Below are 57,671 nucleotides of genomic sequence, written 5' to 3'. Positions count from 1 at the left end.
ATACGAGTCGGCAGGGCTTAAAACAGTTGACGCCTCGATCATTTACAAGCAGTACAAGGATGTCAATGACTACTTAGTCAGTCAGAAATCAATCCCAAAAGAGCTGAAAAAGCAGCAGGCTATTGAAAAGTCTGGGGGGCTGCATTTGTGAAAGTCTTCAGAGAGCAAGTTTGTGTTTTCGCTTCGCAAAAACCGCAGAGCCAGCTGATGGTTAGGCTGACTGAAACCGAGCGCTTTCTGATCGAAGAAAAGGCCAGGGATGCAGGCATGAAGCCAAGCGCTTGGCTGCGGCAGTCGGCTAAGAAGGCGAAAGTTTTAGCCAGGTTAAAACCGGATGACCTCAGGCATCTGAGGACGCTGACGGGTGTGGCCAACAACCTGAATCAGCTCACGCACCTCGCACATAAGGAAGGTTTGACATTCATCCGGCAATCCTGTAAAGAGCTCATTTCACAAATCGATGTGATCTTAAAAAAGCTTGGCAGTGATGATCGGTAAGGTAACAATTGGAAGCAATTTCGGTGGTGTGATCCGGTATGTGATGCAAAAGCAGGAAGCGAGCTTGCTATTGTCGGAGGGTGTGAGAACGGGCAAAGTCCAGGCTATGATCGAAGATTTCAACATGCAAAGGAAATTAAATCTTGAGCTGACAAAGTCAGTTGGGCATATTTCGCTGAGTTGGAGCAAGCAGGACCAAGCCCGGCTTTCGCCTGAGACTATGACGCAACGTGCATTAGAGTACATGGAGAAGATGAAGATCACTGCTACGCAGTTTATCCTGGTTGAGCACCGGGACAAAAACCATCCGCATTTGCACATCATCTATAACCGGGTGGATAATCAAGGAAAGACGATCTCAGACCAGTTTCAGAAAGAAAGGAACCATAAGGTATGCAAAGAGATTACGCTCGAATATGGTTATCATTTGGGCAAGGGAAAACAGCAGGTTAACCGGCAGCAGTTTAAAGGCGCTGACAAACTCAGATATGAATTGTTTGATGCGATCAAAGCAGCAAGTGCTACCGCTGGCAGCTGGAATGAGCTGCGCGCCAAGCTGGAAACGCATGGCATCCAAACCATCTTTAAATACAAATCGGGCACGAGTGAAATCCAAGGGGTCAGCTTTGCCAAAGATAATTTGCAATTCAAAGGATCAAAGATCGATCGGAGCCTGAGCTTTGGCAAGCTGGATGCAATAATCCACCAGAATCAGAAACTGGCCATGTTGCAGCCGTTTCGGATGCAGCCAGAATACCTGCCTGACAGCCAACAAGAAAGATTTCGGCCCACAACTTTCTCCCAGCATATCCCGGACGATCGAATACTGGACAACTTGCTCCGACCTATACAGCAATATGACCACCAGAGCACGAAGTCATCAAAAAAGAAGAAACGTAGAAAATACTTAGGAAAAAGCTTATGAAAAAAATAGAAGAACAACTCGAATCAATTGAAGAAGTGCTTTCACTTGTGATCAGAAAAAATGCATCTATTGAGAACCTGATCCAAACTGTGACTGACACTCAAAACAAGACGCTGGCCGATGCCTTGATTGAGTTAAAAACGGATTTAATACAGGAGCTGTCAGCTCAACAGTTGGAGACTTACTTTTCCCAGATAAAGCAAGCAATTGTAAATGTTCAAAAAACGTTAGAAGTCAGGCATCACCATCACTTCGACCTTCAATCGAAAGGCTTCATTATCTCGGCAGCAGTGCTAGTGCTTTCAACGGCTATAAGCGTCGCCGTGGCCATAAGCAACTACAATGAAAGCAGCAGACTGCATGAAAGCAATCTCAAATTCCGCATTGCCAGGCAGCTTAGTCCGGCGCTTACAGCGAGAGTTGATAGTATTTACTATGAAGACCCCGAACGAGCAGAACTTGAAACGCAAAAGCAAGAGGCACTTAATCTGTCCGTAAAAGAGGTAGAAGAGCTTTTGAAAAACAAGCAAAAAGAAACAAGAGAAGCGGCTGAGTAATTAAAAAGCTTTAAAAGACAATGAGCTTCTGTTGGGGGTTGCTGAGTAGTAAAAACAACCCATAATCATGCAGACTCCTACTTGCCTTAACATATTGAAAGTTATACAACAAACGGAATTGCCTAGAATAGCTTGATATTAATTTGCAATTGTCTGGATTACAGCATCTTATGTAAAGTATCGAATAAGCCAAAAAACGGGTTTTGGTCAAACAACACTTTGTTGAGTTTCTTTCTATGATTGTTTTGTTCCGAACAAAAAATCTCGGTTCCATTAAGCTGTAACGTGCGCGGCATCAATTTCATAAAGATTCGATCCAATTCTCTGTTCCGGGTGGGCGAGCGCTCTTCCATCCAGTTGTCGAGTTGATAAGGATTATGCAAATCTCTGATTACCAATCTCTAAGCAACGTTTTCTCGTAACTTTTGTTAATTATATATCAGTTAACGAATTATAATCTTTCATCAACTAAAACACTGTTGCAACTGTTATGGGCCACTTTACAATTGAAATGTCAGCAAACGATAATGGAATTACCAAGATCAAATCATTTTGTTTCTATACTAACTGTCAACTATTTGAAGATGATTTTGTAAGAGATTTTGAATTATTTAACCCAACTTTTACCGACGTCCGAGTCATATCTTATTTAGAAACCACCCCGCCAGTAGCCGCCTAAATTAGCGATCAGGTGGCGCTATTTTCGGGGTATGTACTGGTGCCTAATTCACCTGGTAAAAACCTAAATGTTCATACTTTGCATTGTAGATTCTGATATCATTCCTTGATCAGCAATAAATACTAGCAATAACAGTAATTGGATAATCGGACATAAGGAAAAGTATGTTTTAAATCTGTTAAACAATGGCAATACTTCAAATCAGAAACATGGTAAGCCGGAGATGCCAGCTTGTTGTCCAGGCAGAGTTTCAGGTGTTGGGCATACGGCATGGTCACATTTCCCTGGGAGAAGTCGAAGTTGACAAAGAACTGCCCACTGATCAACGAGACCGTTTAAACTCAGCCTTAAAAAGGTGGGGATTAGAATTGATGGACGATAAAAAGGCACAGCTTATTGAAAATATTAAAATAGCTATCATTGAAATGGTCGCGCGGTCGAGTGAGAAACCAAAATTAAAAAACTCGAAGTACCTGTGTGAAAGATTGGGTCAAACGTATCCAAGGCTAGCCAATACCTTCTCTGAGGTTACGGGCGACACTATTGAGAATTTTATTATTACCAGTAGAATAGAACAGGTAAAAGAACTCATAATATCTGACGAACTAAGCCTAACTGAAATTTCTTACTTGCTAAAATATAGCAGTGTCGCCCATTTGTCCACTCAATTTAAACGGGTCACGGGATTAACTCCTACCTTTTTTAAAGGTCAGAATCGCAGCAAGGCGCACTAATGAAAAATATGAATGGCTGGGAGCATTAACTATTTGATCGACAACATTATCATAAGATCAATAAAAGCCTATCGCGCATGTAGATGCTTACTGCTGATCGGTCAGAAACCTAACCCGAACAAGTGTGCCACGCCCAGGTTCACTTTCAATATCCATACTGGCTTTCATAAGCTCGCACAACTTCTTTACAATAAACAAACCGAGCCCTTCACTTTCTTTCATTTGAATCGGATGTTGTTTGATTGCCTCCGTTGAGGGCGCATGATCCAGAGGATATTCATCTTTTCCACCAGTTTGATGGCTGCTGCTAGGTTCTCTTAAAGGCTTTAATTGTTCAGCTAGCAGACTGGCTGGGCTGCCTGCCGAAAAGCCTGGGCCCGAGTCCTGGATACTCAGGATCCATCTCGTCTCATTTTCTTGCGCCCAGGAAATATAAATGCCGCCCTTTGTAGTGTATTTAAGTGCATTCAACATCAAATTTTGCGTGATCCTTTGGATCTTCACTGGGTCGCTGGTTACTTTAAGCTCGCTTGGCCCCTCTCCTTGTAAGACAAGATTGCGGCTCTGGGCAAGCGGCTGGGCACTTGCAATCAAGTTGTTAAGCAACTCTGCCGCATCGAACGCTTTAACTTCCAAAGTTTCTTGTCCGGCTTCAATACGTGAGAAGTCACTCAACTGTAAGAGCATATCCCTAACTAAGCCAAGATTTCTATTTAGCATTTCAAACAGGGTAACGCGTTCTTTCTCGGTATCAGGCATTTTTAACATTTGTGAGGCGCCCATCAATACACCAAAGCTTGACCTGAGATCGTGCGTGCTCTCACGCAATTGCTTGCTTCTGCTCTTGCTTAGCTGTTCAAGTTGACTAAGTGCCTGCACTGTTATGCTGGCCTGTTCAGCAGCATTCGTTTGCCTGAGCTCATCAAAGTAAAGGACACTGCCCCGGTTGGCTTCTTGTGAAATATCCAAAACATTTGCATGTAATTCCAGCATCACATCGGCTGAAAGTTTTTTTGTATTTTGATGATAGTCGCTGATAAGGCCTACGACAACCCGAAAAAGATGCTCGAGTTCGACCAGCAGCTCAGGGAGCGAGTAGCCACGTTGCCAGCGGTGCAACCCATGAGCCTGTGCGATGGAGACAACATCGGACTCTTGCGGTAACTTTGCGAGGCGCTGGTTGAGTATGTTCAAGATTATCGGAGCCTGGTCATTGAATTTTTCACGGGAGAAGCTGGTCTTACTGACCATAACCAGATCTTGGGCGCAAACAGTCCGCCACTTATTTAAGATGGTTTCTCGCTGGATCGTTAAATGGTTAACAAGATCTTCCATCTGTTTATCCGTTTTAAGGGGCGTTTTTGCCATGGTTTAGGATTATGCACATATTGGCAGGATGACGGCCCAATATGCATTGGTGAAAGTATTAATGATTGCCAGAAGGCACTTGTTTATTTAACAAGAGGAAATTTAACTTAAATCCCGGACGCTAGTTGTTGCATTTTGAAATATTCTCACGCCTACCTTTAAACTAATGAAAGTGGACTGGTAATCCTTATTACTAACGGTCGCCCTGTCAAAATGGTTTGGTCCGTTGATGGGAAATGAAAAGCAAATGGTTTTATATGGCCACCCGGTAAAACTACTGGTACGAGAATAAGGGTTTATTCTTTTTTGCGACTGGTTGTTTTTGATCAGTTTCCGTGCATACACCAGCTAATAGCTATCGCCGAAACTAAAAATGGGGAATCAGGTTTGTGGTGCGGACAAGGCCAGATAAGCCTTAACGAGACAATCATAGATGGTAGCTTTGTCTAACCTATGCTGATCCCTCAGGTGGAATTCAAAGAGCCTGTCAGTGCATTCATCATAGACAAAGGATTTTAACGGGTCTTTGCTAGTATAAATCTTATGGGGCTTGTCTCCAATCCATCCCATACATGGCGTAAAGTCGTCAAGTTTGAATTTTTCGACCTCTCTAATAAATTGATAATCTGTCATGCCGTGTGAACTTTCCGCCTATTTACCATGTCCCTAATCAAATTGCTAAAAGAGTTAGCCTCCGGTGGGACTGATTTAATTAACGGCAGTTTTTGCTGCTCAGCTGACGAATTGTTTGCTTATCTCAACTGATAGGTGAACACCTCTGGTAAAAATAAACCACTCCTTTATAGATTCGTAAAACGTTCCAGTAAGTACAACCGTGCCTACCTAACGTTTTCGATCAAAGACGGTTTGGAAATAATGGCCCAGCGACGACCTAGTCTATGACTTTCCGGATCACCTTATATTCATCCGCCGCCAGTACATCAATCTTGCCATCAGTAGCCATATGGATTTGGTCACGAAACCGTTTCACGCGCGGAAGCATGGGCTCAATGATAGTGTTGCTGTGGCCTACAAAATCATACAAGTCCTGCTGGCTTGCAGGCAGCTTGTATCCACGCGAGCTGCTGGCAATCAGCACACCGGCGTCCCGTAGCGGGGCGATCACCTTGGTTTGAAAATAATGAAGCGAAACATTCTTACCCCTTCTGGCCCTGATGTGCTCCATGAGCTCAAAGCTGGTGATGTAACGAGTGGGATTGATATGCCGAAAATGAAAAAGCAGGTAGCTTAAACTGCTTACCTGGTCAATGGCCTGCGGGGCCTTGTCAGCTGATTTACGATGAAGAAAATCATTGGCTAGGTTAACGCTCAGTTGGGACAAAAGCGGATCGAAGCTTGGTCCCGGCTGAGGCTGGCTGATCAGGTTGTGCGCAAGGGCATCCGGCCAAAACCTGATTGTCAAAACCTTGCGTTTAAGGATTTCTATAAACTCCCCTCTTTGATCAGTGATGACCGTTTCATCATAACAGCGCGCTAGCGTTCCTGCAACGAAATTGGCCGTTTGGACAACCGGGCTATCCTGCGATGCGACAAATCCAAAGGATGATTCATTAAAAAGGTTGGCGATATGGTTCTGCTGCACATAAGTAATGAACCCATTCATAAAGGTATCATCCCCGACCTGGCCAGTGACAATTTCAAGGTCCGGAAAGATCCGGAACAGCTCCCGATCGGCGAGTCCATGCAGGAACTTGAAAAAAGAGCCTTTGTAGCGCAGCCCCTCCCCTATTACCTGACGTTTATCGACGATAATTGAGAAAACCTGGAAGGGCAACTCTTCCAGGTCTTCCAAAACTTCCTTTCTTTTCACATGGTCATTACTGATCCTTTCCGAGTCAATCAGTCCGCCATCGAAGTGCCGCTTGCTGACCGCTTCATGTATTGCCAACACTGTCGCCAGATCTGCCTTATCCATGATAAGGGCAGTAACAATGAAATGGGTTGTTGGCAAGATGCCAGTTGGCGCCTTTTTGGAGAAGTCGAGTGCGTTGTTGCCCCACTCGCTTAAAAAGGCAGTATGATGATTCATAAAGGCTAGACCGGAAACCGGCAAAAGTGGTTAACGTTTAGTGGCTACCGGCAAAAACACTTTTGATCATTCTGAGGGCTGATCTGCGGCTTGCTGGCTGTCTTTGGGCCTGCGTCCCCGAGGTTTGCCCATGTAAGGTACTTTTTCAGGTGCCTGCTCGGGTGATATCTCTAATGCGTACCCAACTGAACCTTCATGCTGAAAGATTGAAGCAGTGAACACATATTTCTGATTGCTATAATCAATGCCTCCTTTACTTAGGATCAATTCCAGGGGTAATGAGTAGCCACGGCCGGAGCGGGTAATAGAGAAAGCGCTATCCTGATCTGTCGGTACCAGGTAAAGGTTTTTGATCTTGCGTTTACCATCGTCGGTTCCCACCAGGAATTTGGTTGTATCTGGCTCTATACCCAGCTCTTCGACGGCCGGTGACGGGAACACGATTTTGCCAGCAGGGGAAATATAGCCTTTGGGAAGTGATTTTGCCTTCGCTTTCTTTTCGGCCTTTGGCTCATTTTCATCTGGTGAAAAGAAGCGGATATTTTTAGCTTTCATTAGTGGGTCTTGATTGGTGAATAACAGAATCTGCAATATATAAACCAGATCCCATACATAATATGATTTCGCCAAAGTGGTTTTAGCCTAAGCTTACAGAGCCAGATATGTATTTAGAAAATCCCGGTTCGGTTTTAACCACAGCGGTTTAATTTTGTAGACGATAACCAGAAACCAACGCTAAGTCAAGTGGAAGCACAAAAAAATGCATGCCTTTGTTAAATGGTTGGTTTCCTTTAAAGGCTGCAAGTAAACTAAATGGGAAAAGAATAATTGTATAACTTAGGTATTTGGCCCGGGTTATGTCTACAAGCGGCTGCCAATATCACTTTATGTGGATTTCAACTGTCAAGTGATCCTTGACAGATCAGCCTACAAATCTGCAAGCTCTTGCAATAAGCCCACGTGTATAAACCGGGAAGTGTTGCCCATAATTACACCTTCTTCTCCCATCATTAAAGACACACTACGCTCGCCAAAATTAATAAGCAAAGGTGTTTTTCCATTTTCAAACCCTCAGTGAGCGATTCAATGGTAATAAGCGGGTAAAGAGCAAAGTTTCGTTTCTTCAAAACCAGGGATAGATATTCATATAGCGCTTCTACTGATTCCAAGCTTAACGGATCAATCAGTGAGGCAGGATCCTCGTTTTTTATCAAACCAATTAATATCATCGGATTTTTTGGAGTAATTAAGTCAGGCCTAAACTACTCAAAATCTATCATCCATAACCTTTCTAGTTCTTATTTTATAGATTTCAATTGATCAGATCTGCACATAATAATGTCAGATAAGAAGCTAGATATTATTTTATAAGACTCTTGGTGAGGTTAACCTACATTAATCGGTTTTGGGTATCTGTCTTAATCGGTTATAATCCTGCTCTGAAAGGTATTGTATCATATACTGATCAAGGCCAAGATCTTTTCGCTCGGCAGCGTGCCGTCTTAAAGGTAAAGACAATCGGTGGCGTTCAAACCCTTCCGCCCGCAGTCTCTTTGCCATTTCGGGATCCAGGCCATCGAGCCACTCAGCAAAATCTTCCTGACATGGCTCAGCATCCTGTTCGGTATAGTAATAATCGCTAACATTTGTCGTACGAAATATAAAGGCCATGAAATCTCGCTGATCCTCCGGCAATGCCGCAAGTGCCGCTGCTTGCCTTGCGCGTAATACCGGGTCCCAGTGAATAATCTTGTCTTGTATCATTTCCGATTATTTATTGCCAAATGTGAAACGGCCGCCCAGGCAAAACCATGCACGGTATACCTTTTGAAATTGCTATATGGTATCTGCTCGCAAACAATTTCTGAGATTAAGCAATTATTAGTAAAACTGGATACTTTTGTTAGTAAAGCTTGGTCCGTATGCTACTGGAATAGGTTGTCGGAAATACTACATCAAAGTTCCAGGTCTGCTGCTAAGGTAAACGTAGTATTCATAATCCTCTGCTACTCTACTCCCATCAAGTACAAAGGTTATCTCCGGGTCGAATGCATTTTAGTGAACATAAGGCCTATTATATAACAAAATATTATTTGGTCTGTGAAGGAATTTAAATCACAGTTTTGAAACCGTACAATGGTATCCCAATTTCGAAATGAAACCCGCAAGTGCCTTACTTGCTGTAAGAGGTTAATGGGATAATCAAGTAATAATTTTCTAATCTGGGTTACTTATTGGTGTCGAAATGTTATAAATCAATAAAAAATAAACTTTTTCCAGTATGTTTAGGGCACTAACTCAAATCAATGAAATCGGTCGCCTGCATATTTCTGCTTGTACTACTGCTTTGCAACATGCTGAGCCTTTCATTGACCGTATTGTTATTCGATAGTGGCTATAAAACTGCCTCCATCAGAATTCATGTCGCGCAAACGCAAAGCATTAAAATTCCACTGCCCTCCATCCCATATGCAGCACCGTTAGAATTAGGCGATGTTGAAAATCATTTGCTTCGTATTGCGGACGGGTTTTATAATGTAACACAGTATGCACATGAAAACGACACATTGTATGTGACCCTTACACCTGACGTGTCCGCTCACCAACGTTTTGCAGAACTCTCGCATATGGTTCAGCAGGTACACGAATTTCCCACCGGAACATCTGACTCGCCACGCAGCAAGACCATCAAATTACTGAATGATCTGATCAAAATTTATCTGCCGGCAAATGCTGAACCGGCTGACAGTAACGCATACTTTGCAGAGCTAATCGCTAGTAATCAGTATCCTGCGCTGAGCTTTAAACTCCTTTCTTCGCTTCTTACACCTCCGTTTTCTCCTCCGGAAGCTGCTTAAAAACTTCATTGATTGGATGATGTAACCCGGCTATTAAGCCGGGGTTATGTCTGTATTTATTTATCAAAAATCAAAAAAGTAATGAGCACCATAGCCACAGAGCCTATTGGCAGCATTCCGCGCCCGGCATACTTACAGCAAGCCATGCAGGCGTTCGGTAAAGGAGACATTCAGGCAGATGAAATGTCGAGATTGTTTGAAAGAGCAACGAAAGAAACGATTGAAGCGCTGGAAGCCAGCGGTTCACCGGTGATTTCAGATGGCGAACAATCCAAACCCAGCTTCGCAACTTATCCGGTTCACGGACTCACAAACTTGTCTGGTGACGGCGTGATCATTCCGTTCGCTGATGGTCATACCAGGCAACTACCTAAGCTAACATCCGGACCTTTCCGTTATCAAAACTTTGCCAACGAATATCTTAAAACTGCTAAAAAATTCACAAAATTACCTATTAAACAAGCAGTTATCTCTGCATTTGCAATCAGCTTATTATATCCGCAAGAAGGAATCGAAGGTTATCCGCACGAACAGTTTATTGCTGATCTGATCAATGAGGCTGAGGCAGACATACGGCGTTGCCTGGACGGCGGCGCATACAATGTGCAAATCGACTTCACCGAAGCAAGGCTTGCATTAAAGCTTGATCCAAGCAAAGGTTTGCTTTCTTCTTTCATTGATCTCAATAATCAGGTACTTGCCCGGTTTACTGCTGAGCAAAGAAGTCGCATAGGCGTACATACCTGCCCAGGAGGCGATCATGATTCGACCCACAGCGCAGATGTTCCATACAGCGAATTGCTCCCACTTTTTTTTAAACTCAACGCTGGGAATTTTTATCTGGAATATGCAGCTGAAAAAGACAAGAAATCGGTTCTGCAATCTATAAGAGAGCATATAAATCCAAATCAACGTGTATTCCTCGGAGTAACCGATGTGCTGACCTCGCGCATTGAAACACCACAGGAAATTAGCGATCTGCTGGTGGAGGCCTCAGAATACATTCCTGTTGCTCAACTCGGTTCTACCGATGACTGCGGCTTCTCACCCTTTGCCGATGACGTTTCCACTGCCCGCGAAATTGCATTTGCAAAGGTTAAAGCGCGGGTTGACGGAACCAGACAGGCTGGACAGAGAATCTGAGCTGTAATGTTGACAATTGGACTTATTCAAAATCTTTAAGACAAGCTATGATGAATATCAGACTCAAAATTATATTATTAACGACGGTTGGGGTTGGCGCTATTGCCATGAGTTTTTGCAGAAAGCCTTCATCCGAAGAAAAAATGTTGCAGCTTTTGCGCGAAAGCAAGGCCACTGTTTCTAATCCCCAAAATAATTTCAGCCCGGAAGCGCAGCTGGTGTATCTGGATTCCTGTATTAAAAGAGTCCCTGCAACAGAAGAGGGTGAATTATTTAAGCTTAATCACTTCAAAGCCAATGTTTTAGTGCAGCTAGGAAGAGCGAAAGAAGGAGTTAGCATCCTAAAAAAACTTGTACGGGATCCAAATCCAATATACGAGCGGTTCGGCATTACCAGGCGGGTGAAAGACGATCTGGCAGTGGCCTATCTTCGGCTCGGCGAGCAAGCCAACTGCATTACCAACCATTCCATCGATGCCTGCATATTGCCCATCAAAAATGGCGGCATCCACCGCGACGTGAGCGGCTCCAAAGGCACTGTGGGCATTTACAAAAGTTTGCTTTCAGAACAACCTGACGATCTGGAAGCGCTTTGGCTAGTGAATGTTGCGTATATGACCCTGGGTAAGTATCCTGGGAGTGTCCCAAAGAAAATGCTGATCCCGAACCTGGACAAGGCGGATGAAACCAGTATCACTGCATTTGAAGACATTGCCCCCGGCTTAGGACTGGATGTCAAAAATATGGCGGGCGGAACAATTATCGAAGATTTCGACAACGATGGTTATCTTGATCTGATCATGTCCAGTTGGGACCTGGGTGAATCCATGCATTATTTCAGGAATAACGGCAATGGTTCGTTCGAGGACAAATCGGCGGTTTCTGGACTCGACAGATTTACCGGCGGCTTGCACATTATGCAAACAGACTTTGACAATGATGGTTTCAAGGATGTGTTTGTCATGCGTGGGGCATGGCTCAGTAATAAATTCGGTGAACAGCCCAACTCACTTTTGAAAAACAATGGCGACGGCACATTCACGGATGTAACCATTGACAGTGGTTTGCTCTCTTTCCATCCAACACAAACCGCAACCTGGAACGACTTCAATAACGACGGCTGGGTAGATGTTTTTATTGGTAACGAAACTAGCACTGAGGTCAACAGGCATCCGTGTGAACTTTACCTGAACAATAAAAATGGCACTTTTACAGAATCTGCCAAGCTTGCTCATGCCGGTGTGGAAGCTTTTGTAAAAGGCGTTACTTCCGGAGATTATGACAATGACGGTTGGAATGACATCTTTTTGTCTACCATGAGTGGAAAGCGAATTTTGTTGAAAAACAAAGGCTTAACTGGTTCCAAATCCGCCAATGTTCTCTTTGAAGACGTATCTCAAAAAGCTGGGCTGAATCTGGATCAAAACAGGAGTTTCACAACCTGGTTTTTTGATTACGACAATGATGGTTGGCTGGATATTCTGTGCGGCGATTACACCATGGAACACAATCTTGGCTATTATGCGGCTGCTGAACGACTAGGCACTTCGCCCCAGTTTCACGGTCAGCCAGTTCTTTACAAAAACAATCATGACGGCACATTCAGCAATGTGACCAAGGCATTGGGTTTGGATAAAACGGCTTTTGGAATGGGTGGAAGCTATGGCGACATTGACAATGATGGCTTCCTGGATATTTTCCTTGGGACTGGAAATCCGAGTTACAAATCGTTGATACCCAATAAAATGTTTAAAAACATGGGTGGAAAATCATTCGCTGATGTAACCGCATCGGCGAAGGTAGGAAGCTTGCAAAAGGGTCATGGAGTTGGTTTCGGGGATATGGACAACGATGGCGACCAGGACATTTACATAGAGATGGGCGGCGCGTATTTTGGCGATGCCTACCAGAATTCCTTTTTCCTTAACCCAAGACAAGGCGATAACAACTGGGTTTCCATTGATCTGGAAGGAATGACCGCCAATAAAGCAGCCATAGGAAGTAGAATAAAAATTACAATTCGTGAAAATGGCGTTACCAGGCACATTTATCGGGATGTGAATTCGGGTGGCAGTTTCGGATCCGCTCCTTTCAAAAGGGAGATCGGGCTGGGTAAGGCTACGCAAATTGATGAAATCGAAATCAAATGGAATGGAAGTGACCATATTCAGAAAATTCATCATGTTGCTGTAAACCAATTCATTAAGGTGAAAGAAGGTATTAATAAAGTTGAGCGGGTGTCGCTTAAAAAGCTATCTTTCAAAGATAAACCCCACCACGCAATTCCAATTTGCGCACCAGTTGCTAAGGCGTCTATTTAGCATGGAATGTAATATCACAACTTTGGATGCATTTATGTATCCAAAGTTGTGATATTACATTTAACGTTCCGCATTACTTTTGCCTCGATTTAGATTACATTATCAGTAAAGAAAACGGAGGTTTTCTTTACTGATGAATAGACAGCGCCTTACGAGCTGCACAAGCACTTTGAAGTGGGAAGTGACTTGGTAAAGAAATCAAAGTAAAAGTATTTAGAGGGAAATCGGTGATCTTACCTCTCATAGCTAGTCGCCCAGATTAGTTACTTAGCAAATGATAGGAGATTTCCATATAAGAATCTCGTCGTCACCTTTTCCGAGATACCCAATTCTAAGAGAGTCATGAGTATCTGTATGAATCCGGCATGCTGATAAACTATAACCTAGAACAGGTTCATCTCGCCTTGAACATAGACGGTGTACAACACCAGGTATCAAATGACCATCAAATGAGAAAAATGCATTTTGCTGGCTTAAAAGCCTATTTTGTATCAAATAAGATAAAAACCGAGCATAGTCAACAAATAAGAGTACAGTGCTTCAGAAGGTTTCGATTGAAGTATAATTATCCTTATTCAAATTCAATTGTGCAACAAGTTGTTGCACAATTATAAATACTTCATTATCTGCTCTTTACAATTTATCAGACATACCTCGCAACTCTTTCTCGAGTTCCTGTATCGTCGGCAATTTTCCTTTCAAATTTGCAGGGATAGACTCGGTGATTCGATATTCAGACACGCCTATCGGCTTATTAATATCCTTTAGTGCATACTCTGCAATCACTTTGTCCTTATCACGGCAGATCAGCAATCCTATTGAGGGCTGATCGTCACTACTCTTTAACACGTCATCGACGACTGAAAGGTAGAAATTCAATTTACCTGCATATTCTGGTATAAACTTGCCTTTTTTAAGCTCAATAACGACATAGCACCGCAACTTCAAATGATAGAACAGCAGGTCGATATAAAAGTCAGACTCTCCGACCTCAATATGATACTGCCTGCCAACAAAGGCAAAGCCCGCTCCCAGCTCTAACAAAAATTTCGTAATATGTCCCGTCAACGCGTCTTCCAGGTCTTTCTCATGATACGGATCACTCAGCGACAGATGTACGGATCCTTAATTATTTCTTGAGCAAGGTCAGATTGTACTTCTGGGAGTTGATTTTTAAAATTGATGACTGCCTTTCCTGATCGGTGGAAATTTCCAGACTTTATCTGGATTGCAAGGATATTCCTTGACCATCCATTTTCTACCGCCTTTCGTACATAAAAATTCCGCTCTTCAGGATCCTTTACCTTATCCATTAGTATGACATGATGCGACCATGACAATTGCGCAACCGGTTGTTGCGTAATTGTCGTTTCAGAATAGTCCGAAGCAAATTTGCGCATGTACATAAGATTTCTAACCGAAAGACCTTCCATATCCGGAAATTCTGATTTCAGGTCTTTTGACAACTGCTCAATAACCCTACTACCCCACCCTAATTTCTCTTGCTCAGTCAAAATGATGTGCCCAATATTCCAATAAAGCTCAAGCAAGTGTGTATTGACAGTAACAACTGCTCGGAGCCTGGTTTCTCGGATTGAAGCCCGCAATCCTGCAAGCAAATCTGAATAGTTCGTTGGTAATGATTCCATAGAGGCAAATTACATACAATAGGTAACTTTTCAACGTGTGCCGCCGCAGAGCAGTTTACTAGTAGTTACCACGATTTCAATATGTATAAGATTACTGAGCTCTAACCAATATCAGGACTTTACCTTCAATTCCGCAGACACTGTCTGCGGAATTGAAGCCTGATGGTGACAGTTTCGGAAATTACAGCTCATGCCTTACCTAATTGCGGCGCAGCCGTCAACCCTACCAATAAGGGACAGACGCAACTTTTGCTGGGCACAATGCACTTGCCTTATTGAAAAGAATAGTCCGGATAGGCCAAAAGTCAAATGTTACGACACTGCTGCAATATTTCACTCTCTGATTAAGCTAGTCAATATGGCATTTTAAGAACGTCCGTTTGTAGAACGCCATATTTATTTCGATGATAGCCCTGTCGGATACTTGAAAATTAGTTAACTATAACTATATTATTGCTAATCTGCAATACCTTAAAATTTACAATAACGCAGATAGCTAATTTCAATACCATTACGCTACATATGATTGTCAGGAATTTTACTGTTAAATATCGTTTAAATTTTTCTTATTAGATACTATATATGTTGACGAAGAAAAAACGAGCGGGTGCCCAAGACTTGATACTAACACATTTGAAAATGGAAGGTGGTAGTGATCATACATTCGATATGCGTAAGAGACTTAGCCTTGATGAAATTGTATTATTATGCTTATGTGAAGAACTTCATGACCTGGGACTGGTTGCTCTACAACAGGCGAACTCCATCGATGAACCTCTAGATCACTATTGGGTGACCATTACCTCTAGAGGGCTTTTTTTATTGGATATGAAGGAGGCTTTGTGGGTAGGTTTGCAGATGTGCAACGAAAGCGATGGTTAGAATTATTAAAAACTATATTGATTGCTATGCAGTCCGTTGCTATCCTTATAGCAACACTATTACCACTTGTCTATCAATATAATAAGGATAAAAATAAAAAAAAGAAAATTATTAAGTTGCATTTAACGTAAAGTAATTTGAATAGGCTGAAAGATGTGATCCAAGCAGGCCGTGCTAAGAGTTCAAACAAAGGGATATTGATCTTTAGAGACTCTCTTAACATCCACAAGAATATCATAAAAGAGTAACAAGCAAAAAACATGTGTGTAACCGAACGATGGCGTAAGGGGAATTATTAGATAAACGTGATGAAGCACTGGCAATTAAATTACGTAACATTCCAAATTCCTGTACAGCTGTGTTTCCGTAAACTTAATAACAGTCACGGATGTTGCGCAACGTTACTGGGAGCAATCTTCCAGTATCAGGAAATTGGCATTGTATTTCTAACTAATATTTTCAATCATTTCAATTAAGTCATCACTCTCACGGGATGATTGCTTTTGCGTTGTAATTATGAAAGCACCCTTTTGGATTGTTAGAGGCATTTCCATTTCGCAAAATATAGTATTTCCTTCTTCCCCTTTCGTGACATTGATTTATCCAAGGTTTTTTACTAAAAGGGTAAGTATATCAACTAATTTCTCTAAGTGCATCTCTTGGACTAAGCTAACTTTGTGCTCAACTTTCATAATTTTACTTCTGTGAATGGTTCCTTGGGCTTGTTAAAAGACATATTACTTACAATTGTACCTTATGCCGAACGCGTTGGCGATTTCATAAAGATTTATCTGTAGGCAGATTGTTAAATCTGTACGAGTGTATTATTGTTTCTTATTAAATGTACCGTTACGAACCCATCCAACAATTTCTATCCCTTCATGTCGAAGGTAGTTGTAAAGTGTCGCTTTACTTCCGATCTTCAGTTGTTCGCAAATTTGCGTAGTCGTATATTTTTTACTTTGATACAGTGTAGCAGCTAAACTTGCTAAGTTCTTAGACTTTTGAGTCAATCCTTTCGGGCGGCCTCCCACCCGTCCACGTGCCCTTGCAGCTTCCATTCCTGCTAATGTTCGCTCCATCAAAATTTCCCTCTCATTTTCAGCGAAGACAGAACTAAGCATATACCAGAGTCGACCCATTTTTGTACAAGTGTCGATCCCCTCTGATATACTTCGAAAGTCCACTCCCATTTCTTTCCATTCAACCATGAGTTTGATCAGTTCATAAGTTGTCCGACCCAAGCGGTCAATTCTCCATACAACAATGACATCGCCTGCACGAAGTTCCGAAATCATCCTTATATATTCCGGCCTTTGTATTGAGCACCAGAAATCTTTTCATGATATATTTTCTCGCAACCTGCTTTTTTGAGGGAGTCAAATTGTAGATCCTGATTCTGCTCAGTCTTCGAAACCCTTATGTATCCAATCACCATTTGAAATAGTACAGTTTAACGTGCCGGTCTGCAATATACAGTAATTTGTTTTGGTGTACCACTAATCTGTAATTTGAAATATCGGAAAAGGGCTCTTTTCAGAACTAGAAGGGAAGAAAAGTTAGAAGAGCTGAGAGTACGGAAAAACCACCGAATAATTTTACTGCTATTGATCATAGATACAATCTGTACTTGCTTTCATTCGATTGTCGTCATGTTCGCAATAATATGGTTAATCAGTGTGGCTTATACGAAGATGCTCGCTATAAAAAGAATAGCCCAACTTAAAAATTTCACTTACGCTCACTTAAATGGTGAAGTAATATGTAGAAGAAGCAGTCACATAGTGAACGAGACATCTTTGGAATAATATTGCCTGAAAATTAGTTATAGTGGGATTAAATCACTCATTACTGGCCTATTTTTTCGAGTGCATCTATATCTCTGGAATTAATCAGAAACAGATATTCGGTAATTTTTTGAGCACTCCAATTCCACCAGGCAATTCTGTTAAGCCGTTCAACTGCGTCCTGATCATATCGCATGCGAATAATCTGTGCCGGGTTACCGCCGACAACTGCATAATCAGGAACGTCTTTGGTGACAACGGCTTTTGTGGCGATGATGGCCCCATTACCGACTTTTATACCTGGCATGATGGTGGCGTCATACCCGATCCACACATCATGGCCAATTACAATACCTCCTTTATAAGGGTATTTAACACTTGAACCTACGCCTTCATTGATTTTCTCCCAGCCGTTTGAAAATATCCCAAAAGGATAAGTTGACATGGGTGCGATTTCATGGTTGCCCCCATTCATGATAAATTTAACATCTGAGGCAATTGCACAAAAATTACCGATGATTAGTTTATCGCCAATAAAATCGAAGTGAAGTGAAAAAGCACGTTCTTTTCAAAATTGGCTGCATCTGCAAAACCAGCGTAGTAAGTATAATCCCCAACAATGATGTTGGGGTTGGTAACCTGGTTCTTTAAAAACAAGGTTAGTATCGGGTCCTAATGGATAGAGCTTGCCTGAGTCTGGTCCGAAAAACATAGTAGCTGTATATATCAAAATGAACCTTGAAACTGCGAAATACTAATGGTTGATATGAGGTGAACATAGAAGTTAAGATATGTGCAAATGAAAAAAAATGTTATCAACCGCCATCAATGGAAATTCAGCAGGCAAACTTTCCCTGGTAATTGGTTGGAAGCTCATCTTGCTATAAAATTTTATTGCTGCCTTTAAACTGTCGATGGTTCCCAAATACAGATCTGCAATAGATTGCTGGCGACAATATTCTATTAAATGCCTTAATAAATGTGTTGCAACTTGCCATTCTTTGCCCCGGTACTCTTTAACTACAAACATTTTGCGAATTGCACCTCGCTCCTGCCCCGCCGAAAGTAACCCAATCGTTCCAACAATTTTGCCTTCTACTTCTGCTCCCCAAAACTTAACATAATATTTTTCTATGTCTTCCAAATCAGGCTGTTGCGAAATTGTTATTGGAAGATTAAACTCGTTTTGCTGAATTGGCAGTATAAGTCCAAGGATTTCATTACAATACCGATTATCAAGCTGGATAATCTTGATCCTGGATGAAAAATCAGGATCATTGACTGTCTTACCAGGAAAATGGATCATAGATTTATTTTATAAGTTGTTTACAATTTAGTTTATCGCAACTGCGTAGGAATGTAGTGATAATCAAGAAGAACATCTCTATTCACCTCTGACCCTGAATATCGCTGCGACTCCTGTAAAACAAATCCCTGATTGTCGTATATAAATTTGTTTTTCTGAACTGAAAGCACCGATTGCGTTTTTAAATCCCGAACAGTAATTTTACCAGGGTTGTTTTTTTGAATCACTGTTCCTTTCACAAAAGGATAGAAGACAAATGAAGGGTCTGAATTAATTTTATCATCATAGTCGTCATACTGCACTTGCAGCGTACTGGTAAACGGCTTGTTCTCATTCTGCCGGGTAAGTGTGGTTATCATGCGGACATTGCCATGCTGGTCATATTCATAAACATGCTTGGTCAAACCCGCACCGTCCTGATTATTGCCAGCATGTACCATGTCCAATATTTGTGAAAGTCTTCCATTATTCGTGAAAAAATATTGGTGGCTAACCACAAGGCGATTTTTATAATCGTATTCTTCTGTCTTATCCAAAGTATTGCCTCGGTAGGTAAATCTAACCTGCATTTTACCATTATTTCTGATTTTCTCGATCCTGTTAGATGAATCATATTCCACTGTGGCGATCAAATTACCTATTGTGCCGGGTGAATCTGGATAAACCCAATGCACTGTTACCGCAGAAACCAGCCCGCGATCATTATACTTAAAAAGCTGAACATTTTCATTCCCCGATGTGATCTTTTCCAATCGGGTACTTTGCCCGGGTTCTATCACAGGCAAGCTGTCATCTCTTTTGCAAGAAAACGCCAGCAAGCTCAGGACTGTGATGAGAGAAAACAATAAGATTTTATTTTTCATGGCATATTGTAGTTAACTTCAAAAATTAAGCGTATCTATATATACGTATTTCCTTGACCTTCAAATGCTTTATTTCGGTGGCGATTGAGTAATACCTCTTTAAGCTTTCGGGTATCAAGTTTCCCATTAGTCCTGACCATTTGGTCGACAACCAGGCCAAATGGTTTAACAAGCTCTGATGTAAATAAAAATGATGATGGTGGGTATGCGACTGATATATAAACAGGAACTAGCAATTGCTGAACAATTTTTGTCAGGCAGATCAAGTAATCCGGGTCTGTTTCTCTTCCAAGTACCTGACCAGGTAACCAGGCAGCAGGTCTCAACAAAATCATGTCTGCTCCTTCCGATACCGCTTTCTTGCATTCATTGATACATCCCTGGCCGTTAACCTCAATAACCTGCAAAAGTTTTACCCCCGGCAGCAACTGACGTAAATGCCTGTAGGTCAAACTGCTTACCGGTTTGTCTAGTTGGATTCCAGCAGATTTTATAAAGTTGTAACGTCTTGCGATGTCCTCGAAGACAGTTTCACCGGTCATCATATAGGTAGGTACGGACGGAGGTACCATGGCAGAGATCCGTGCAGTCAATTCCAATGCAGCAGAATGACCAACTTCTATTTTTGGACATATAATTCCCAGGGCGTCCGCTCCAAATTGGATGGCAAGGCTAGCTTCCTGTACACTGCTAATACTGTCTATTTTGATTTTCACACTCATTTCATTTCTGGTGGCCACAGAATATTCTAAAAAATACTAATAAGGGCTGGCTGTCTTGAACCGGGCGGATACAGACCCGGTTTCGAGTTTATTTTCGTTATTATCGTAATAGTATACAGTGCCTGCCATACTACCCGCAACGAGCTTTCGGGTTTTATCGTATTCGCTGATGACCACCTTTAAAGGGCCATAAACTTGTCTGCCATCTGACGTATAATATCTTTCGCTCCAGGGCTTGCCAAGATGATCCTTGCAGCTCACTTTGAAATTTATCGTCTGATCTACCTCATAGGTTCCTACGCCTGAAAAGTGGAGAACACTTAAATTGACAATATTTTGTTTCTGCTGATCAGATCTGCCTTCAAACAAACCAATCTGAAGAAGTTCGTTGTCAACAACTACGGCGGAATTAATCCTTGCGTTTTTAACATTGTAACCGTTTAGCTTGAACTCGTTTTCTGACCGGATGACAAACGTGGAAATCAGGATCAGCTTGGCCTTTGTTTTTAGTATCACTTCGGTACTCACTGTAATTGTATCATTTTGAGGCGAGAGCGCAGGTGCTGTATAGGTAGCAGACGCTGCATCCTTTATAATAGTCATCCCACCCAAAACCTGGTCAAACCGGTCCACCAGGTTGTGTCCATTAACAAGCCAGTTTTTTACCTCATGATTTTTTAGAAGAACATGTGGAGTTAACGCTTCGAGCATATCATCCTCGGTTGGGTCCTGTCTTCCTTTTTGGTAGAAGACGTCCAGGCGGACAGTTTCCGAGGAAGAAAGCGTTGCTGTTTGTGGCTTTAAGTAAAACTGTTCGTAAAATGCAAAGCTCTCTGCTTTTTCCAATACGAATGAGGCCATATGAGAAGATTTATCAAGAATTATTTTATGATATCCCTTCCAGCTGTTATCTGATTGCTGGAAAGCAACACCAAGGGCATCGGGCGATGATCCCGCGATATCCTTATCAGTATAATTCCATCTTATGGATATTGGTTTTTTAAATTTCAAATCCCTGGGCATGAGTGTGTACCCTAAACCAGCTGCACTAAAGCACTTGTTTTCAACAGGCTGAATTCTTATGAGTCGCTCCTGAGCAACAGCACCAGACGGTATTTCAAGTGTCATGACACCGTTTACAACAATCTTTCCCCCCGAAGGCCCGATACGTTGTTCAATAGCATCGCCGATAGGCATCCCGACCGGAGTTGGTGTCCCTTCCTGAGGAATTTCATCAGCCGTTTCGTCTTTGCACCCGATTAACAAGACGCCGAACATAATCAGCACCATTATTAAAATTGTATTCTTCATAGTTGCCACAGCACGTTGTTTGAAGTCAAAAAGAAAAGCGGTACCCGATATGTAGTGCTGCAATAAATTTGACCTTCGCGGTTTTAAACTCGACATCACCAATCTGGTTTCGCTTGTCAAGGTTGACTTCTTTACCAGCGTTTACCCACGGTGTAACATAGAGGCCAATCTTTTTGATGGGGAACAAAGTATATCCAACCCTGAAATTTGGATAGATTGTCTGAAAACATGTGCTTTTGGTTGCATCGTCATGCTGAACAGTATTGTTATACAGAAAAACAGATGGTCCAAAGAGCAGCCCCTTCCCATTTTTTCGCAGTGCGTAATCTACAAATAACGCATAGCTGTTCTTGAATTTTAAATTTCGAAATCCCTGGTCCCGATTTTCTGTTTTCATCATTTTATTCGGAAAACTGGATTTATAAACAGAACCCATTACGCTCCAATGTGACAATGTTTTTGGGCTATACCGGAGACTAAACGAATAGCCCTTTAATACGAACGGAGCGGGATCTATCTCAATGGACAGCGTGCTTTTGGGTATTTGTCCGGTATTCTGAGCCTGGGCTGATAAGCTCAACGAAGCTGTTGTTAAAGAAGTAAAAACCAGTAGCGCATAAACCTTGCTGCTGGCAATAATTGAAGTCATTGGTTTTTTCATTTTGTATCTATTTTATTTTTCGATACAAAACTAGCCTTTGGTTAAAACGCTTCCATTATCATTTGTTAAGAAACGAAGTCGCTATTAGCCAATTCGTTACGCAACCTGCTGAATGATACCGGGGTGATCCCCAGATACGATGCAATTACTGAGTGTGCGACCCTGTTTTCAATATTTGGGTAGTCAGATCTTAGCGCTATCAACCTTTCTTTTGCATTCAGGCTACGAAAGGAAATCTCATGTGCTATGCTTCTGAACAGCTCCGCTTCTACAACTTTCTGACCGAAAAATCTTATGTCGGCATCCGAGAAGCGCAGGGAGTCCAAAGTATTTACCGGTATTTTTGCCAGGGTGCAATCTGTAAGTGCTTGCAGGTTAAAAATATGCATGCCATTATCAGTTCTGGCATAATGAGGGGTTAATGCAGATCCTGGCATATAGAACCCAATGGTAACACACTGGTCTTTGCTATCAAACTTGCTTCTCTGGATAATGCCGTCGATAAGAAAGTATTCATGGGCATCACTACGTTGTTGACGGACAAGGTATTCATCCTTTTTCAAGGATTTGACGGTGCAGTTCTCCACTATTGCGTTCAGTGAAGCATGTGTAAGTAGCGCGTAGCCCGATATGATTTGGCGAAGGTTTTCGTCGAAACAGCTGTTCATATCCCAAATTAATCATTATAATCGGCATACCATATTAGCGCCTTTTGTTCAATTTCCGCGATTAAAACACCTTTTGCAGCACTATACTCCTGACTGTCATTCCACTCCCGGCAACTCAACTCCAACTTAAACTTTTCGTAACGACAACGTTCAATCTCATTGTGCCCTAAATATTCTTTAAATGCAATATGACGTGTCCAGTGATCAGAGCCGTATTCGAGCATATGTATATGAGCTGTTGCGGAGATGTTCGTATCATGTTTGGATATTTTTCGGTGTGAAGGAATGATGAAACCATTGCCGGACCGTACAAAGAAGCGCCTATATGGCATTATAATTTTCAATATATATATATCCAGCTTTAATAAAGGGCTCGATAGCACAATTCAACAGAGCTTCATATTTTATCCCAACAAGTATGTCGATAATTGGCTTTGCAGCCATGCCAAAAACAGAAGTACTACCTATGTGCGCTATTCTTACCTCGAAATTGGCCAATAGATTCTGAATCTCATTTTCTAGCAAGGCATATTCCCGTTGCCAGTCACTGCTGTATTTTTCAAGATGGATTTTCATACCTCGAATTGAAAAATCGTTGTTTAAGGCGTTTGATAATTTCAACAATGGATTCGATGATCCGTTAAGCCAACACTTTTTGCATTCTGTAATTAATAATTTTCACCCCGCGAATAAAATTCTGGTTTTCTCTAATCAATTCGAAACCATGCTTTTCAAAGAAAGCTCGTGCTGTTGCACTGACATCCGCGGTCAATTCCTTGGTTTAGATTTTCTGCCGCCTCTCTCTCCAATTGCAGATATATTTGAGCGGCAACCCCTTTCCGGAGGTGGTCCTTGTGGGTAAATAGAAAATCCACATGTGCCTGCTCTTTCAAAGACCCAAATCCCAAGATCCCGGAACGGTTCTCGGCAACCAAAAAGTACTGGCTTTCTATTGCCTGCTCCCACCGCTCGATATTTTCAATTCCCTGTTTCCAAACATTCCTTTGCAGCTGATCGTAATCGTTTTTGCACGCATATTCAATTGTTTGCACATACAGGGAATGGATGGCCGTAAGGTCGCTGAGCCCTGCCTGTCTCAGATTCCAGGATAAAGCGTTTGATGGTTGATTTTTCATTTAGGTGTTGGCAGAGAGCCTGATTTTCGTAATACCCCATTTTACAGGTAAACTGGATTTGAGCCGGTATCAATTAACGGCTTCTTTCATTTGGGTAAGATGATGCTGAAGATGTGAAATGTATCCTTCGGCGATCTCATAAATCGTTTTAAATTCTGGTGCAGACTGACCGATATCCAGTCGTTTTGATAAAAAACCATCAGGATAATTCATCCAGATCCTGATCATTTGTTTGTTCAGTGCAAGAAACAACCCGGTCAGTTCTGCTGCGCTTACTTGGTTGTAATGTTGATGTCGCACCCACTGATCCTGGTTGTAGATAATTTTGAAATCGCTGTCATGTGTCGCGCGCACAAAGCGCTGAATGTTGTTCGCAGCGCTATCTATCAAGTGTCCCAGGATCTCCAGATTGGACCATTTGCCACCCGGGCGCCTGGTGTCCCAGTCAGAAATGGTTGTAAAAATACTTAGTCCTTCATTTATAGCCTCTTGAAGCACTCCACTCAATTCATTCATACATGTTATTAAATTAGTCATGTTCGGACTGTCACAGCTTTCAATTGAATTCTTCAATAAGTCATTTTTGCAGTTAATTGCGTGTTTTGTTCTCAACACACATGCCCGCAAAGCTGAACTTTAAGTGCCAGCTCCGCAAGGATCAGATATTTGAATTGTTAAAAACCTGCATTTAAACCTACGTTTTCCAAGTATAGTGTATTAAAGAAAATTCTCTGCCGGTTCGTAAAAACTTGCGTATCTATAACATGTCAGCGGCTTTCGATACTCATACGCTTTTCTCCCACGCTGATATCAGATTTAATCAAACGTCTGTCTTTCTTGGATATGTAATAGGTAGACCTGGCATGGGGAGCAATCTCATCTATAACTTCAACGACAAAACAAGGAATGGCTTCCTGACTGTCTATAGCTGCCCCGCCATCTGTCACGCGCGTAATTGTTGCAAATAGAAGCCCATGTTTTTTCGGGTTAAAATCGTAAATAGGTATTCTGGCCTGATACCCGGCTTTTAAAGGTAAAAACCGGATCAAATGCGGATAAAAATTGGAATCATGAAAACGGGCTCTTACCGTATCTTCAATATTCATTATTTGATTATCTGCCAACGTTTTGTAGTAGCCTGTAATTTCCCGTCCTGCAAAATTTAAAACCATTTCACGCTGGCTATTAAATGATGAATGATATATTGGTGAGAGTGTAATCCTATCCACCACCGTCGTATCGCACCAAACCTTCGGCGATCCATTCATTTTAACCTGCTGAACCACAAGCATTCTGGTATTCTCATAATCAGGATTTATCGTCGTTTCAATATCCGCAATAGCCGATTTCTGAGAATCCTTGTGTAAGTACCAGACCATTTCTTCCTTTTGATACTTTACAAGCTCTGCGGAGACCAGCGAATCAGAGGGAAACAATATCGTCTGTGCGCAAAGAGATTGACTGTACAGGAAAGACACCAGAAAAGTACCTAGGCCAGTTTTAAAATTCATATTTTTAGAATTGAAGTTAAATTAAGAATTTGCCCATCTTCACAAGAGAGACCTAAAAGCTGCTTATCAATTTCGCTCCTGATTCGACGTACTTTTTGAGCATCTTGCCGAGCTTGCGATCTGTTTTTGCAGCAATTGCATCAACTGCAACTTCAGTAAAGAACCCATAGTGTTGAGCCCCTTTTAACGTTGCCCATATACAGCCTTCCGCAAATACTCCGGTTAATACTACTGTGTGAATTCCTTGTGCTTTCAAGAACGAGAGCAGATCAGGGTTGGAAAATGCGTCATCTTTACTTTTTGAAAAGTAATATGGAGATACTATTTCAAGTCTCTTGTCGAGTGCTGCGCCCGGTGTGTCCCGGATTGCGGCAAAACGGTGAAAAATATTAAGTAAATCGTACTTATTAAACTCATTGCCAATATAGATAACTGTGAAATTGAGATCACGCGCTAATTCAACTATTAAGTTAATGTTAGTGATCATCTTTTTTCCTTGGACAACATTTACCGGCAGCCGAGCTTGGGGGCCGGTAAAATCCTCTTGAACATCAATGACTAGCAGCGCTTTTCTTTCCATTTTGTAGTTGTTAAAAAACCATGAGACTTGAAAAGCTGTAGTAATCTGACCACCAGTTAATACAGCTTACACTTATAAAATTGACAAGAGTGTTTTCAAATCCTTGCAAAATTAGCTTTGACATGATCAACCCTAATTATCATTTGATAAGAAATCCAATTGAGAAAATAATTGGGTTTGATCACAGTCAACGGCTAAAAAAAGGTAACTAATCGGTTATTTAATCTTAAATATGAGGATCGATTTTATTCAAAGTAAGTGAAGAGATGATCAGCAAATCGAAGCTATGCTAGTAAACGCTAAACCGAAGATGTTGTTGGGCTAATTAACGGCCCGTGATTACGCTTAATTCAACTAACAGGAGATGATATTTGTAAATTTGTGATTATGAAGAAGCAAAAGTACGTTTTAACGTCCACTACAACCCTTTAACCGTACTATATTAGTGCTCCCTGATGCTAGTAATGCATAAAAACTGGAAATTTACATATTTCATTTTAACCCACCGATTAAATTTTCATATGTTTCGTATAACTAAAGGTTATTGTGGCCAATCAGCAGATCACCACTCAGGGCAAAATCTTATGTAGCAGGAGGAGCATCTATCTCATTAACTCAGCTACATTCTGAAAATTAGACATTGATTCGTTAGACGACAATTCGAGATTGTTTCTTTAAGTTGGATTCAGTCTTTTTGATCGTCCGCCCGCACCTACCAAAACAGAGGCTACCTACGACAGATCGGATAGAGCCAGTAAGTAATCTGGTGCTGCAACTATTTGATCAAAAACCGTTTCTTAACAAAAACCATTAAACCAGATATTATGAAAGTCTGATGCTACTGTTTTTGTGTCAGCTTGTGCGGGATTTTGATATGCGGAATTTTGATATTGTTGAGGTGCCCATGTAACGCATGTAAATCTTTTTTCAGCCACACAGCCCAGGTAGTCTAGTGACCATGACCCCGGGACCTGTAATTCAGATCTGCTTGTGATGATCAAGTCCATATTGATTGCTGGCAATCTTTCTAGCCAACAGCAGAACTGCCTCAAGGATTTTTATAATGTTGCGGCTCTGGACGACGGGGAGAAGCGTTGGCTGGTCCCATCTTATGCGCAACCTATCGGGATTTTCCTCATTTGGTCACATACAAGTTGTAACCTGCTCCTTATGTAGCCAATTTTGAGCATGAAATATTAAACAAATATCACTCTGATGAAAAATATTGTGAACCTGCAAATCGTGGATGTTTCTCCCAACCCGTTTCAGGTAGAGACCAATAGTTTGGCACCAGTCTATTGCCAGGAAATGATAGAGATCAGTGCCCGCTTGGGCTCGTTTGGAATGTCATTACCGATATCAACGGCTGGTGCAAATGGAACCCAGACATCACTCACAGCAAGCTAGAAGGAGATCTTGCACCGGAAAACCATTTCGAATGGAAAAGTGGCGGCAGTGCCATCCTTTCAAGGTTACATACGGTAGCAGCAAAAAGCCAGTTTGGCTGGTCAGGTAAAACGCTTGGAATTTGTGCGGTTCATAATTGGACCTTATTTGAGCAAAGTGGGTTGGTTACCGTCATATCCGAAGAAAGCATGGAAGGGATTTTAGCTAGATTACTCAAGGGGTTTTTGAAAAAGAAAACTTCGTCAAGCCTAAAGACCTGGCTTCAAAGACTTAAAGAGGTCTCTGAGGACCCATACCGTAACCGCCATTCATAAATTGCACCGTGGATAATTCATTTTCCGAGATAAAAAACTCAAAAACAGGACAGCTTATCCGGTTTGTGAGCCGTCTGAAAGATACCGAAGAGCGACTGGGGATGGTTGCCTCTTATCCACCCTTCTGTAAAGAGCCGCCAGAACACTACCATCCACATCAAACCGAATATATTACCATTCTCAAAGGAGAAATAGCGGTTCGGATTAATGGGAAGGTATGTATTTACAAAGAAGGGGAAAGTATAATTACTTTGCCCAATGACCGGCACGCCATGTGGAACGATACGAGCCAGACAGTAATTGTAGACTGGCAGGTCTTTCCCCAGCTTGAAACTGAAACGTTTCTGCGTAAGATGACTCAGCTTGCCAATTTACCCGAAACAGGCCCGGGCCGCATCGTGAGATTGTTTAAAGGCATGTATTTGCTATTGGTATTTTCAGATACTATAAAGCTTACCGGGTTACCGGGCGTTGCTATCAATTGGCTGACCATTCTTTTGAGCCCATTTTTACGTTTAAAGCGGAACTACAATCAAATCTGACACTGCGTCAAATCTTTGTATGCCTACTGTGGTCTAGAACGTCTTATCCCATTTGCTTGTAGAAAAATTTAACAGGCAGTTATTACACAATATTTGATCAAATCAGATGGCTGTTAGATGAAACTATCCAAATACATATTCAGTGAATATCAGCTGATGCTGGGTATTTTGGTTCCATATATGCTGTGCTGCTGAACTTCTTTATCTTTTAAAAGTTTATTTCCTTAACCTAGCTTTGTTTCCATCAAAGTCATTGCCTGGCAGCTGCATACACTGATTGCGATGCTTTTGTCCGGGCATATCCAGGAACGGGGACACGGTGAAGCGCATTTTTATTTTTATTCTGCTTTTTCCCGCTGAACTCATTGGAATACGCTTAGTTTTTGGATATACGGGCAAATGGGCCTGACAATTTCCGGATTGGCTCACCGAAGACGTTTGGGCGCTGGTGTCTGGTATAGGGCTGAATCTGCTGTCGACCTTTTTACATGAAGGTGTTTCGAATTTTGAAAAATGGAAGGCGGCGCTCACTGAAACCGAGCCGCTGAAAACGGCTTACGCCAAAAGCCGCCTGGAAGGCCTGAAAACGCAGGTGAACATAGATCATAGTTACAATCTATATTCGCTCTGATTCGATAGGCGTCAAAAGTTCGGTATACGTTTAAGGGCTATGTAATAACAGTTGCTGACTCAGTTCGGCTATCTTTTATCCCAATTGATCTGAATAAGATTGCTCCCCATGCATTGTTGCCGAATCTTTGCTTTAAAAAAAGCTATGATCGTTAAAAACACTCACATTTTCGATGGAAGTCAGATAAGCAGAACTTCGGACATCCGTATTTCAGATGAAGGAATGATACTTCAAATTGATGAAAATCTCGACGCAATAGATAGCGAAATTGTCATTGACGGCGCCGGCATGATTGCGCTTCCGGGGCTAACAGATGCGCATCGCCATGTATGGCAAGCCCCTTTTAAAGGTATGGCCGCTGATATGATGCTCATGGAGTATCTCAACAGGATTGTTGGAGGTATTGGCACACAGATCAGCGCGGAAGAATTGTATCTGATCAATTTGTACGGCTATATCCAATGTGCCCAGGCAGGGATTACCAATGTTTTTGACTGGTCGCACATCATGAATTCTCCCGAACACGCCGACGCAGCTATCCAGGCAGCGGCAGATTCAGGGCTGAATGTACTGTTTTTCCATTCTACGTCAGCGCACGAGCGCGACAAATACTGGAATCACAGCTCGGCCTGCCATGATCAGGATATCGAGCGCTTGGCAGCCATTTACAAAAACCGTTTTGCAAATGTTCGCCTCGGTATGGGCATTAGGGGGCCCGAATTTGCAACAATGGAGGTAAATAAAATGGATATCCAGCAAGCAAAAGCGCTTGGTATCCCTGCATCTATGCACATCGGCAGCTCCATTTTGGGCAAGATTACCAAACCGGTCATGCAGCTTGCTGCAAAACAACTATTGAGCAGTGACCTAAATCTGGTGCATTGTTGCACGCTATCCAAAGATGAATTCAAGCTGATCGGTGAGGCTGGATGCCTTGTAACGATGACACCGGAAGCAGAAATGCAGACTGGATTGGGCAAGCCCGCAGTCGGCTTCATTGCAGACATACCTAACCTGAAGTGGTCGGTGGGGATTGACATTCCGACATCTTCTACGGACAGCCTTATGTTCCAACAGCGGCTATTGCTGCAAAGTTACCGCGCGATCGTCAACAATCGTCTGATTGAAAAAATGGAGTTCCCAATGCAGATGCCATACGACACGAACCAATTCTTTTACGATTCCATGGAAAAGGCAAACGAATTTAGCGGCATGAATGTCTCTGCCCGCATTCAGGTTGGGTCAAAGGCTTGTTTTTCATTGATTAAATGGGATAACCTGCACAACGATGCGTTCGCTTCAAAACCTGCCTTTTACTATTTGAATGAAAGCAACATCGACTCGATTATTCTCAATGGAAAGCTCGCAAAAAGCAAAGGACAGTGGCTGCTGCATGATCTGGATGATCTTACAAATAAGGTTAATGTCATTGTGGCCAGGACGATGAAGGGTTTTTAAACTCTATTGCGTATACGACCGATCGTTATTATTAACCAGAATATTCGGAAAAATATGAAGCTGGAAAATCCCTTGGATTTCGGATGGAAAATGAAAACACTGAAATCCGCACAGACTGACTTTTCGATCACCGAAAATGGCGTCCTGCACCTGTGCATTAAGCACGAGACCTTGAAAGGAATTACGCCCAGCATGCTCGAATGGTGGTTTAGAAATATTGGAGGAGACATGGAGTATAAAGGCAAGACTTACCCAAAATATCGCGTATGGCACCCGCTAGATCACATTCATTGGGAATTAAACAAAAATGTGCACAAGGACAGAAGTGTTGGCGTAGGGTCCTATTTCCGCATCGTGGAAGCGTTTGGCAGAAACCCGGATTTTGCCGTGGATAGCGTTGAAATGGTCACTAAGCTCGACGACACCGGCATTAGGCTTGTAAAAAGGATATTTGGGTTGGAGATATTTAGCCTTGAACATTGGTTTGAGCCCGCAGGTGATTGCCACTGTGCTTACCGCTCGTTGATGATCGTTGGATATGAGAGCTGGTTTGGGAGATTTATCATTAACCCTATCATACGTTCATGGATCTTTACGGATGACATGGGGTTTGCCTGGCTGAAACACAATATTGAGGAAGTAGGTAATTTCGAGTTTTTCCTGCCAGATCTATATCGAAGCCATATCGGCGACCGCATGTTGAAGGTAAAGTAATCTTCCTAAATGTTGGCTTAATAATTTATCCACAAACAGGCGTTATGATTAACATTGCGCCTGTTTTTTTAGTTATATCAAGCAATCCTTATGCTAGTTTGCTAGTAATATTCAAGCAGCATAACCACAAAGAAAGGGAAGAACGAAGCTGCTCTACCCTTTACTGGACTACAATGAAATATCAGTGCTTAATGATGCGATAGGTGAATTCAATACTATCCATTTCAGAAATGACCACATAAGTGCCCGGATTAAGACCAGACACATCGACCGGCTCCCCCCTTATAACTGTTGCAGTTTTGACTAACAGACCTATGAGGTTGTAAATGCTGATTTTTGTTTTGCCGTTGTTATGGGCAAGATAAAGTTTGTCAATTACAGGATTAGGATACAGTGTTACAGCTTCCTTTTCTGCACCTATGTTCACAATCCGACTGTAACTGAACGTTCCATCCTGATCAACTTGCTTCAACCTGTAATAGGCGGTCTGTCTAGGTCCGTAATCCGTGTATTTGTAGCTACGGAGCTGGTTACTGTTTTCCGAAGCTTGAATAGTATCAATCTGTTCAAACCCTAAAACTGGGCTGAGCGAACGCTCTACAACAAAGTATGCTGAATTTGTTTCCTGGCTGGTAGCCCATTCAAGAGCATTCCCTTCTGCGGATTTTACTCCTTTAAAATACAGCCAGGTAACCGGCAATGCTCCGGGCATAATAAAGCTGAACGTGGCCGCCGGTCGAAGATAGGCAGGTTGCAGGTTGCCATTATACTCATATGCGCTGATTACATATGTGATGCCCGGAACCAGATTGCCAACTGTAAACTCATTGCCAGTTCCCGCCGCGTATACCGCAAAATTACCTGGGCCAATCTGCGAAGATCCAAAGTTACTATTGGGACTTAGTCTGATAAAATCCTCAGGATCCATAGCGGCGGTAGAATCCTGACGCATTACAAACAGCCGCTTCTCACCGTTACCCTTTTGAAAGTTAAAAGTTGCGCTTCGCAACTCAGCCTTTTTCAAGTTGATATCCGAAGTTTGTACGGTTGGATATGGAATGGTCGACACAAAGCCCGACAAATAGGACGACGTCCGATAATCAGGTTTGTCACCGGGCAGGTTGTATTCCAAAATGGCAAGATGGTATACTGAAAGCGCTTCCAGTCCTTTAAGATTAAACCCTTGCTCCTGGCCATCATACACAACAAACTGCCCATCTTCCAAGGCTTGTCCTTGCCCAAATGTAGCATTGGCCTGATACACCTGGCCATCTGCGGGCATAGCGCTTACCGGAGCGTCCTTTCGGGCCACTACAAGGCGCCGTGCGCCGCTACCTTGTTTCCAAACCGCACGCAGGCTTGTACCTTCCACCTGCTGAACGCCAAGCTCAGATGCTGGCTTGTCTGGTTCAAGCGGAATCTGAATTTTAGCTACCTCGCCGGGCGCGTGATAAACCGGCGCGTAATAGCCGTTAAAATCAGAGATTTGCGCATAATAAGTCATTCCGGCTTTTAGATTGGTGACTGTAAAAGCGTTTCCATTCGTGGAGCCTGCAATGATATAATTGCCCGCCCCAAGTTGACTGCCCTTTCCAAAATCTTTGTTCCCACCAGTATAGCGCACAAAATCGGTGGGCTGCACAGTTACTGGTCCGTCCTGGCGCATGAGGATAATCCGGTTTTTACCTCCCAGATTATTGAAAACAAATGTGGCCGATGATCCGGTAACATCAGTGAGTGTTACCTGCGAATTTTGCGCAGGTCTTTCGACCGTATTCACCTGGCCTGCAAAATATTGATCTTTCAAATAATAGGCATAACCTGCTGCGTCCACATCATAAGAATAGATCCGGAAGTAATAGGCCGTGCCTGGTTCCAGGTTAGTCAGGGGCGCGGTATTCTCACCCGAATCATGCACCACAAATTCTCCCTGGGCAATTTCAAAACCGGAGCCGAACCGTCCATCTGCACGATAAAGCTTGCCATTTTCGGGCACAGCCCCCGGAGCATTTCCTTTTTTGAGAATGATTAGCTTTCGGCTGCCATCGCCGCCATTGGATATGATTTTGAGACTGTTACCCTCCACATCAGCAGGAACCACATTGGTTACCGGCAGGGTCGGACCCGCTTTTGTCTTTACACTCGCAGTTGTTGCGGTTTGAATGTAAACGGGCGAGGAAGTATTATTAAACTCAAATGATGCGAAATGATAAACTGTGTAGGGTTCCAGATTGGTAATGGTAACATTCAGGTTGGAGCCGCTATAAACCGCATAGTTTTGGCCATTAAGCGGAGCTCCACTTCCGAAAACTGTTTTCGCCGAATACGTCTTTCCGTTTTCGGGGCTTGCATCCACTGCACTGGCCTTTCTGGCCAGGACAATCCTGCTGGCACCACCGCCCGCCTGCAATTCGATCTTCACCGAGGTGCCGGTTACATTGGATAAAACAAGCGATCTGGTCGGTTCCGTTGGCACCTGGGCGCATAGCGTATTATGAATGCCCAGGATCATAAGCATTGTCAGTTGTAGTATTTTTGTCATGGTTTAAGTTAAAATTAATGTCGATTATTGAGCTTTTGGAAACCAAAAAGCACCAGCAGACAACAAATGAGAAGCCCGGTTATTGCAGGGACAATAATTGAAGTCCCAGCATTTCCTGCGCCGTCAACAGCCCAGATTATTTTACCTGTTGCCATCAAGACCAGTACTGAAAGCCCGGAGTAAAGACTTCTTTTCCAAAAGGCCAATGCTAAAAGCATGAATGATAAAGGCACCAGAGAGGCAAGAAAAACTTTCGCGAAACCCCAGTTCCCATGCAACCAGTCTTTTTCAAATTGCAGGAACTCTTTAATATTATCCGGGACTTCACTTGGAGCGGCGAACCAAAACATGCTGGTCAATAGCAAGAAAATAGTCCCCGTAATCCCTGCCAAGCTGTGCATGTAAGCAAAATAGCAGAACGGGACCAGAAAAAGAGGCCTGATGAACCAGCTTGCTTGGTTCTGGTGCCGTTCATATACCCACAGAAAGAAAGGGTTGCTGTTGAAAGCAAGGGCAACGAAAATAATAATGAGAAGGGCAAAGCCAGCAGCCACTTGACTGTCCCTAACTTTGTTTATCATATCAGAACGTCACATTGTAGAGTTTTTCAAACTGCTTTTCCCTGGACGATGCGGGGCTCATGCGCAAAAGTGCATTGCGCAGTTTGGCCAGCAGCAGGTTATCAGTCTGCGCAATTTTTCCGATCATGCGCGATTGGCGGATCACATATTGCGTCCTTTCCATGCGCTTGCTTTCAAATTCTGCAAACACTTTTTCAAGTGGCTGGTCTTTCCTTAATTCTGTTAGCAATGTCGCCGCATCTTCCATCGCCTGGCAGGCACCCTGTCCCATATTGGGTGTAGTCGCGTGCGCTGCGTCACCCACGAGCAAAATGTTGCTATGTGCATAATGAGCAAGCGGCGCAAGGTCATATATATCATTGTGTATCAATGCATAATGAGATGCCTTGCTTAGTATTTCGGGAATGGGATGATGAAATTTCCTAAACCATTTTGCAAGGTCCTGCGCACCGAATGCATTGAATACCGGATTATTAGCAATCGACCTTACGCATGCAAACCAGTAGATCTTCCCATCATTGAGCGGAACGATACCAAACCTGCCCGACGTATCCCAGGTCTCGGAAGCGCCGTGGGCCAGTGAGCCTGCATCCTCCACAACGCCACGCCAGCAAGTATACCCAGCGTATCGTTTGACATCATCCGCAGCGATTTTACTTCGTAACAACGAATTGATACCATCGGCCACAATCAGATAATCGGCCTGGTAAGTAGTACTATCGGCGAAATCCAATGTGATCTTTTTCCCAACGCGCTCTATGCCGATGGCCTTTTTGCCTTTGATGATTGAAGCCGGATCAATGTGGGCAAGCAATGCTTCATGAAGCGTGTGACGGTGAATGCTGAAATTGTCCAGGCCGAATTTCTCACTGATCATTTTACTGTCATTTTCAGAAATAATCTGCCCTGTTCGATCCAAAATCCTGAAATACGGAAGCTTGCGGCCCAGCGGGATGATGCCATCAGCGATACCAAGTACATCCAATGCTTTTATCGCATTAGGCGCAAGCCCCAGCCCGGCCCCGACCGGTTTGAGGTGCGGGGCCGCTTCAAAAATCGTGGTTTCGTAACCTGCCTTTTGAAAAGCAATGGCTGCGGTCAGGCCTGCAATCCCTGCTCCTGAAATCGCTATTTTCATGATTGTTGCCTGTAAATGAATTCTGATAATTCAACCTGGTAACCACCGGGGATCTTGGTCACACTCATTTTGGTTGGGTAATAACCAGTCCGGGCATATTTGGCCGGTTGCGGAATGCTACGCTCAAACTTCCCTGTAAGCGCCTTCAGGTATTCACCAGTAACCATCGGTTCATAAAAATTCACTTTACCATTATAGGTGCCGTAAATGAAGGTTTGTGTAAACGGGGCCGGATTTTGCGGGTTAAGCTCCGGCGAGGTGATATCCGCCCAATGCACACCCATTTTTGGAACACCGCCTGGGATGGGGATATAATTCTTGGGCAAATAATCCGGCGCAGGATATGTCTTGTGCCCTATCGAATCCACCTCAAATGGCGGTATTTTATTTAGCTCAGCCTCGGACTCCATGTAGAAATGAAAATCGAAATGCGCTTTGGTATACACGTTTTCCGGAGGATGTCCGTGTGGGTTCCAGTCCATGGTGACGTGATCAAAGACAGTGGCGCTTTTGTTTTCCGGCAAACGTAATGTGTAAATGATACTCTCGGGTGCATCGCCGTGGCCGCCGTGTTTCACCCGCCCGCCCGTGTGCATCTCAGGGATGGCAGCTTCCGTAAGTACAATTCCAGCCTTTAGGGGCTTATTGTCAAAACTAGTTTCGATGTAAGTCCAGGCCTCCCCATCTGCTACCTTTACTTTTTCGCCTTTTAGCAGAACCGGATCTTGATTGATATCGTGATCATTTTCACTACACGAAGACAAAGCAATAACTGCCGCTGCCATGGCAGCGATGATTGTTTTTTTCATTTGATTTTATTTTTATGGCTTATTTGATTAAAAAATTTCAGCTGATGTTAACCAGCAACTGTATTAGTAAGCATTTGAACCCGTCAGCGAAAGGGAATAAAGCAACTTTTCAAATCGCAGAGCCGGCAGCTCTTGCTCAGCAATAGCAATCAGCGATTGAAACAGATAGTCAGGTGCCGAATGCCTTACACCTAGCAGCCACTCACGAATCTCGAAATTATTAAGCGACCGGAATATCCACCTTGTTTCAAATTCAAGTATGTCCTGTGGTACGCTGGCGATTATCTGCTGCTCAACGGCCATAATTTCTACATCACGATAATTATTCCACAATATTTCATTCATAATGTGCTCTTCCTTATTGAAAAGCGTGAGATTAAAAGCAAGAACTGTTTCAAAGGCTTCCGACACCGATTTTCCTATTTTGATCCTATTCTCCTGATTGGTTGCATATTTGAGATCGTCGACAGCCGATCTCACACGCTGCGCCAGGAACTTGCTTTCGATATGTTGTTCGCGGAAACGACGGTCAATATCAATGTTATATTTCTCGACCAGCGGGTGAATGTATCCGCCTTCGTGCTCAATGTGCAGGTCTAGCAACGCCAGTGTTTGGTCGAGATTTTCAATGGCACTTTTGGTTTCCGGCTCGTCCAAAAAGTTGGTCTGCTGGATGTCGAGTGCGGTGTCGTAGGAAATGGCTCTGAGGGCCTTGTGAATGGAATTAAAGATGTTGTATCTCATGACTTTTTTGAATTTAAATGAAGCCCGTTTTTAGACGGGCCTTTATACCTATTTTTTGGGGATACTTTCAGTTTTAACTACATGATTTTCAATTGATTTTATGGTGCTTAAGTAGGTAAAAATGGCCTCAATGTCGTTTTCTTCCATGCCCGCATACATCGTCCAGGGCATCGGTGTGTTCAGATCACCGGCACTTAACTTTGGCGACACATAGTTACTATCTGCATAGGCTTTAAACCGGCTTACGAACATTTCTTTGGTCCAGTTCCCGATGCCTGTCTCCTTGTGCAGCGTAATATTGGGCGAACGCAGAATGCCATTGGGGCTACTGAATTTCATTCCCCCGCCAAATTCGGTCCCCGGGATTACACTGCCTTTATCCGTCTTGCTGTGGCAATCCACGCAGCCAGTCGCGTTGACCAGATATTTGCCATAAGCCACCTGGTCTTTCTGGGCGGGAAGCTTGGTGAAGGCGGCCTCATGCGGCATGGTATTAATGATAAAATTGACCGGAAAATCGGGCTCAGACTTTGGGATGTCCTTTTTAACCGATGGCAACTCGCGGATATAGGCGATGATCGAGTACACATCTTCCTTGTCCATTTGACCAAAACGGTGGTAGGCCATCACCGGAAACAGCGCTTTTCCATGTTTGTTTACACCGGTTGTAATAGCCCGGAAAATCTCTCCGTCGGTCCAGCTGCCGAGTGCATACGGCGTGATGTTGGGCGCAAAAAATTTGCCTGGAAAACCCATCTCCCTGGTAAACGCCTCGCCGCCAGCACCAAAGCCGCCAGCCGCCATCGGACCGGCATATCTGGACCAATCACGTGTGCTGTGGCAGTCCATACAAACCGTTACATGGTTGGCCAGATACTTTCCGCGCTCGATCCTGGTGGATGATCGCTCGATTTTAATGTCTGGTGCCAGGCCCGTATCGGGTAATGCAGTTTTCACATATACCATGGCCAGGCCAATAAGGACCATTAAGCCGGCAAGGATTTTGCCGGTCATTTTCAGTGCTTTCACTTTTGCTTTTGTTTTATTTATAGATATGCCACCCTTGTCGATATGCTCGTCAACATCAGAAGGCTAGAAGTTTTTAATTAACCCGAACCCCTATTTTCCCAGCCAGTTTTTAAAATCGGTTACTTTCTCTCTACTCACAATCACTTCCTTATCGTGGTCGGGCTTTAATTTGAGCGCGAGCCGGTGACCGAAGTAGTCGCTGATTTGTTCAAGCGAGTCCGGTGCCACAAAAAACGATCTGCTGATCCGGTAGAAATCCTGTGGTTTCAGCATTGTTTCAAGCTCATCCATGGTATAATCAACAACATACCGCTTATTGCTATACGTCTTGAAAAAATTCAGTTTATCGTCAGAATAGAAGTAGGCGATTTCGTCGACATTGACCGAGACTAGTTTTTGCACACTTTTGACTAAAAACCGTTTCCGGTAATCTTTCACATGAAGCCGCTCCTGCAATTGCGCAGCCAGGTTCTCCACATTAACTACAATAGGATCGATGGTCTGAGAAGTCCTGGGTTTCTCGATCCAATTGGAAAATTTGTTCAATGCAACTTCCAGTTCCTCTTTCTGCACGGGCTTTAAAAGGTAGTCTACGCTGTTCACCTTGAAAGCCTTTAATGCATATTCGTCATAGGAAGTGGTGAAGATGACTGTGCTCGTTACTTCTGTCCGGTTGAATATTTCGAAACTCTGTCCATCTACAAGTTCAATGTCGGCCAGAATAATATCTGGCGCCGGATTACTTTCAAGCCATGCCACAGAAGATTCCACGCTGTCAGTGACACCTACAATTTCGATATCTTTTTTAATACTCAAAAGAGAGCGTTTCAATTTAGCCACTGCCAGATCTTCGTCTTCGATGATGAGCACTTTCATATGCACATATTGGGTTAATGGGTTGTTAATCAGTTGTCAGGCTGGCTAGTAATTCCTGGTTTTCTGCCCAACCGGAACCGTCCAGCAGGGTTAGCCGCACACGGAAAAAATGTTCGTCTTTCTCAATCACCAATCCAGGCTGGCTGAGCATTTTATATTTAACAGCAATGTTGGACAGCCCGACTTTGTTTGACGAAATAATGCCCGGCTTCTTTTGTAAGTTATTTTCAACCACCAATCGTTGCTGGCTGTCGACCGAAATCGAAATAATGAGCGGCTGCCCTTTTCTTGCCATATTGTGTTTAACCGCATTTTCAATCAGCAATTGCAATGACAACGAAGGCAAAAGCCGGTCGACAAAGGGCCCGAGCTCAGCAACTTGCAGGATTACTGCCTCGTTATAACGAATATTGAGCAACGCCATATAGGATTGTATAAATTGCATTTCCCGTCCTAATGTGGACAAAGCCTCTTGATTATTGCGCATCAGATACCGGTATACTTTGCTTAACTCATCAAGAAAATACTCCGCCTTTTCAGGGTCTGTCGTGATCAGCGATGACAATGCATTTAAATTATTGAACAAAAAATGCGGGTTGATCTGCCGGATCAAGTTTTCGAACTCTTGTTCGTGGAATTGCATTTCGGCTATTTCCTTCAATGCCAGGCTCTCTTTCCATCTTTTGAAAATATAGTCTGTCTCGCAAAGTGTAATCCCGATTACTGTTACGATGATCCCTATAATGGAGCAAAACACGAAATGGTCCTGGTTGAACTGGTAGCCGAAAATCCCTAATGCATCAAAACCATAAAAGACCATCGCCATGTTCACTTTTACTACCACAATGTCCAGCAAAATAAGTGATATAACGCGTTTCCAGATATCACTTAATGTCGTAAAATAGCCGGCCAGCCGCTGGATCATACTGAAGTACAAATACCAGAAAGAAATTGAAATCGCGCCAATAATCAGCGTTGAAACCGTATACACTTCTATTTCAGAAAAATACCGTCGTGCGTACAATTGATAACCTGCCGTTGTAATGATGATGGGAAACATCACCAGCAACGTGAGCCATTCAAGAAAGGAAGGTTTGTAACCGGCCATCTGCTGTTTTTATGTAATGCTAATTTATCTAAAAGTTGGCTCAATCGTAAGCATGCTCAAAGTTGGAATATTCTAAACCGGGTGACAACCTGAATCCGATCAAATGGGAAAAATGCGGATGGGTTGCCCGAAAGTCCCGATCAAAAATCAGCTTGCCAGGGCGAGTGCCGCATCGCTGGAAGCGCATGGCTTGATGGACTGTATCATTTCCCAATGATCAACAATTTTATTCTCTTGCATTCGTAGGTAGCGGTATCCAAGGACAACACTTTTCTCATCCTGGTGTGAGGTCCTGCGAGATGAAAGCAGGCTGAAACGGATTACCACCAGCTCTCCTTCGCAGGTAATTTCTTCCATCGAAGTATGGTGTTTAAGCTCTCTTCCCAAAGCTTTTAAATAGAGAATCAACCCGTATCTGTTTTGACAAAAATCTGGAAGAGAGTGGTCGCAGAAGTCTGCATGTAGATAATTGCCTAACTTTTCAAACCTGCCCATATTCCAGATGTCTTCGATAAAACCGATGGCACACTGTTGGTTTAAATTTTCCATGTTCTATTGTTAAAAATGCATTCAACTAAGTGGTATTTCAATGATTTGGAATTCTGCGCTATTGATAATATTAACCGGCTCAAGATCAAGCAATCTGAATTTGTTGATCACATTATCAAGGCTGGTTTCGCCCTGGACTTGCTGATAGTCGATCTTTAACGCGACAGTATTATGTATTTGCAGAGATTCCGTTCCGGCAGATATCACACTGATATGGAGTGGTTTATGTTTGCTGATCTTATTGCGCCCCAAAATATGTTCCACCAAAAGCTGCACTGTAAGCGGCGGAATACGCTTTTCCATTGCATCGCTGGTAACCTGTATGTCAAAACGGATCGCAGAACCATATCGGACTTTGAGAATATAGAACCATGACCGGATAAATTGAATTTCAGTCCTTAATGGCACAAAAGCTTCCTTGTCACCCTTAAGCAGGTAACGGTACACCTTACACATTTCATCCAGGAAAGTCTCAGCCTTTTCAGGGTCTTCGGTAATCAGGCTCGACAACGTATTGATGCTGTTGAAAAGAAAATGCGGGTTCACCTGCGTTTTTAATCCGTCCAGACGGCTTTTGGCATAAGCAGTTTTCAACTGTTGGGTTTCAGTCAGTGTAGCTTTCCATTTTTCAAAATTGGAAACACCTTCATGTAAAAAAGTCGATAACAGATTCAAACCCAAGCCCGACACCAAGGCCCAAATGTAGTTTGCTGAACCAATTTCAGATACAGCCAGATCCAGTTGACCATAAACCCAGAAAATGAAAGTATTAACCAGCGCAGTGAGGGGAAAGAAGCAGAGCAATGAAATGAAAATCCGCTTCATTGTCTCACCGTCTTTCGGGAAATGTTTGGACAAAACCATGGCTACCAGTGTGTGCAACTGCCAGGCCACCACTTTTATGGACAGCGTCAGGCAGGTAGCCCCGAAAAACAAGGGCAAATGGGTGAAATAAGTATTTGAGAAAATAAAGAAGTTCAGCAATACCGAATACGGAGCTAAAATGCCGAGCATAAGCTGATATTCATTAGCGATGTACTTCGGCATTTTCATGGTCTCTATTTTTTTACAAAAATAGCAGCAAAACTCCCACGCTAAAACCACTTTACGACAGGTTGGGAGAAGAAGCGAATGAATTGGGATTCTATAACCCGCTTTCGTGCCGGCAGCGGAACCAACTCCCGTATTAATCATCAAATGTCCCAATTAATTACCTGAATGTCCCATTCTATCGGGATTTGCTGCTTTCAGATATTTCACAGCTCCATATTTGCCCTCTTACTAACTTAATATAGCTATGAAAATAATGCGATTGAAACTTCGAGAAATTAGTGCGCCAATCCTATTTACCTTCACTTCGCTAGCGATAGCAGCCTGCGACGACAGATCGCGGCAAACAGCCCCGATTCCAAGAGATCCCCTTGAGCAGGACAGCACCAAGCTGCCCGAACCGCCTGCCACCCAGCCTGGCCAGGATACGGTTACCCTTCCCAACATGCCTGTTGAATTATATGGCCGATTCCGGATGCAATGGGCTCCGACGGACTACCGGGAAGTATTTTATGAGGCGAAAGGATTGCCGGTGCGTATAATTCAGGAAAACCAGTATGTTCAGGGCTCGGATATTACGCGCAAAACAACCTATGATTTCGTCTATGATGCCCAGGCGAGGCTAATCCAGCTGAAACTAGATAATGGGGCCTATGTGAAGTATTATTATGAAGGTAGCAAGCTCATTGAAACCAGAGAACATGCAAAAGACAACCTTCTGCTGATTACCAGCACATACGCGTATGCGGGTGACAAGATCACGCAGATATACCGGGTTAACAGCTTTAAAAAAGTGGAAACACAGTTCCGCTTGCTTTATGACCAGCGTGGCAACCTGATTGAATACCGGGAGTATGCCAAAAACAAGAACAATGGCCTTTTTGACACATATTCGAGCACCAAATATTCAGGTTATGATAACAAGCGGAATGTTGAAAATTTGTGGATGGTCTATCCGTTTTTACCGGGTTATTCTTTTGCCAGCAACAATGCAGGGGTGATCAGGTTTTATTTTTTCGATGGAAATGTGGAGAAGGAAGTGCGGGGCCGCAAAACGATTACTTATGAGTATCTGGAAAACGGATATCCATCCCGTAAAGCAGAACGAGGATCGAGCGGAAGTCTGGAAACAACTTACAGTTATAAGGGTTTATAAATGCTAGAAATAATGCCCGACATGGAAAAGCCTTCGGGTCGTTCAATCCGAAGGCTTTTTACATTTAGATGAAGTACCACCTATTTTTTATTGAGCTTGATTATGGTCTTGACCAATGAATTTTTGCTGTGATCGGGAAGAAGATTAAACTTGATCCAAAGCCTGTTATCCGTCTGGAAAACAACTTCCCATTCATCAGTCTTCTTGTTTGTAAGGGGATCTCTGATGATAATAGCCTGATCTTTTTTATCAAAATCCCAGTTGTAAGTGTGAATTTCACCGGGCTGATCATCCTCACAAAGATCCAGGCCAGTATCTTCCAGCACCTTGCCGTTTTTGGTAAATGTAATCAGGTTATCTTCGTCACAAGTTTTCAAAAGATCCATCAGATCAGTTTCTGCCCGACCATCATCGTCAATATCCAAGGGCGTTTCAAGGTCCCATGCGTCTATTTCCCATTGCTTGTCACTAAAATTCTCCTTGCGGGTTGGAAGGCTCAAATCGGCCTCTTCACAAGAAAACGCTGCCAGAATCAGCATTGCTATGCATGCGGCTTTAATAAAAGAATTGTTTTTCATGGCTTATAAATATTTAAGTAATTGACTATTTGATTGTTAAATACTAAAAGGGAGCTGATTACCTATTTTCAGTTGGTATGTGCCCTGGTGTTATACGCGGCTTAAAACATTTTGTAAATCGTAAATGTTTGTAATCTGCACTTTTAGATCTTAGTCATGTTGCAAAGTTGTAATCTTCGCCAGGGTCATAGAAAACGGAATCTGACGAAGTGAGACGATTATAGAATCAACTGGCGAATCTAGCGACAGAAGCTTCTAGCTTTAAAAGCCATTCTCGGCAGGGTTACTAAAAATCGCTAGTTTAATTTGCCCCGCCAGTCTCTCATTCCATCCTACTTGAATCTCAATTGATCTCGAAACAAGAAATCCGTAATGTACATTTCGCTATTTTTGTGACTGCCTGGAGGAAATGATTGTTTAGGCAATTCAGTCTTTAATAGTTCGTAAGGACAGCGTGATATGAAGAGCTAAATTTATCCGTCCATCGGGTCTGATCACAATGACGCTGCCCTCCCCCAGTATTTTCTCGCGAACCTGCTCTAAGACGAAAACCAGCAATGTTAATGAGGTAAGTAAGACTTTTGACAGAGATAAACGGTTTGAAACTGCCGTTTAACCCACTACTCTCCACGAAAGAATCCATCAACCACGTTGGTACTGCAGCGAATACGTTCCGGATCCCCGATGCTTGGACTACCCTATTTTTCCGGAAACTGGGTGTTGGAAATGAAGTGAAGTTTGATAAACAACATATAGTTCAAAAACGAATAAAATTATGCTTAGGCCAAGAGTTAAGATTTGTTGTATAAGCAGCATTGATGAAGCAATGATTGCGATTGAACACGGAGCTTCGGCACTGGGTCTGGTTGGGCACATGCCAAGTGGGCCAGGTGTAATTGATGATACGTTAATCAACCAGATTGCAAAGGCAGCCCCACCATCCATTTCAACTTTCTTACTAACAAGTGAAACCAAACCACAAGCGATCATCTCCCATTATAAACGGGCAAACACCACTACCATTCAAATTGTGGACCAATTGGAAAAACGTAAATATGAAACACTTCGCAACGAATTGCCAAATGTAAAATTGGTGCAAGTCATTCACGTTATTGATGGATTCTCAAAGAAAGAAGCTATTGAGGTTTCGAAATATGTGGATGCAATCTTGCTAGATAGTGGAAACCCAAATTTAAAGATAAAAGAATTGGGTGGGACGGGTCGAATCCACAATTGGGATTTAAGCAGGCAAATCAGAGAGTCGATTGACGTTCCTTTGTTTCTTGCGGGTGGAATCAACAAAAACAACGTAAAGCAAGCCATTGAAACAGTTCAACCGTTTGGACTTGATCTTTGTAGCGGCGTTCGCACGAACGGAAGACTTGACCCTGAAAAGCTGAAAGACTTCTTTGAAGCAATTGATGCCGAAAAATTGAACTGATTAAGTAAATCCTTTAACATCGGAATGGAATATGTTAGCCATTTTATCTTTTAGGCAAAAAGCCATGCTATCAAAAGCTTGTTCCTTACCGCACTATGCCTACTATAAGCCGCAGTCTAATCTTGCAGATGCTGTGATTGGCGTAGGCTAGCTTCGAAACAGCCGCTGGAATGTGATTAGCAGTGCCATGCAACAAGCGCATGTTATTTGGCCGATGTCATTTTGTAATAGATATAATCTGTCAATGTCGGTTCAATACCAACGTTTCGCAGTTCAGTCGCAATTTGCCCTCTATGGTATGAAGAATGTGTGATGATTTGATAGAGGATTTCTTGTACAGAATTGACGATCGTAGCACCTGACTTAGTTTGATATTCAATAGCTTGACCAATAATTGAATGTTCAAGGATTTCCAAAGTCGATTTTGTATTCAAACGATCGAATTCGGGCATTAGTACCAACGGGTGAACGTCCCAAGACTCATAAGTGCCCAGTGTCGGTTTAATCTTTCCATTCCATATCTGGTGGACATTCAGAATATGACTAATGAGTTCGGCGCACCTGTCGGATACCTTAGCCGGGTTCGCCGATAAAATAGCAATGATCTGCTGGTTTGCCCAACTATTATACCTAATTAAGTCTTCATTAAATATATCCATATCAATTTTTAATAGCCATGAATCTCCGAACAAAATAACGCTTTTGCCTCATTTTATTACCTTAATTGCCCTAGGAACCAGATGTAGAAAAGCAAGGATAACGAACGTGTTCCACAAAATACTGATCCAATTAAAATTGACAACAAAGAATACCGACCGTTGCAATGGATAATTAGGTCTGGACGACGCTTAACAACTGTCAAATTACAGTTTAACGTGTGCCATTTCTATTTATTGAATCTGAAAACCTTGTTCAAGTGATGGGAACGAAGCTTTCGCGCGATCGACTAAATTACTCTTTAACCACCGTAATTTTGGACGAATTCCTGCTTGCAAACATCTCTAACATGTCTCATTAGCTCGGTCAAGGTTGACTGCAAGCAACATTGAATTTGAGATGGGCATTTAAGACAAATTTTGTACAACTAAGAATATAGTAGTTGACCCATTGTCTAGTTGTGATAAAGGGACGCTTTTTGAGATGACATCGAGGCGGGCACAATTTGTATTTGAGTAATATACACTCTTCTTTAATTCTCTTATATTTACAAAATACTCTGCGTAAGACAGTTAAAATAAGATGACAGATAGGCCAAAGCCGAATGAGACTTTTTTATTATTGTCAATTAACATATTCCATTTCTTGATAGTGTTCATGAACTTTTAGTGTAAAGCCTTTCCTATGAATAGAAATCTTCTCTATAGTTTAGCTGCTATGCTATTGTTGCAAATTGCGATCCCTTATCCTACATACTCTCAAAAGGTCAAAAAATGGAACTATGGTGCATTGGCAGGATTAACATCTGAGCGATTTAAAGTCACCCAAATTTCGAAGTATCAAAATGAAATACTATCAACTTACACCTATGCAGCAACTTCGTGGGTAAATTTTGGTGGAGCGTTATGGGCGGAAAGAAAGCTATTCTCAACATGGGCATTGGTCCCGTCAGTCGGTTATGAGTTTGTTCATGTCCAAGACAATATCCTTACAGGAGGAATACAGAAATCGGGCAGTAAATCTGATTTTAAGGAAACCCATCATTATCTTTCCCTTGCGATTCATTTAAGAAAGTATTTCTCAAATAATTCAAGCGTAAAACTGTTTGTTGATGGTGGACTAAAAGCAGACAGGCTAATTCGATTCAAAAATGAATATTGGCGCTATAAAAATGAAACGTGGAAACCAACTATTCTTAATAACATAAACCCCGCCCTCGTAGTCGCAGCCGGTGTAAAGCAGGGAAGATGGGCAGTATCAGCAGAATATCAGTATTTTTTGGGAACACCACTTGTTAAAAGGTATCGAGGCGATTTAATGCCCAATGGTGTGAAGACAAATTTAGAAAGGCAAAATGTGTCAATAAGAGCAGCATTTACCGTATGTAAATGACTTTATCTCCCTTGATTATCTCAATATATCGACCGCAGAAAGCTGGAAAGTGATGCAGAGCAATATGCTCACGGGCTCTCAATCAACTCAACTGGTGTAGCCGTGGCTCCGGAACGCAATGGGAAAAGTCCCTTCTCCTTGTACATCCCTAGAACTTCGCCAAAAAGCCAAAGACCCTCCTGTTCTGTGTCTTCTTATTAACATAAAATCTGTCACACGAAATGGAGGTTATTTACGACAATTGCAAGAGAATTAGTAAGTAAATCTCTGTGCTGCAACTATTTGATTAAAAACTGCTTCTTTACAAAAACCATTAAACCAGATGTTATGAAAACCATTGTATTTCTGACAATTTGTTGCCTAATGCTGGCCTGCAATAACGAAGAACCAAGAAGCGAATGGAAAACATTTGATTTCGACACATTCACACTTGAAGCACCTTCAAAATGGAAAGAATTCAGCGCCCAGGGCTACGATTCTAAGGTGGGAGGTGTTACCGATGGCAAGGATACTCTGACATACGATTATGGTATGTACTCTTATAGATTTACTGCTGAAACAGCAAAAACGCATATTATTACAGAAAGTAATCGGGATGGTTACCCAACAAAGATGGTGAAGCCAAGAAAACCTGGCGAAGGCTTGATCGGGATCTATTATAATTTAGGGGTAATCAAATTGACACTTTTGGGCAGAAGCCGTAATGAAAATACATTCATGCAGATTATAGAATCGGTTAAAATTAAGTAAAGCTTACATTACGAGACGCTTCACTTGTACCATCTGCTCCGGAACGCAATGGGCAAAGCCCCGTGTTCTTGCACTATTCAAAGAACTTTCCCAAAACGCCTGTCACCCAATTGTTCTGTGTTTTGTTGTTTAACATAAAAAGTGTTATAAAACTCAAAGGCGCCTTTCTGGGTTTTGTTATGGTAATTGCGTCATAAACAAGTGCAGAGAGATTGTAGTTTTCAATTAACCTCTTTCTTTTTCATTCAAATTGCTTGTCAATTCGCTCCCTATCATAGCCAAGTATCAAGTCATTATGTCCTTTATATATGGGCCTTAACGTTTCTTTGTCTGTTGCAACAATATCAAGCCCTCTATCATCATACATATGAAAAATAAGTTTTTTCTCAATGTTTATAAAGTAAACTTCCTTGCTTGTTAAAAAGCCACTATTGTCGAGCCTTGGCTGTCTTGGAGGGAAGTCTGAGTGTCCAATTGCAGTTAAGATATTCTCGTAATTTATTCTGTCTGCAGTTAATTTAATAATAGCAACATCGAAGTTGCCATCTGGTTGATAAAGTCCTTTTTCTTTTGAGTATAAAACTTCGGTTTTCTTAAGATTACTAACCTGCTTAAATATATAGTTTCTAAACCTTATTTTTCTTCGTCTACATTGGTAGTCCATAAATACTAGAAATATGGTATCAGACTTGTCAAATGCAGTTTTGAAAATTATTGAGGCTCTTCTTGTAACTTCTCTAAAATATTCATCAGTGCTTGTCTCGTCGACTTGCAAGTCAAACCGAAGGCCAAATTCCCAATTATAAAATAATGGCTGCCTAAGTCTTAATCCATTGAAATTGCAATTCAGAAATAGCCTATATTCTTGTTTCGTTGTCTGCACGTTGCCCTCTTTTAAATGCTCTGCAACTCTAAAATATGCGAAACTTATAGTATTTCCCGTATAGTCTAGCGTCTAATGTTTCAAGATCCATCCGATCAGTTGCTGGTTGGAATTATTTTCACATACCAAACCCGAAAACACGCATTTTTTTGCTGTTCTTGTCGGCGCTTAATTTCCGGCTGCTGCACCAGCTCCTTCTTTTCCCTTTTGTTCTGCTCGACAGCCTGGCTCTGCTCTTTGGCTTGTTTACCCTAATGGCTTGGCTCGCCACAATCATATCGGCGCGCTCCACTACTATTCCGTTCAGCATTACTTTCCTGTAGGGGAAGGTTTCAGTTAGCACACGTCAAGCCAAACGTTCGGTCAAAAGGTTTCTCGCAGCGCTCCGTAAAATCGAGCCGGTCAAACTGCCCGAATTTCAGGCTTTGCCCGGCATGCTTCCTTGGTAAAACTAGTGTAAATTTATTATCAAATAAACGTTCATATAAATGGTAAGGATAATTTAGTGAAAAGGGTGTGGTATTACATTGCTATCATTATAAAATAAGTACTTGAATCAGGTTTTCATCTAATCGCTCAGAAATAAACCGAAATTGCTCATAATTACGTGAGTTTACACTGGACCAAGATCTTGAAAAGAACAAAGCCGACATACTACACCTGGACAACGAGAATAATTTAGAAAAGTCCAGTTCGTTAAGTTGAGGGTCTCCGGAAGAGTTTCCTGCCGCGACCATAAGATTGATCTGATCCTTGACGAGCTCGCAAACGGAGATGTCATTCTATTGAGTGAATTTTCTAGGGTCATAAAAAGAGACAGCCACTATATCAATTATCAACAGCATGCGTACAACTGACCGGTCGACACAGCTTCTCCTTGAAAAAACTATTGCAACTTTTATTGCAAGTAAAGCAAAAAGCACTTAGCAAATTAATGCTAAGTGCTTCGGAGCGGCGAACCGCATTTTCAAGAGCCCCCAGTCGGGATCGAACCAACGACCTACTGATTACAAGTCAGCGAAAAGTGGTAAATGGCGGTAAATGCCTATAAGTTAAAGTGCCCATACGGGCTAATTTCGATGTTTTTTATTTTTTAGTTTACTACTGTTTACCTATATTTATTGAAATTGTTTGCAAATTGTTTGCAAATTTTTGACGGTAAGATCTTGCAGTATGGTAGCATCAGCCCCGAAATTGGCACTCATCCTGGATAAAAGGTTTGCAAAAAAAGAAGGATTGTTTCCGGTAAAACTTCGAATCACGTACCGCCGTGAATCCAAGTACTACCCAACGGGTCAGGACATGACTGAGGAAGATTTTGTAAGGCAGCGTGATTGTGAGCTTCTGCGGGCAAAAAAATACATTGGGACAAAGGAGTACGCGCAGCTTTTAGCAGTCAGCAAGAGTCTGAATAAGCACGTCAATGACGCCAATCAAATCATCGCCCAGATGAAGGTTTTTAGCTGCGATCTTTTTGAGGACCGGGCTGCCCACCGGCCTTCTACTGATTCGGACGATGTTTTCGAAGCGATCGAAGAAAAGATCGCTTCGTTGAAATCCGAAGACAGAATAGGGACCGCGATCACCTACGAAAATGCCCTAACAAGTTTTAAGAAGTTTCACGCAAAAAAGAAGCTTCCATTAGGAAGCATCAATGTCCGTTTTCTGCGGGCCTACGAGAAGTGGATGGTTGACAATGGGGCCACGTTGACTACGGTGGGATTTTATTTGCGGAACCTACGTGCTGTGGTCAATATTATGATCGATAGCGACAAGCGAAAAATGGAGGAGTATCCATTTGGCCCTCGCCGCTATGTAATCCCTACCAAGAAGAATTCTAAACGCGCTTTATCTAATGAAGATCTGCGTAAAATCATCAATTATGAACCTGACCAGTTCGAACAACGGTACCTGGCATACTGGCTCTTCATGTACATGGGGAACGGAATGAACCCAACCGATATGGCAAGGCTCAAATATGCCAATCTTAGGTCTGATCGTGTCGTTTTTGTGCGTGAAAAAACAAAAAGAACCAACCGCGAGAGTACGCTGATAGAAGTGCACTTGTTGCCTAGAATGAAACAGATTATAGAGGAATGGGGCAATGCACCTATTGATGAAAATTATATTTTCCCCGTGCTGGACGAAAGTATGGATTCATTAAAAGTGAAAAGGGCGGTGCAGCAGCTCGTTAAGCAAATCAACAAATACATGCGGCGCATTGGTGAGAAGCTTAAAATTGAAAAAGAGATAACGACCTACGTGGCGCGCCATAGCTTTGTAACTAAACTGATCTCGGAAGGTGGTACACTCATGGAGATCAAATCGATGACCGGCCACAAAAGTATCACCACCACAGAGGGCTACGTAGGAAGTATTGAAGACGAACGTCTAAAAACGATCACTAGCCGCCTTTTGAATTTTTAACGATGGATATTGTTCCCGAAAGATTGGCTCTACTGGAAAGCAATGGGTTTTTCCGGTTTTTCAATGAGGATGATCCCAGCATTACCGAGTTTGCAACAAGCGAATGCACAATTCTTCAAAATTGGGGCATCGAGCTGGAAGCCGTTATCAAACAACTTGGCGAGCTGCTAGTGGAATGGGCCGCATTAATTCATCTCCGGTCAGAAAACATTGGCGATTTCACTACTTCCAGGGAAAGCGAACTTGCTGTGTTCTCCGAGCGCATTTCCGGAATTACTTTTTTCGGAAAGGATGATCCTGATTTTAACAGGACAGAACTTCGGGAAGTCCTGTATTATGTCATTTATGGTCACCCCGCTTCGTTTAATAATGTCTCACTATTTGATTATTGGATCGAATCCTGGCAGCTGATACTGGATAAGCTTGGTCCCAAGCAAGTCGTTGAACATCTTATTAAGCTCCGCACAGCCGAAAGCAAATTCTATCCTGTTGATGGGTATAGCAAGTACCCACGAATGGGACTTAGGTTTTGGCAACGGGCCATCGATCTTGCTCAACATACAGCCCAGCTCCAAAACATCCCGGCGACAACTTCCGCCCCTGCTGCTCCCGTATATCGGCCTATTAAAAGTCCTGCAGGCGACATGTACAGTTACCTGAAAGGCGTGGACGTAGAAAGCTTCAAAGGGCAGCTCTGCCAGCGCGGCATCTTAAACAGCCCGTCTCATTTCGTCCCCAGGAAAAACACATTTAATAAACTCACCCACATCCTTGCATTACCCTACATTTTAAAGCACCTCGGTGTGATTAGCGAGCGGTTCTTCGATTGCACCCAACTGGAACGGGTTGATATCTATACTGCCAGCTTTTCAATCCGGTTTGGGCGCAACATCCTATCTGATCTGGCAGTCACAGATTTTATAACCCAGCTTGAAAACAAAGACAGAAACGACGTTGCCTGGGCTTTCTACAATGAAGTGACCGCCTCGGTAGATGCTTCCAGGTTGCCCGACTAATCCATTATTTACTTCTGTTTATCAATGTCGGGTCTCTTGTCATGTCAGATGACCAATTTTAAGGCTTTTACGAATTTCATTTGCAATTGTTTTTCAACCACTATTAACAATTGCCAAAATGAAAACTTACCCATCAAACATTACCAAAAGCACCTACCGGGAGGAAGAGACGACATTTGACGGCCTTGTCCAGAGACTTGTCGAGAAAGCACTGCTCAATGTATCCGAGCCGCTGATTGAGACAGTCGTAGAGCGCGTGATCACTAGAAAGATAGCCGACGATACCGAACACCCCATGGAGATCGAGGAAGCCGCATTGCTGGTGAAAAAATCAAAGCAGACGGTCTATGCCTACTGCTCACAAGGCAAGATCCCCTTTCACAAAAGTGGCAGCCGAAATATTTTCTTCCGCAAAGAGCTGATCGAATGGCTCCGGTCAAACCGATAAACCCTCCTTGTCATGAAAGCCAAACACGAGCAAGATATTGCAACTGCAATAACAAGGACCGGATACGTCCGAATTGGGACCAGCTATTACAAACTCGTTGACCGTCCAAATCTGGACGGGTCATTTGAAAGTAAATTGTCCCTTTGGTCAGTCGAATGCATCAAAGCCGATTATGGGAGGGATTTCGTTTCAGAGATTCCCAAGCTGCACGGTTTCTGCCTGTTCCCCGATCATTTCGGTTTCCAACAGGTTGTCGGTAAGTTTTATAACCTTTACCACCCCTTTGAGCATGAGGCTAAGGCAGGAAAATGTGAAACATGTCAAGAATTCATGAGGCATATCTTTGGGGACCAGTACGAACTTGGGCTGGACTACCTGACGTTGCTTTTGAAAAATCCCCTTCAGAAGCTGCCCATCCTTTGTCTGGTCAGCAGGGAACGGAGCACGGGAAAAACCACCTTTCTTAATTTCCTTAAATCGATTTTCGGCCGGAATATGACCGTTAACACCAATGAAGAATTCAGCTCGAACTTCAATGATGACTGGGTATCGGCATTGATCATTGCAATCGACGAGACGTTCCTGGAACGAAAGCAGGATAGTGAAAGGATCAAAAACCTGAGTACGGCGCTTAAATATAAGTCCGAGGCTAAGGGCAAGGACCGCAACGAAGTGGAGTTCTTTGGTAAGTTCGTGCTTTGTTCCAATAATGAGGACAGTTTCGTCTTCATCGAGCCAGGTGAGACCCGGTACTGGGTCAGAAAAATCCAGCCTTTTGCAAAAGAAAACATCCGCTTGCTCGCCGAGTTGCAGTCAGAGATCCCGGCATTTCTTGATTTCTTGCTCAATCGCCCGCTTTGGAGCAACAACCAGTCCAGGATGTGGTTTGATGTCAGACAGATCCAAACACCTGCGCTCAAAAAGCTGATCAAACGCAACCGCAGCAGGGTCGAACTTGAATTAATAGAGGCACTTCAATACGTGATGGATGCCCGAGATCTTTCGAAGTTATGTTTTTGCACAGCTGACGCATTGAACTGGCTTGCCACGCGCGGAATGCGCGGTATTGATTCTACACAGATCAAGCGCGTATTGCAGACCGAGTGGGGCTTAAAGCCCAGCCCTAATTCGAATGCCTATACCAGGTACACCCTACTTTCAGACAGCAGTGTCTTTGAAAGCCAGCACCGTGGGCGCTACTATCAAATTGACCAGGGCCAGCTTGACAAACTGATGATTTGATGAAAATAGAATATAAGTAACTGGTTGTGAATACACTATCATTCATCAAATGTTCATCAAAGCTTCATCAAAATGCAAATACGATGAAGGTTTGCGGTTGAAAGGACAAAAAGTTGATGAAAATGATGAAGTCCTGATGAGCTATAACCAACTTGTTTTCAATTGCTTAAATACAATTTTCATCAAATCATCAAAAAACAAGGTGCATTAACCCCGTAGAAACCGCGGTTTTTGAGATCCATTCATTCAGCATCAAAACGATCACTATGACTTGTGAACAAGCCAGGGAGATTTCCATTGTCGAACTCCTGCAAAACTGTAAGATCCATCCCCAATACGTCCGCGGCCAGGACTATTGGTATCTCTCGCCTTTGCGCTATGAGAAGACGCCATCATTCAAGGTCAATGCGAAATTGAACCTTTACTATGACCACGGCACCGGCCAGGGAGGCGATATCATTGACTTGGGCCGCCACCTTTTCCAATGCGATACAAAAGCATTGCTGCAAAAACTTGAATCTGAACATTTGTTATTTCACCCGCAACTGTTCGCTGCAAGGGCTGCGCATATACAGAGTAGCGTTACCCCTGACACTATCCAAACGGCGATCCAGATAACTGCTACAAAGGATTTGGGAAGTAACGTTGCTATCAGCCAATACTTGCAAAAGCGCGGCATTGACCTTTCAATTGCCGGGCCTTACTGCAAGGAGGTTTACTACCAGGTTGGAGACAAGAGCTACTATGCCGCCGGCTTCGAAAACCGCTCAGGAGGCTATGAGCTCAGAAGCTCACACTTCAAGGGCTCGTCATCCCCAAAGGACATTACCCATATCAATAGCGGGCACAAGTCAGTGTGTGTATTGGAAGGCTTCATGGATTTCCTTTCTCTTTTAACACTGCGAAAACACACGCCGGTCCACAGCGATTTTCTCGTGCTTAATTCTGTCAGTCTGGCAGACCGGAGCCTGGATATTCTCAAAGATTACCGGACCGCTTTCATCTATCCAGACCGGGACGAAGCGGGGAAAAAGCTATTGGAAAAATATCAGGATGCAGGACTAAAGTGCGTGGACGCCTCGGGCATTTATCAAAACCACAAGGATCTAAATGAGCTTCTAATGTCAAGCAAATCGTACGAAAAACAGATCAAAAAGCAGCAGACTTTCAAAAAGTCTGGCGGGCTGCATTTGTAAGAGTCTTCAGAGAGCAAGTTTGTGTTTTCGCTTCGCAAAAACCCGTCCCGCTCCCGCGTGACTGGAACTTGCCTTTTTCTCCCGGTGGTCGCAAAAGGTTTAAAACAGATAATGGAATGTGAGATGGAAAAGACAGAAATCAAAGGCCCAAAGCCCTACAATCCCAAAGGCGGCAGGCCACCAAAAAAAATAAAACGGCAGAGCCAGCTTATGGTTAGGCTGACCGAAACCGAGCGTTTCTTGATCGAAGAAAAAGCCAAGGATGCAGGCATGAAACCAAGCGCCTGGTTCAGACAAGCTGCTAAGAAAGCAAAAGTAATCGCCAGGCTCAAACCCGATGACCTCAGGTATCTGCGGACACTAACCGGTATGGCCAACAACCTGAACCAGCTTACGCACCTTGCCCATAAGGAAGGTTTGACATTCATTAGGCAATGTTGCAAGGAGCTGCTTTTAGAAATCGATCTAACCTTAAAACAGCTTAGTATCGATGATCGGTAAGGTAACGATTGGAAGCAATTTCGGTGGTTTAGTCCGGTATGTGATAGAAAAGTAGGAGGCCACTCTGTTAATGGCCGAAGGTGTAAGAACAGGTGAAGTCCGAGCTATGATCCAGGATTTCAACATGCAAAGGAAAGTCAATCCGGACTTGACAAAAGCTGTCGGGCATATCTCGCTGAGTTGGAGTAAGGAAGATGCCGCTAGACTATCGCCTGACATTATCAAGCAGCGTGCTTTGGAGTACATGGAAAAGATGAAGATAATGAGCACGCAGTTTATTCTTGTGGAGCACCAGGACAAAAACCATCCGCATCTACATATCATCTACAACCGGGTGAATAACGAAGGGAAGACCATCTCAGACCGGTTTCAGAAAGATAGGAACCACAAGGTCTGCAAAGAGATCACGCTCAGATACGGATATCATTTGGGTAAGGAAAAACAGCAGGTCAACCGGCAGCAGCTTAAAGGTGCAGACAAAATCAGATATGAATTGTATGATGCTATCAAATCAGCAAGCGCAACCGCTGCAAGCTGGAATGAACTGCGCGCCAGGTTGGAAAGGCAAGGCATCGAGACCATTTTCAAGTATAAATCTGGCACTAGTGAGATCCAAGGCGTCAGCTTTGCCAAAGGCGATCTGCAATTCAAAGGATCAAAGATCGATCGGAGTTTAAGCTTTGGCAGGCTAGATGCGTTGATCCGGCACAACCAGACACTGGCGATAGCGCAGCCGTTTCAGATGCAGCTACAATATCAGTCCTCCCGCCCGCAAGAAACATTCCGGCTCGCAACCCTCTCACAGCAGATCCCCGACGATCGAATACTGGATGACTTGCTCCGACCTGTCCAGCAATTTGACCAGCAGGGTACAAACCCATCAAAAAAGAAGAAACGTAAAAAATACTTAGGACAAAGCTTATGAAAAAGATAGAAGAACAACTCGAATCCATTGAAGAAGTGCTTTCACTTGTGATCAGGAAAAACGCATCGATTGAAAACCTAATCCAAACGGCCAGTGAGACTCAAAACAAGGCTCTGGCCGATAGGCTGATGGCACTAAAAAGGTATTTAGAGCACCATACTTCAAGTCAACAGTTGGAGCCTTACTTTTCCCAGATTAAGCAGGCAATTGTAAGCGTCCCAAAGGCATCAGAAGTCAGGCACCACCATCATTTCGACCTTCGGTCGAAAGGCTTTATAATCTCGGCAGCTGTGCTGTTGCTATCAACAGCTATAAGCATTGCAGTGGCCATCAGCAATTACCACGAAAGCAGCAGGCTGAAAGAAACTGATCTCAAATTCCGGATTGCCAGGCAGCTCAGCCCGGAACTTACGGCGAGAGTTGATAGTATTTATTACAAAGACCCTGACCGGGCAGAGCTTGAAACGCAGAAGCGTGAGGCACATGAGCTAACCGTAAAGGAAGCAGAAGAAGTTTTCAGTAGGCGACGAGAGGAGGCTGAGGAGGCGCAAAAACAACTAAAAAGACTTAGAAGTGAACATAAACTTTAACTTTCACTCTAATCAAGAGGGAAGGCTTAACTGCGCCATTATTTGCTTCAAATTCAAATTACTTTGTATTAGAATATTCAGCAGGTGTTACCGGCTGTAACCACTTCACCCTTCCGTTAGCATGATTAGGTGTCACGGCCATTTGAACAAAGCCGGTTTCGGGAGAAGCGCCGTGCCAATGCGGCGTGTTGGGCGGGCATTTCACAGCATCACCTTTTCGAAGGACTTGAATGGGTTTGCCTTTTTCCTGATAATAGCCTTCACCGTCGATAGCGATAATACCCTGGCCGCCTCCATGTGAATGCCAGTATGTCCTGGCACCTGGCTCAAAGGTCACAGAAGACACTGGAATATTGAAAGCACTATCAGCTTGGATCAATGGGTGAACCCATGCTTTTCCAGTGAAATTGCTAGCTGGGGCCAGCTGTCCTTTTGGAAAAATCGACGTGCTTGGCGACCCGGCATCTTTTACCTGGGCGCTTACAAAGATGTGGGTAAGCGTCAGCAGGAAGGCTAACAGCAAACGGTTCAGTCCTTTTGATCGCTGCATTTCGCGGGGCTTAGATTAATTGAGATTGCTTAAAATCCTGTATTCATTTGGGGTTTGCCCAATCCGCTGTTTGAACAGGCGGCTAAAATGCTGGGGATATTTAAAGCCCAACTCAAAGGCAATTTCGTTAACGGTTTTGTCGCTACTAAATATCCTTTCCTTGGCGGCTTCAATCACCTTCATTTGAATGTATTCCTGGGCAGTCTGACCGGTTTCTT

General features: G+C 43.0%; 60 protein-coding genes and 2 pseudogenes (2 of these 62 running past the window's edge). 26 read left to right on the top strand and 36 right to left on the bottom strand.

The genetic code is table 11. The annotated features are described in order from the left end of the window. From LZG74_RS20000 to LZG74_RS19980, 5 genes are all read left to right on the top strand, one after another. Positions 1-151, top strand: the 3' portion of a protein-coding gene (locus LZG74_RS20000; RefSeq protein ID WP_233798274.1) for a toprim domain-containing protein. The gene continues 617 nt to the left of window position 1, outside the view; only the last 151 of its 768 coding nucleotides appear in the window; its start codon lies beyond the left edge, outside the window; the stop codon is at positions 149-151. Further along, the gene (locus LZG74_RS19995; protein WP_233798273.1) at positions 148-498 is read left to right on the top strand and encodes a MobC family plasmid mobilization relaxosome protein; all 351 of its coding nucleotides are present in this window, start codon (positions 148-150) and stop codon (positions 496-498) included. The genes LZG74_RS20000 and LZG74_RS19995 overlap by 4 nt, the downstream gene beginning before the upstream one ends. Continuing rightward, a complete protein-coding gene (locus LZG74_RS19990) occupies positions 488-1,423 on the top strand; it encodes a relaxase/mobilization nuclease domain-containing protein (protein WP_233798824.1) in 936 nt (311 codons plus the stop codon). The genes LZG74_RS19995 and LZG74_RS19990 overlap by 11 nt, the downstream gene beginning before the upstream one ends. Next, positions 1,420-1,980: a hypothetical protein gene (locus tag LZG74_RS19985; RefSeq protein ID WP_233798272.1), complete on the top strand. Its 561-nt coding sequence runs from the start codon at positions 1,420-1,422 to the stop codon at positions 1,978-1,980. The genes LZG74_RS19990 and LZG74_RS19985 overlap by 4 nt, the downstream gene beginning before the upstream one ends. Before the next feature lie 864 nt (positions 1,981-2,844). Further along, positions 2,845-3,393, top strand: a complete 549-nt coding sequence (locus LZG74_RS19980; protein WP_233798271.1) for a helix-turn-helix domain-containing protein — start codon at positions 2,845-2,847, stop codon at positions 3,391-3,393. 87 nt (positions 3,394-3,480) lie between these two features. Here LZG74_RS19980 and LZG74_RS19975 read toward each other — a convergent pair whose 3' ends face one another. From LZG74_RS19975 to LZG74_RS19960, 4 genes are all read right to left on the bottom strand, one after another. Next, positions 3,481-4,761 (bottom strand): HAMP domain-containing sensor histidine kinase, encoded by a 1,281-nt coding sequence (locus LZG74_RS19975; RefSeq protein WP_233798270.1) that lies wholly within the window; start codon positions 4,759-4,761, stop codon positions 3,481-3,483. Positions 4,762-5,653: 892 nt separating this feature from the next. Further along, the gene (locus tag LZG74_RS19970) at positions 5,654-6,811 is read right to left on the bottom strand and encodes a hypothetical protein (RefSeq protein ID WP_233798269.1); all 1,158 of its coding nucleotides are present in this window, start codon (positions 6,809-6,811) and stop codon (positions 5,654-5,656) included. A 66-nt stretch (positions 6,812-6,877) separates the two neighbouring features. After that, a complete protein-coding gene (locus LZG74_RS19965; RefSeq protein WP_233798268.1) occupies positions 6,878-7,366 on the bottom strand; it encodes a hypothetical protein in 489 nt (162 codons plus the stop codon). An 840-nt stretch (positions 7,367-8,206) separates the two neighbouring features. Continuing rightward, entirely contained in the window at positions 8,207-8,575 is a 369-nt protein-coding gene (locus LZG74_RS19960; RefSeq protein ID WP_233798267.1) for a hypothetical protein, read from the bottom strand. A gap of 542 nt (positions 8,576-9,117) precedes the next feature. Between LZG74_RS19960 and LZG74_RS19955 the strand changes: the two genes are divergently transcribed. The 3 genes from LZG74_RS19955 to LZG74_RS19945 all read left to right on the top strand — a co-directional run bounded on the left by LZG74_RS19955 (position 9,118) and on the right by LZG74_RS19945 (position 13,133). Continuing rightward, on the top strand, positions 9,118-9,669 hold the full coding sequence (locus LZG74_RS19955) for a hypothetical protein (protein ID WP_233798266.1): 552 nt from the start codon (positions 9,118-9,120) through the stop codon (positions 9,667-9,669). Between the two features lie 81 nt (positions 9,670-9,750). Continuing rightward, on the top strand, positions 9,751-10,812 hold the full coding sequence (locus tag LZG74_RS19950) for a cobalamin-independent methionine synthase II family protein (protein ID WP_233798265.1): 1,062 nt from the start codon (positions 9,751-9,753) through the stop codon (positions 10,810-10,812). A 47-nt stretch (positions 10,813-10,859) separates the two neighbouring features. Next, entirely contained in the window at positions 10,860-13,133 is a 2,274-nt protein-coding gene (locus LZG74_RS19945) for a CRTAC1 family protein (RefSeq protein ID WP_233798264.1), read from the top strand. A 633-nt stretch (positions 13,134-13,766) separates the two neighbouring features. Here LZG74_RS19945 and LZG74_RS19940 read toward each other — a convergent pair. Both LZG74_RS19940 and LZG74_RS19935 read right to left on the bottom strand, forming a co-directional pair. Further along, positions 13,767-14,201, bottom strand: coding sequence for a DUF1016 domain-containing protein (locus LZG74_RS19940; protein WP_233798263.1), 435 nt, complete (start codon positions 14,199-14,201; stop codon positions 13,767-13,769). 35 nt (positions 14,202-14,236) lie between these two features. Beyond that, positions 14,237-14,782 carry a DUF1016 N-terminal domain-containing protein gene (locus tag LZG74_RS19935; RefSeq protein ID WP_233798262.1) on the bottom strand — a complete coding sequence of 182 codons (546 nt, stop codon included), beginning with the start codon at positions 14,780-14,782 and terminating at the stop codon, positions 14,237-14,239. Between the two features lie 582 nt (positions 14,783-15,364). Between LZG74_RS19935 and LZG74_RS19930 the strand changes: the two genes are divergently transcribed. After that, complete coding sequence (locus LZG74_RS19930) at positions 15,365-15,664, top strand: hypothetical protein (RefSeq protein WP_233798261.1); 300 nt, start codon at positions 15,365-15,367, stop codon at positions 15,662-15,664. An 824-nt stretch (positions 15,665-16,488) separates the two neighbouring features. On the opposite strand, the pseudogene LZG74_RS19925 reads toward LZG74_RS19930, so the two are convergent. The 14 genes and pseudogenes from LZG74_RS19925 to LZG74_RS19865 form a co-directional block, all read right to left on the bottom strand. Then, positions 16,489-17,102 (bottom strand): annotated as a pseudogene (locus LZG74_RS19925) (recombinase family protein). 410 nt (positions 17,103-17,512) lie between these two features. After that, a pseudogene (locus tag LZG74_RS26590) lies at positions 17,513-18,163 on the bottom strand (CatB-related O-acetyltransferase). Positions 18,164-18,235: 72 nt separating this feature from the next. Beyond that, positions 18,236-18,757: a GNAT family N-acetyltransferase gene (locus LZG74_RS19915; RefSeq protein ID WP_233798260.1), complete on the bottom strand. Its 522-nt coding sequence runs from the start codon at positions 18,755-18,757 to the stop codon at positions 18,236-18,238. Between the two features lie 32 nt (positions 18,758-18,789). Beyond that, positions 18,790-19,620 carry a hypothetical protein gene (locus LZG74_RS19910; protein WP_233798259.1) on the bottom strand — a complete coding sequence of 277 codons (831 nt, stop codon included), beginning with the start codon at positions 19,618-19,620 and terminating at the stop codon, positions 18,790-18,792. Positions 19,621-19,655: 35 nt separating this feature from the next. After that, complete coding sequence (locus LZG74_RS19905; RefSeq protein WP_233798258.1) at positions 19,656-20,342, bottom strand: hypothetical protein; 687 nt, start codon at positions 20,340-20,342, stop codon at positions 19,656-19,658. A gap of 36 nt (positions 20,343-20,378) precedes the next feature. Further along, the gene (locus LZG74_RS19900) at positions 20,379-21,653 is read right to left on the bottom strand and encodes a hypothetical protein (RefSeq protein WP_233798257.1); all 1,275 of its coding nucleotides are present in this window, start codon (positions 21,651-21,653) and stop codon (positions 20,379-20,381) included. Between the two features lie 25 nt (positions 21,654-21,678). Further along, positions 21,679-22,302, bottom strand: a complete 624-nt coding sequence (locus LZG74_RS19895; RefSeq protein ID WP_233798256.1) for a hypothetical protein — start codon at positions 22,300-22,302, stop codon at positions 21,679-21,681. 77 nt (positions 22,303-22,379) lie between these two features. Next, entirely contained in the window at positions 22,380-22,982 is a 603-nt protein-coding gene (locus tag LZG74_RS19890; protein ID WP_233798255.1) for a Crp/Fnr family transcriptional regulator, read from the bottom strand. An 8-nt stretch (positions 22,983-22,990) separates the two neighbouring features. Further along, positions 22,991-23,314: a GrpB family protein gene (locus LZG74_RS26265; protein WP_255699438.1), complete on the bottom strand. Its 324-nt coding sequence runs from the start codon at positions 23,312-23,314 to the stop codon at positions 22,991-22,993. Continuing rightward, a complete protein-coding gene (locus LZG74_RS26260) occupies positions 23,304-23,558 on the bottom strand; it encodes a GrpB family protein (RefSeq protein WP_255699437.1) in 255 nt (84 codons plus the stop codon). Before LZG74_RS26260 ends, LZG74_RS26265 begins: the two co-directional genes overlap by 11 nt. Positions 23,559-23,713: 155 nt before the next feature. Then, positions 23,714-24,118 carry a GNAT family N-acetyltransferase gene (locus LZG74_RS19880; protein WP_233798254.1) on the bottom strand — a complete coding sequence of 135 codons (405 nt, stop codon included), beginning with the start codon at positions 24,116-24,118 and terminating at the stop codon, positions 23,714-23,716. 69 nt (positions 24,119-24,187) lie between these two features. Next, positions 24,188-24,634 carry a DinB family protein gene (locus LZG74_RS19875; RefSeq protein WP_233798253.1) on the bottom strand — a complete coding sequence of 149 codons (447 nt, stop codon included), beginning with the start codon at positions 24,632-24,634 and terminating at the stop codon, positions 24,188-24,190. Positions 24,635-24,885: 251 nt separating this feature from the next. Continuing rightward, positions 24,886-25,629, bottom strand: a complete 744-nt coding sequence (locus LZG74_RS19870; protein WP_233798252.1) for a hypothetical protein — start codon at positions 25,627-25,629, stop codon at positions 24,886-24,888. Between the two features lie 52 nt (positions 25,630-25,681). Continuing rightward, positions 25,682-26,209, bottom strand: coding sequence for a cysteine hydrolase family protein (locus LZG74_RS19865; RefSeq protein ID WP_233798251.1), 528 nt, complete (start codon positions 26,207-26,209; stop codon positions 25,682-25,684). Between the two features lie 1,298 nt (positions 26,210-27,507). Here LZG74_RS19865 and LZG74_RS19860 point away from each other — a divergent pair. The 5 genes from LZG74_RS19860 to LZG74_RS19840 all read left to right on the top strand — a co-directional run bounded on the left by LZG74_RS19860 (position 27,508) and on the right by LZG74_RS19840 (position 31,275). After that, on the top strand, positions 27,508-27,930 hold the full coding sequence (locus tag LZG74_RS19860) for a polyketide cyclase/dehydrase (RefSeq protein ID WP_233798250.1): 423 nt from the start codon (positions 27,508-27,510) through the stop codon (positions 27,928-27,930). Positions 27,931-27,938: 8 nt separating this feature from the next. Continuing rightward, positions 27,939-28,472 carry a cupin domain-containing protein gene (locus tag LZG74_RS19855; protein WP_233798249.1) on the top strand — a complete coding sequence of 178 codons (534 nt, stop codon included), beginning with the start codon at positions 27,939-27,941 and terminating at the stop codon, positions 28,470-28,472. 448 nt (positions 28,473-28,920) lie between these two features. After that, positions 28,921-29,103, top strand: coding sequence for a hypothetical protein (locus LZG74_RS19850; protein ID WP_233798248.1), 183 nt, complete (start codon positions 28,921-28,923; stop codon positions 29,101-29,103). A 144-nt stretch (positions 29,104-29,247) separates the two neighbouring features. Next, positions 29,248-30,561, top strand: coding sequence for an amidohydrolase family protein (locus tag LZG74_RS19845; RefSeq protein WP_233798247.1), 1,314 nt, complete (start codon positions 29,248-29,250; stop codon positions 30,559-30,561). A gap of 54 nt (positions 30,562-30,615) precedes the next feature. Beyond that, positions 30,616-31,275: a DAPG hydrolase family protein gene (locus LZG74_RS19840; RefSeq protein ID WP_233798246.1), complete on the top strand. Its 660-nt coding sequence runs from the start codon at positions 30,616-30,618 to the stop codon at positions 31,273-31,275. A 181-nt stretch (positions 31,276-31,456) separates the two neighbouring features. Here the strand turns inward: LZG74_RS19840 and LZG74_RS19835 are convergent, their stop codons facing one another. The 10 genes from LZG74_RS19835 to LZG74_RS19790 form a co-directional block, all read right to left on the bottom strand. After that, positions 31,457-33,817, bottom strand: coding sequence for a T9SS type A sorting domain-containing protein (locus LZG74_RS19835; RefSeq protein WP_233798245.1), 2,361 nt, complete (start codon positions 33,815-33,817; stop codon positions 31,457-31,459). 14 nt (positions 33,818-33,831) lie between these two features. Then, on the bottom strand, positions 33,832-34,398 hold the full coding sequence (locus tag LZG74_RS19830) for a hypothetical protein (RefSeq protein ID WP_233798244.1): 567 nt from the start codon (positions 34,396-34,398) through the stop codon (positions 33,832-33,834). 1 nt (position 34,399) lies between these two features. Next, positions 34,400-35,536, bottom strand: coding sequence for an FAD-dependent monooxygenase (locus LZG74_RS19825; protein ID WP_233798243.1), 1,137 nt, complete (start codon positions 35,534-35,536; stop codon positions 34,400-34,402). Next, entirely contained in the window at positions 35,533-36,345 is an 813-nt protein-coding gene (locus tag LZG74_RS19820; RefSeq protein ID WP_233798242.1) for a DUF5602 domain-containing protein, read from the bottom strand. Before LZG74_RS19820 ends, LZG74_RS19825 begins: the two co-directional genes overlap by 4 nt. A gap of 63 nt (positions 36,346-36,408) precedes the next feature. Further along, entirely contained in the window at positions 36,409-37,089 is a 681-nt protein-coding gene (locus LZG74_RS19815) for a hypothetical protein (protein WP_233798241.1), read from the bottom strand. Between the two features lie 48 nt (positions 37,090-37,137). Continuing rightward, positions 37,138-38,118: a c-type cytochrome gene (locus tag LZG74_RS19810; RefSeq protein ID WP_233798240.1), complete on the bottom strand. Its 981-nt coding sequence runs from the start codon at positions 38,116-38,118 to the stop codon at positions 37,138-37,140. Between the two features lie 90 nt (positions 38,119-38,208). Next, a complete protein-coding gene (locus LZG74_RS19805; RefSeq protein ID WP_233798239.1) occupies positions 38,209-38,994 on the bottom strand; it encodes a LytTR family DNA-binding domain-containing protein in 786 nt (261 codons plus the stop codon). Positions 38,995-39,019: 25 nt separating this feature from the next. Then, the gene (locus LZG74_RS19800; protein ID WP_233798238.1) at positions 39,020-40,102 is read right to left on the bottom strand and encodes a sensor histidine kinase; all 1,083 of its coding nucleotides are present in this window, start codon (positions 40,100-40,102) and stop codon (positions 39,020-39,022) included. Positions 40,103-40,249: 147 nt separating this feature from the next. Then, positions 40,250-40,651 carry an ester cyclase gene (locus LZG74_RS19795; RefSeq protein ID WP_233798237.1) on the bottom strand — a complete coding sequence of 134 codons (402 nt, stop codon included), beginning with the start codon at positions 40,649-40,651 and terminating at the stop codon, positions 40,250-40,252. A 21-nt stretch (positions 40,652-40,672) separates the two neighbouring features. Then, entirely contained in the window at positions 40,673-41,704 is a 1,032-nt protein-coding gene (locus tag LZG74_RS19790; RefSeq protein WP_233798236.1) for a sensor histidine kinase, read from the bottom strand. Positions 41,705-41,948: 244 nt separating this feature from the next. Here LZG74_RS19790 and LZG74_RS19785 point away from each other — a divergent pair, with 244 nt between their 5' ends. Then, positions 41,949-42,857, top strand: a complete 909-nt coding sequence (locus tag LZG74_RS19785; protein WP_233798235.1) for a hypothetical protein — start codon at positions 41,949-41,951, stop codon at positions 42,855-42,857. Positions 42,858-42,937: 80 nt separating this feature from the next. Here the strand turns inward: LZG74_RS19785 and LZG74_RS19780 are convergent, their stop codons facing one another. Further along, positions 42,938-43,435 carry a hypothetical protein gene (locus LZG74_RS19780; RefSeq protein WP_233798234.1) on the bottom strand — a complete coding sequence of 166 codons (498 nt, stop codon included), beginning with the start codon at positions 43,433-43,435 and terminating at the stop codon, positions 42,938-42,940. Positions 43,436-44,210: 775 nt separating this feature from the next. Here LZG74_RS19780 and LZG74_RS19775 point away from each other — a divergent pair. Then, a complete protein-coding gene (locus LZG74_RS19775) occupies positions 44,211-44,876 on the top strand; it encodes a phosphoribosylanthranilate isomerase (RefSeq protein WP_233798233.1) in 666 nt (221 codons plus the stop codon). Positions 44,877-45,079: 203 nt separating this feature from the next. Here the strand turns inward: LZG74_RS19775 and LZG74_RS19770 are convergent, their stop codons facing one another. Then, positions 45,080-45,535: a DinB family protein gene (locus tag LZG74_RS19770; protein WP_233798232.1), complete on the bottom strand. Its 456-nt coding sequence runs from the start codon at positions 45,533-45,535 to the stop codon at positions 45,080-45,082. Between the two features lie 682 nt (positions 45,536-46,217). Between LZG74_RS19770 and LZG74_RS19765 the strand changes: the two genes are divergently transcribed. Next, a complete protein-coding gene (locus LZG74_RS19765) occupies positions 46,218-46,925 on the top strand; it encodes a PorT family protein (RefSeq protein ID WP_233798231.1) in 708 nt (235 codons plus the stop codon). Positions 46,926-47,252: 327 nt separating this feature from the next. After that, positions 47,253-47,675, top strand: a complete 423-nt coding sequence (locus LZG74_RS19760) for a hypothetical protein (protein ID WP_233798230.1) — start codon at positions 47,253-47,255, stop codon at positions 47,673-47,675. A 241-nt stretch (positions 47,676-47,916) separates the two neighbouring features. On the opposite strand, the gene LZG74_RS26425 is transcribed toward LZG74_RS19760, so the two are convergent. Both LZG74_RS26425 and LZG74_RS19750 read right to left on the bottom strand, forming a co-directional pair. Then, a complete protein-coding gene (locus LZG74_RS26425; protein ID WP_233798229.1) occupies positions 47,917-48,558 on the bottom strand; it encodes a DUF3885 domain-containing protein in 642 nt (213 codons plus the stop codon). A gap of 118 nt (positions 48,559-48,676) precedes the next feature. After that, positions 48,677-48,868 carry a hypothetical protein gene (locus LZG74_RS19750; RefSeq protein ID WP_233798228.1) on the bottom strand — a complete coding sequence of 64 codons (192 nt, stop codon included), beginning with the start codon at positions 48,866-48,868 and terminating at the stop codon, positions 48,677-48,679. An 863-nt stretch (positions 48,869-49,731) separates the two neighbouring features. Between LZG74_RS19750 and LZG74_RS19745 the strand changes: the two genes are divergently transcribed. The 8 genes from LZG74_RS19745 (at position 49,732) to LZG74_RS19710 (ending at position 56,903) form a co-directional block, all read left to right on the top strand. Continuing rightward, positions 49,732-50,985, top strand: coding sequence for a site-specific integrase (locus LZG74_RS19745; RefSeq protein WP_233798227.1), 1,254 nt, complete (start codon positions 49,732-49,734; stop codon positions 50,983-50,985). Between the two features lie 2 nt (positions 50,986-50,987). Next, positions 50,988-52,001: a hypothetical protein gene (locus tag LZG74_RS19740; protein ID WP_233798226.1), complete on the top strand. Its 1,014-nt coding sequence runs from the start codon at positions 50,988-50,990 to the stop codon at positions 51,999-52,001. A gap of 118 nt (positions 52,002-52,119) precedes the next feature. After that, positions 52,120-52,449 (top strand): helix-turn-helix domain-containing protein, encoded by a 330-nt coding sequence (locus tag LZG74_RS19735; RefSeq protein ID WP_138484975.1) that lies wholly within the window; start codon positions 52,120-52,122, stop codon positions 52,447-52,449. Between the two features lie 12 nt (positions 52,450-52,461). Next, positions 52,462-53,691, top strand: a complete 1,230-nt coding sequence (locus LZG74_RS19730; protein ID WP_233798225.1) for a primase-helicase family protein — start codon at positions 52,462-52,464, stop codon at positions 53,689-53,691. A gap of 266 nt (positions 53,692-53,957) precedes the next feature. Beyond that, positions 53,958-54,887, top strand: a complete 930-nt coding sequence (locus tag LZG74_RS19725; protein ID WP_233798224.1) for a toprim domain-containing protein — start codon at positions 53,958-53,960, stop codon at positions 54,885-54,887. Between the two features lie 123 nt (positions 54,888-55,010). Next, positions 55,011-55,388 (top strand): MobC family plasmid mobilization relaxosome protein, encoded by a 378-nt coding sequence (locus LZG74_RS19720; RefSeq protein ID WP_233798223.1) that lies wholly within the window; start codon positions 55,011-55,013, stop codon positions 55,386-55,388. Between the two features lie 70 nt (positions 55,389-55,458). Then, positions 55,459-56,313, top strand: a complete 855-nt coding sequence (locus LZG74_RS19715) for a relaxase/mobilization nuclease domain-containing protein (RefSeq protein WP_255699429.1) — start codon at positions 55,459-55,461, stop codon at positions 56,311-56,313. Next, complete coding sequence (locus LZG74_RS19710; RefSeq protein ID WP_233798221.1) at positions 56,310-56,903, top strand: hypothetical protein; 594 nt, start codon at positions 56,310-56,312, stop codon at positions 56,901-56,903. Before LZG74_RS19715 ends, LZG74_RS19710 begins: the two co-directional genes overlap by 4 nt. A 58-nt stretch (positions 56,904-56,961) precedes the next feature. On the opposite strand, the gene LZG74_RS19705 is transcribed toward LZG74_RS19710, so the two are convergent. Next, positions 56,962-57,453 carry a cupin domain-containing protein gene (locus LZG74_RS19705; RefSeq protein WP_233798220.1) on the bottom strand — a complete coding sequence of 164 codons (492 nt, stop codon included), beginning with the start codon at positions 57,451-57,453 and terminating at the stop codon, positions 56,962-56,964. A 15-nt stretch (positions 57,454-57,468) separates the two neighbouring features. Further along, a protein-coding gene (locus tag LZG74_RS19700) for an AraC family transcriptional regulator (protein ID WP_233798219.1) crosses the window boundary here: on the bottom strand, positions 57,469-57,671 show its 3' portion. Its footprint extends 703 nt past the window's final position; the window shows 203 of its 906 coding nt (coding positions 704-906); the start codon falls outside the window, past its right edge — the gene reads right to left on this strand; its stop codon occupies positions 57,469-57,471.

This window comes from Dyadobacter sp. CY327 (assembly GCF_021390415.1).
In the GTDB taxonomy this organism is placed as follows: domain Bacteria; phylum Bacteroidota; class Bacteroidia; order Cytophagales; family Spirosomataceae; genus Dyadobacter; species Dyadobacter chenhuakuii.
The sequence above is the reverse complement of the archived record's forward strand: the minus strand, read 5'-3'. Positions and strand labels throughout refer to the sequence as shown.

Excerpts from the sequence above, each read along its gene's own strand:
- LZG74_RS19965 (WP_233798268.1), bottom strand. The coding sequence starts at position 7,366 with ATGAAAGCTAAAAATATCCGCTTCTTTTCACCAGATGAAAATGAGCCA.
- LZG74_RS19900 (WP_233798257.1), bottom strand. The coding sequence starts at position 21,653 with ATGAAGAATACAATTTTAATAATGGTGCTGATTATGTTCGGCGTCTTG.
- LZG74_RS19960 (WP_233798267.1), bottom strand. The coding sequence starts at position 8,575 with ATGATACAAGACAAGATTATTCACTGGGACCCGGTATTACGCGCAAGG.
- LZG74_RS19820 (WP_233798242.1), bottom strand. The coding sequence starts at position 36,345 with ATGAAAAAAACAATCATCGCTGCCATGGCAGCGGCAGTTATTGCTTTG.
- LZG74_RS26265 (WP_255699438.1), bottom strand. The coding sequence starts at position 23,314 with ATGCCATATAGGCGCTTCTTTGTACGGTCCGGCAATGGTTTCATCATT.
- LZG74_RS19740 (WP_233798226.1), top strand. The coding sequence starts at position 50,988 with ATGGATATTGTTCCCGAAAGATTGGCTCTACTGGAAAGCAATGGGTTT.
- LZG74_RS19775 (WP_233798233.1), top strand. The coding sequence starts at position 44,211 with ATGCTTAGGCCAAGAGTTAAGATTTGTTGTATAAGCAGCATTGATGAA.
- LZG74_RS19835 (WP_233798245.1), bottom strand. The coding sequence starts at position 33,817 with ATGACAAAAATACTACAACTGACAATGCTTATGATCCTGGGCATTCAT.
- LZG74_RS19870 (WP_233798252.1), bottom strand. The coding sequence starts at position 25,629 with ATGAATTTTAAAACTGGCCTAGGTACTTTTCTGGTGTCTTTCCTGTAC.
- LZG74_RS19715 (WP_255699429.1), top strand. The coding sequence starts at position 55,459 with ATGGCCGAAGGTGTAAGAACAGGTGAAGTCCGAGCTATGATCCAGGAT.
- LZG74_RS19745 (WP_233798227.1), top strand. The coding sequence starts at position 49,732 with ATGGTAGCATCAGCCCCGAAATTGGCACTCATCCTGGATAAAAGGTTT.
- LZG74_RS19790 (WP_233798236.1), bottom strand. The coding sequence starts at position 41,704 with ATGAAAATGCCGAAGTACATCGCTAATGAATATCAGCTTATGCTCGGC.
- LZG74_RS19845 (WP_233798247.1), top strand. The coding sequence starts at position 29,248 with ATGATCGTTAAAAACACTCACATTTTCGATGGAAGTCAGATAAGCAGA.
- LZG74_RS19880 (WP_233798254.1), bottom strand. The coding sequence starts at position 24,118 with ATGAAAAATCAACCATCAAACGCTTTATCCTGGAATCTGAGACAGGCA.
- LZG74_RS19975 (WP_233798270.1), bottom strand. The coding sequence starts at position 4,761 with ATGGCAAAAACGCCCCTTAAAACGGATAAACAGATGGAAGATCTTGTT.
- LZG74_RS19795 (WP_233798237.1), bottom strand. The coding sequence starts at position 40,651 with ATGGAAAATTTAAACCAACAGTGTGCCATCGGTTTTATCGAAGACATC.
- LZG74_RS19890 (WP_233798255.1), bottom strand. The coding sequence starts at position 22,982 with ATGAACAGCTGTTTCGACGAAAACCTTCGCCAAATCATATCGGGCTAC.
- LZG74_RS19780 (WP_233798234.1), bottom strand. The coding sequence starts at position 43,435 with ATGAAAAACAATTCTTTTATTAAAGCCGCATGCATAGCAATGCTGATT.
- LZG74_RS19710 (WP_233798221.1), top strand. The coding sequence starts at position 56,310 with ATGAAAAAGATAGAAGAACAACTCGAATCCATTGAAGAAGTGCTTTCA.
- LZG74_RS19830 (WP_233798244.1), bottom strand. The coding sequence starts at position 34,398 with ATGATAAACAAAGTTAGGGACAGTCAAGTGGCTGCTGGCTTTGCCCTT.
- LZG74_RS19760 (WP_233798230.1), top strand. The coding sequence starts at position 47,253 with ATGAAAACCATTGTATTTCTGACAATTTGTTGCCTAATGCTGGCCTGC.
- LZG74_RS19935 (WP_233798262.1), bottom strand. The coding sequence starts at position 14,782 with ATGGAATCATTACCAACGAACTATTCAGATTTGCTTGCAGGATTGCGG.
- LZG74_RS19805 (WP_233798239.1), bottom strand. The coding sequence starts at position 38,994 with ATGAAAGTGCTCATCATCGAAGACGAAGATCTGGCAGTGGCTAAATTG.
- LZG74_RS19950 (WP_233798265.1), top strand. The coding sequence starts at position 9,751 with ATGAGCACCATAGCCACAGAGCCTATTGGCAGCATTCCGCGCCCGGCA.
- LZG74_RS19970 (WP_233798269.1), bottom strand. The coding sequence starts at position 6,811 with ATGAATCATCATACTGCCTTTTTAAGCGAGTGGGGCAACAACGCACTC.
- LZG74_RS19800 (WP_233798238.1), bottom strand. The coding sequence starts at position 40,102 with ATGGCCGGTTACAAACCTTCCTTTCTTGAATGGCTCACGTTGCTGGTG.
- LZG74_RS19770 (WP_233798232.1), bottom strand. The coding sequence starts at position 45,535 with ATGGATATATTTAATGAAGACTTAATTAGGTATAATAGTTGGGCAAAC.
- LZG74_RS19825 (WP_233798243.1), bottom strand. The coding sequence starts at position 35,536 with ATGAAAATAGCGATTTCAGGAGCAGGGATTGCAGGCCTGACCGCAGCC.
- LZG74_RS19840 (WP_233798246.1), top strand. The coding sequence starts at position 30,616 with ATGAAGCTGGAAAATCCCTTGGATTTCGGATGGAAAATGAAAACACTG.
- LZG74_RS19875 (WP_233798253.1), bottom strand. The coding sequence starts at position 24,634 with ATGAATGAATTGAGTGGAGTGCTTCAAGAGGCTATAAATGAAGGACTA.
- LZG74_RS19730 (WP_233798225.1), top strand. The coding sequence starts at position 52,462 with ATGAAAGCCAAACACGAGCAAGATATTGCAACTGCAATAACAAGGACC.
- LZG74_RS19725 (WP_233798224.1), top strand. The coding sequence starts at position 53,958 with ATGACTTGTGAACAAGCCAGGGAGATTTCCATTGTCGAACTCCTGCAA.
- LZG74_RS19915 (WP_233798260.1), bottom strand. The coding sequence starts at position 18,757 with ATGATCCATTTTCCTGGTAAGACAGTCAATGATCCTGATTTTTCATCC.
- LZG74_RS19750 (WP_233798228.1), bottom strand. The coding sequence starts at position 48,868 with ATGCTGAACGGAATAGTAGTGGAGCGCGCCGATATGATTGTGGCGAGC.
- LZG74_RS19985 (WP_233798272.1), top strand. The coding sequence starts at position 1,420 with ATGAAAAAAATAGAAGAACAACTCGAATCAATTGAAGAAGTGCTTTCA.
- LZG74_RS26260 (WP_255699437.1), bottom strand. The coding sequence starts at position 23,558 with ATGAAAATCCATCTTGAAAAATACAGCAGTGACTGGCAACGGGAATAT.
- LZG74_RS19735 (WP_138484975.1), top strand. The coding sequence starts at position 52,120 with ATGAAAACTTACCCATCAAACATTACCAAAAGCACCTACCGGGAGGAA.
- LZG74_RS19990 (WP_233798824.1), top strand. The coding sequence starts at position 488 with ATGATCGGTAAGGTAACAATTGGAAGCAATTTCGGTGGTGTGATCCGG.
- LZG74_RS19895 (WP_233798256.1), bottom strand. The coding sequence starts at position 22,302 with ATGACTTCAATTATTGCCAGCAGCAAGGTTTATGCGCTACTGGTTTTT.
- LZG74_RS19930 (WP_233798261.1), top strand. The coding sequence starts at position 15,365 with ATGTTGACGAAGAAAAAACGAGCGGGTGCCCAAGACTTGATACTAACA.
- LZG74_RS19945 (WP_233798264.1), top strand. The coding sequence starts at position 10,860 with ATGATGAATATCAGACTCAAAATTATATTATTAACGACGGTTGGGGTT.
- LZG74_RS19765 (WP_233798231.1), top strand. The coding sequence starts at position 46,218 with ATGAATAGAAATCTTCTCTATAGTTTAGCTGCTATGCTATTGTTGCAA.
- LZG74_RS19720 (WP_233798223.1), top strand. The coding sequence starts at position 55,011 with ATGGAAAAGACAGAAATCAAAGGCCCAAAGCCCTACAATCCCAAAGGC.
- LZG74_RS19705 (WP_233798220.1), bottom strand. The coding sequence starts at position 57,453 with ATGCAGCGATCAAAAGGACTGAACCGTTTGCTGTTAGCCTTCCTGCTG.
- LZG74_RS19955 (WP_233798266.1), top strand. The coding sequence starts at position 9,118 with ATGAAATCGGTCGCCTGCATATTTCTGCTTGTACTACTGCTTTGCAAC.
- LZG74_RS19980 (WP_233798271.1), top strand. The coding sequence starts at position 2,845 with ATGGCAATACTTCAAATCAGAAACATGGTAAGCCGGAGATGCCAGCTT.
- LZG74_RS19815 (WP_233798241.1), bottom strand. The coding sequence starts at position 37,089 with ATGAGATACAACATCTTTAATTCCATTCACAAGGCCCTCAGAGCCATT.
- LZG74_RS19910 (WP_233798259.1), bottom strand. The coding sequence starts at position 19,620 with ATGAAAAATAAAATCTTATTGTTTTCTCTCATCACAGTCCTGAGCTTG.
- LZG74_RS19785 (WP_233798235.1), top strand. The coding sequence starts at position 41,949 with ATGAAAATAATGCGATTGAAACTTCGAGAAATTAGTGCGCCAATCCTA.
- LZG74_RS19905 (WP_233798258.1), bottom strand. The coding sequence starts at position 20,342 with ATGAGTGTGAAAATCAAAATAGACAGTATTAGCAGTGTACAGGAAGCT.
- LZG74_RS19865 (WP_233798251.1), bottom strand. The coding sequence starts at position 26,209 with ATGGAAAGAAAAGCGCTGCTAGTCATTGATGTTCAAGAGGATTTTACC.